The organism is Microlunatus endophyticus (assembly GCF_014646195.1).
Classification (GTDB): Bacteria; Actinomycetota; Actinomycetes; order Propionibacteriales; family Propionibacteriaceae; genus Microlunatus; species Microlunatus endophyticus.
Map to the genome: position 1 here is coordinate 1 of NZ_BMMZ01000014.1, position 57,671 is coordinate 57,671.

The 57,671-nt window shown below is 64.1% G+C and carries 51 protein-coding genes, 1 pseudogene and 1 riboswitch; of the genes and pseudogenes, 27 read left to right on the forward strand and 25 right to left on the reverse strand.

Going from position 1 to position 57,671, the window contains the following annotated elements; all coding sequences use genetic code 11:
* The 4 genes from IEY07_RS20665 to IEY07_RS20680 form a co-directional block, all read left to right on the forward strand.
* Positions 1–297: phospholipase D-like domain-containing protein (locus IEY07_RS20665; RefSeq protein WP_229670427.1), on the forward strand; the 297-nt coding region annotated here is incomplete at its 5' end.
* Positions 298–341: 44 nt separating this feature from the next.
* A complete protein-coding gene (locus tag IEY07_RS20670) occupies positions 342–1,325 on the forward strand; it encodes an ABC transporter ATP-binding protein (RefSeq protein WP_188897446.1) in 984 nt (327 codons plus the stop codon).
* The gene (locus IEY07_RS20675; RefSeq protein WP_188897448.1) at positions 1,306–2,043 is read left to right on the forward strand and encodes an ABC transporter permease; all 738 of its coding nucleotides are present in this window, start codon (positions 1,306–1,308) and stop codon (positions 2,041–2,043) included. Before IEY07_RS20670 ends, IEY07_RS20675 begins: the two co-directional genes overlap by 20 nt.
* A gap of 224 nt (positions 2,044–2,267) precedes the next feature.
* Positions 2,268–2,708, forward strand: a complete 441-nt coding sequence (locus IEY07_RS20680; protein ID WP_188897450.1) for an HIT family protein — start codon at positions 2,268–2,270, stop codon at positions 2,706–2,708.
* 196 nt (positions 2,709–2,904) lie between these two features.
* On the opposite strand, the gene IEY07_RS20685 is transcribed toward IEY07_RS20680, so the two are convergent.
* Both IEY07_RS20685 and IEY07_RS20690 read right to left on the reverse strand, forming a co-directional pair.
* A complete protein-coding gene (locus tag IEY07_RS20685) occupies positions 2,905–3,711 on the reverse strand; it encodes a class I SAM-dependent methyltransferase (RefSeq protein WP_188897453.1) in 807 nt (268 codons plus the stop codon).
* Positions 3,712–3,850: 139 nt separating this feature from the next.
* Positions 3,851–4,657 (reverse strand): class I SAM-dependent methyltransferase, encoded by an 807-nt coding sequence (locus IEY07_RS20690; RefSeq protein WP_229670429.1) that lies wholly within the window; start codon positions 4,655–4,657, stop codon positions 3,851–3,853.
* Between the two features lie 429 nt (positions 4,658–5,086).
* On the opposite strand from IEY07_RS20690, the gene IEY07_RS20695 reads away from it, so the two are divergent.
* Entirely contained in the window at positions 5,087–6,094 is a 1,008-nt protein-coding gene (locus tag IEY07_RS20695) for a phosphotransferase (RefSeq protein ID WP_188897457.1), read from the forward strand.
* A 278-nt stretch (positions 6,095–6,372) separates the two neighbouring features.
* Here the strand turns inward: IEY07_RS20695 and IEY07_RS20700 are convergent, their stop codons facing one another.
* Together IEY07_RS20700 and IEY07_RS20705 are read right to left on the reverse strand one after the other, a co-directional pair.
* Positions 6,373–7,359, reverse strand: coding sequence for a hypothetical protein (locus IEY07_RS20700; protein WP_229670431.1), 987 nt, complete (start codon positions 7,357–7,359; stop codon positions 6,373–6,375).
* A gap of 366 nt (positions 7,360–7,725) precedes the next feature.
* Complete coding sequence (locus IEY07_RS20705; RefSeq protein WP_229670433.1) at positions 7,726–8,265, reverse strand: DinB family protein; 540 nt, start codon at positions 8,263–8,265, stop codon at positions 7,726–7,728.
* A 75-nt stretch (positions 8,266–8,340) separates the two neighbouring features.
* On the opposite strand from IEY07_RS20705, the gene IEY07_RS24365 reads away from it, so the two are divergent.
* The 3 genes from IEY07_RS24365 (at position 8,341) to IEY07_RS20720 (ending at position 10,356) form a co-directional block, all read left to right on the forward strand.
* On the forward strand, positions 8,341–8,679 hold the full coding sequence (locus IEY07_RS24365; RefSeq protein WP_229670435.1) for a cupin domain-containing protein: 339 nt from the start codon (positions 8,341–8,343) through the stop codon (positions 8,677–8,679).
* Positions 8,680–8,986: 307 nt separating this feature from the next.
* Positions 8,987–9,493, forward strand: coding sequence for a SigE family RNA polymerase sigma factor (locus tag IEY07_RS20715; protein WP_188897463.1), 507 nt, complete (start codon positions 8,987–8,989; stop codon positions 9,491–9,493).
* The gene (locus IEY07_RS20720; protein ID WP_188897466.1) at positions 9,493–10,356 is read left to right on the forward strand and encodes a hypothetical protein; all 864 of its coding nucleotides are present in this window, start codon (positions 9,493–9,495) and stop codon (positions 10,354–10,356) included. Before IEY07_RS20715 ends, IEY07_RS20720 begins: the two co-directional genes overlap by 1 nt.
* Before the next feature lie 96 nt (positions 10,357–10,452).
* Here the strand turns inward: IEY07_RS20720 and IEY07_RS20725 are convergent.
* The 4 genes and pseudogenes from IEY07_RS20725 to IEY07_RS20740 form a co-directional block, all read right to left on the reverse strand.
* Positions 10,453–11,825, reverse strand: a pseudogene (locus tag IEY07_RS20725) (IS256 family transposase).
* A gap of 117 nt (positions 11,826–11,942) precedes the next feature.
* Entirely contained in the window at positions 11,943–12,563 is a 621-nt protein-coding gene (locus tag IEY07_RS20730) for a P-loop nucleotide/nucleoside kinase family protein (RefSeq protein ID WP_188897468.1), read from the reverse strand.
* A gap of 198 nt (positions 12,564–12,761) precedes the next feature.
* The gene (locus IEY07_RS20735; protein ID WP_188897470.1) at positions 12,762–14,021 is read right to left on the reverse strand and encodes an MFS transporter; all 1,260 of its coding nucleotides are present in this window, start codon (positions 14,019–14,021) and stop codon (positions 12,762–12,764) included.
* Complete coding sequence (locus IEY07_RS20740; protein WP_229670437.1) at positions 14,018–14,602, reverse strand: helix-turn-helix domain-containing protein; 585 nt, start codon at positions 14,600–14,602, stop codon at positions 14,018–14,020. The genes IEY07_RS20735 and IEY07_RS20740 overlap by 4 nt, the downstream gene beginning before the upstream one ends.
* Before the next feature lie 669 nt (positions 14,603–15,271).
* Here IEY07_RS20740 and IEY07_RS20750 point away from each other — a divergent pair.
* Positions 15,272–15,766 carry a GNAT family N-acetyltransferase gene (locus tag IEY07_RS20750; protein WP_229670438.1) on the forward strand — a complete coding sequence of 165 codons (495 nt, stop codon included), beginning with the start codon at positions 15,272–15,274 and terminating at the stop codon, positions 15,764–15,766.
* A gap of 98 nt (positions 15,767–15,864) precedes the next feature.
* On the opposite strand, the gene IEY07_RS20755 is transcribed toward IEY07_RS20750, so the two are convergent.
* Positions 15,865–16,758 (reverse strand): aminoglycoside phosphotransferase family protein, encoded by an 894-nt coding sequence (locus tag IEY07_RS20755; protein WP_188897474.1) that lies wholly within the window; start codon positions 16,756–16,758, stop codon positions 15,865–15,867.
* A 312-nt stretch (positions 16,759–17,070) separates the two neighbouring features.
* Between IEY07_RS20755 and IEY07_RS24880 the strand changes: the two genes are divergently transcribed.
* From IEY07_RS24880 to IEY07_RS20775, 4 genes are all read left to right on the forward strand, one after another.
* Positions 17,071–17,442 carry a hypothetical protein gene (locus IEY07_RS24880; protein ID WP_373288901.1) on the forward strand — a complete coding sequence of 124 codons (372 nt, stop codon included), beginning with the start codon at positions 17,071–17,073 and terminating at the stop codon, positions 17,440–17,442.
* Between the two features lie 129 nt (positions 17,443–17,571).
* Complete coding sequence (locus IEY07_RS20765; protein WP_188897478.1) at positions 17,572–18,555, forward strand: phosphotransferase family protein; 984 nt, start codon at positions 17,572–17,574, stop codon at positions 18,553–18,555.
* A gap of 466 nt (positions 18,556–19,021) precedes the next feature.
* Positions 19,022–20,833, forward strand: coding sequence for a lipase family protein (locus IEY07_RS20770; protein WP_229670439.1), 1,812 nt, complete (start codon positions 19,022–19,024; stop codon positions 20,831–20,833).
* Positions 20,834–21,467: 634 nt separating this feature from the next.
* The gene (locus IEY07_RS20775) at positions 21,468–22,238 is read left to right on the forward strand and encodes a helix-turn-helix domain-containing protein (protein ID WP_188897479.1); all 771 of its coding nucleotides are present in this window, start codon (positions 21,468–21,470) and stop codon (positions 22,236–22,238) included.
* A gap of 73 nt (positions 22,239–22,311) precedes the next feature.
* Here the strand turns inward: IEY07_RS20775 and IEY07_RS20780 are convergent, their stop codons facing one another.
* The 11 genes from IEY07_RS20780 to IEY07_RS20830 all read right to left on the reverse strand — a co-directional run bounded on the left by IEY07_RS20780 (position 22,312) and on the right by IEY07_RS20830 (position 34,350).
* On the reverse strand, positions 22,312–24,030 hold the full coding sequence (locus tag IEY07_RS20780) for a hypothetical protein (protein WP_188897481.1): 1,719 nt from the start codon (positions 24,028–24,030) through the stop codon (positions 22,312–22,314).
* Positions 24,030–24,251: a hypothetical protein gene (locus tag IEY07_RS20785; RefSeq protein WP_188897483.1), complete on the reverse strand. Its 222-nt coding sequence runs from the start codon at positions 24,249–24,251 to the stop codon at positions 24,030–24,032. Before IEY07_RS20785 ends, IEY07_RS20780 begins: the two co-directional genes overlap by 1 nt.
* Entirely contained in the window at positions 24,248–24,700 is a 453-nt protein-coding gene (locus tag IEY07_RS20790) for a hypothetical protein (RefSeq protein ID WP_188897485.1), read from the reverse strand. Before IEY07_RS20790 ends, IEY07_RS20785 begins: the two co-directional genes overlap by 4 nt.
* The gene (locus IEY07_RS20795) at positions 24,697–25,257 is read right to left on the reverse strand and encodes a hypothetical protein (protein WP_188897487.1); all 561 of its coding nucleotides are present in this window, start codon (positions 25,255–25,257) and stop codon (positions 24,697–24,699) included. The genes IEY07_RS20790 and IEY07_RS20795 overlap by 4 nt, the downstream gene beginning before the upstream one ends.
* Complete coding sequence (locus tag IEY07_RS20800) at positions 25,254–27,098, reverse strand: type IV secretory system conjugative DNA transfer family protein (protein WP_188897489.1); 1,845 nt, start codon at positions 27,096–27,098, stop codon at positions 25,254–25,256. Before IEY07_RS20800 ends, IEY07_RS20795 begins: the two co-directional genes overlap by 4 nt.
* A gap of 3 nt (positions 27,099–27,101) precedes the next feature.
* Positions 27,102–28,703 (reverse strand): putative type IV secretion/conjugal transfer ATPase, encoded by a 1,602-nt coding sequence (locus tag IEY07_RS20805; RefSeq protein ID WP_188897491.1) that lies wholly within the window; start codon positions 28,701–28,703, stop codon positions 27,102–27,104.
* Positions 28,700–30,211, reverse strand: coding sequence for an SCO6880 family protein (locus IEY07_RS20810; protein WP_188897493.1), 1,512 nt, complete (start codon positions 30,209–30,211; stop codon positions 28,700–28,702). The genes IEY07_RS20805 and IEY07_RS20810 overlap by 4 nt, the downstream gene beginning before the upstream one ends.
* Positions 30,198–32,117, reverse strand: coding sequence for a hypothetical protein (locus IEY07_RS20815; RefSeq protein ID WP_188897495.1), 1,920 nt, complete (start codon positions 32,115–32,117; stop codon positions 30,198–30,200). The genes IEY07_RS20810 and IEY07_RS20815 overlap by 14 nt, the downstream gene beginning before the upstream one ends.
* Before the next feature lie 64 nt (positions 32,118–32,181).
* A complete protein-coding gene (locus IEY07_RS20820) occupies positions 32,182–33,000 on the reverse strand; it encodes a DUF8175 domain-containg protein (RefSeq protein ID WP_188897497.1) in 819 nt (272 codons plus the stop codon).
* 29 nt (positions 33,001–33,029) lie between these two features.
* On the reverse strand, positions 33,030–33,422 hold the full coding sequence (locus IEY07_RS20825) for a DUF6112 family protein (RefSeq protein WP_188897499.1): 393 nt from the start codon (positions 33,420–33,422) through the stop codon (positions 33,030–33,032).
* The gene (locus IEY07_RS20830) at positions 33,415–34,350 is read right to left on the reverse strand and encodes a hypothetical protein (protein WP_188897501.1); all 936 of its coding nucleotides are present in this window, start codon (positions 34,348–34,350) and stop codon (positions 33,415–33,417) included. Before IEY07_RS20830 ends, IEY07_RS20825 begins: the two co-directional genes overlap by 8 nt.
* A gap of 214 nt (positions 34,351–34,564) precedes the next feature.
* On the opposite strand from IEY07_RS20830, the gene IEY07_RS20835 reads away from it, so the two are divergent.
* The 6 genes from IEY07_RS20835 (at position 34,565) to IEY07_RS20860 (ending at position 39,157) form a co-directional block, all read left to right on the forward strand.
* The gene (locus tag IEY07_RS20835) at positions 34,565–34,996 is read left to right on the forward strand and encodes an XRE family transcriptional regulator (protein ID WP_188897503.1); all 432 of its coding nucleotides are present in this window, start codon (positions 34,565–34,567) and stop codon (positions 34,994–34,996) included.
* A 46-nt stretch (positions 34,997–35,042) separates the two neighbouring features.
* Entirely contained in the window at positions 35,043–35,480 is a 438-nt protein-coding gene (locus IEY07_RS20840; RefSeq protein WP_188897504.1) for a hypothetical protein, read from the forward strand.
* 101 nt (positions 35,481–35,581) lie between these two features.
* On the forward strand, positions 35,582–36,550 hold the full coding sequence (locus tag IEY07_RS20845) for a DUF6545 domain-containing protein (RefSeq protein WP_188897506.1): 969 nt from the start codon (positions 35,582–35,584) through the stop codon (positions 36,548–36,550).
* Positions 36,537–37,397: an oxygenase MpaB family protein gene (locus IEY07_RS20850; protein WP_188897508.1), complete on the forward strand. Its 861-nt coding sequence runs from the start codon at positions 36,537–36,539 to the stop codon at positions 37,395–37,397. The genes IEY07_RS20845 and IEY07_RS20850 overlap by 14 nt, the downstream gene beginning before the upstream one ends.
* A 64-nt stretch (positions 37,398–37,461) precedes the next feature.
* Positions 37,462–37,962 (forward strand): hypothetical protein, encoded by a 501-nt coding sequence (locus IEY07_RS20855; protein ID WP_188897510.1) that lies wholly within the window; start codon positions 37,462–37,464, stop codon positions 37,960–37,962.
* Positions 37,963–38,239: 277 nt separating this feature from the next.
* The gene (locus IEY07_RS20860; RefSeq protein WP_188897512.1) at positions 38,240–39,157 is read left to right on the forward strand and encodes a M23 family metallopeptidase; all 918 of its coding nucleotides are present in this window, start codon (positions 38,240–38,242) and stop codon (positions 39,155–39,157) included.
* A 226-nt stretch (positions 39,158–39,383) separates the two neighbouring features.
* Here the strand turns inward: IEY07_RS20860 and IEY07_RS20865 are convergent, their stop codons facing one another.
* Positions 39,384–40,964: an SNIPE associated domain-containing protein gene (locus IEY07_RS20865; protein ID WP_229670440.1), complete on the reverse strand. Its 1,581-nt coding sequence runs from the start codon at positions 40,962–40,964 to the stop codon at positions 39,384–39,386.
* 26 nt (positions 40,965–40,990) lie between these two features.
* Positions 40,991–42,004, reverse strand: a complete 1,014-nt coding sequence (locus IEY07_RS20870; RefSeq protein ID WP_188897514.1) for a hypothetical protein — start codon at positions 42,002–42,004, stop codon at positions 40,991–40,993.
* Between the two features lie 732 nt (positions 42,005–42,736).
* On the opposite strand from IEY07_RS20870, the gene IEY07_RS20875 reads away from it, so the two are divergent.
* A complete protein-coding gene (locus IEY07_RS20875) occupies positions 42,737–43,561 on the forward strand; it encodes a hypothetical protein (RefSeq protein WP_188897516.1) in 825 nt (274 codons plus the stop codon).
* Positions 43,562–43,735: 174 nt separating this feature from the next.
* Here IEY07_RS20875 and IEY07_RS20880 read toward each other — a convergent pair whose 3' ends face one another.
* Both IEY07_RS20880 and IEY07_RS20885 read right to left on the reverse strand, forming a co-directional pair.
* Complete coding sequence (locus tag IEY07_RS20880) at positions 43,736–46,189, reverse strand: tetratricopeptide repeat protein (RefSeq protein ID WP_188897518.1); 2,454 nt, start codon at positions 46,187–46,189, stop codon at positions 43,736–43,738.
* The gene (locus IEY07_RS20885; RefSeq protein WP_188897520.1) at positions 46,186–46,716 is read right to left on the reverse strand and encodes a DUF4062 domain-containing protein; all 531 of its coding nucleotides are present in this window, start codon (positions 46,714–46,716) and stop codon (positions 46,186–46,188) included. Before IEY07_RS20885 ends, IEY07_RS20880 begins: the two co-directional genes overlap by 4 nt.
* Positions 46,717–47,557: 841 nt before the next feature.
* On the opposite strand from IEY07_RS20885, the gene IEY07_RS20890 reads away from it, so the two are divergent.
* The 3 genes from IEY07_RS20890 to IEY07_RS20900 all read left to right on the forward strand — a co-directional run bounded on the left by IEY07_RS20890 (position 47,558) and on the right by IEY07_RS20900 (position 49,955).
* Positions 47,558–47,914: a hypothetical protein gene (locus IEY07_RS20890; RefSeq protein ID WP_188897521.1), complete on the forward strand. Its 357-nt coding sequence runs from the start codon at positions 47,558–47,560 to the stop codon at positions 47,912–47,914.
* A 114-nt stretch (positions 47,915–48,028) separates the two neighbouring features.
* A complete protein-coding gene (locus IEY07_RS20895) occupies positions 48,029–48,490 on the forward strand; it encodes a hypothetical protein (RefSeq protein ID WP_188897523.1) in 462 nt (153 codons plus the stop codon).
* A gap of 661 nt (positions 48,491–49,151) precedes the next feature.
* Entirely contained in the window at positions 49,152–49,955 is an 804-nt protein-coding gene (locus IEY07_RS20900) for an ArsR/SmtB family transcription factor (RefSeq protein WP_188897525.1), read from the forward strand.
* A gap of 13 nt (positions 49,956–49,968) precedes the next feature.
* Here IEY07_RS20900 and IEY07_RS20905 read toward each other — a convergent pair whose 3' ends face one another.
* Positions 49,969–50,409, reverse strand: coding sequence for a hypothetical protein (locus tag IEY07_RS20905; RefSeq protein ID WP_188897527.1), 441 nt, complete (start codon positions 50,407–50,409; stop codon positions 49,969–49,971).
* Positions 50,410–51,668: 1,259 nt separating this feature from the next.
* Here IEY07_RS20905 and IEY07_RS20910 point away from each other — a divergent pair.
* The 4 genes from IEY07_RS20910 (at position 51,669) to IEY07_RS20925 (ending at position 57,579) form a co-directional block, all read left to right on the forward strand.
* Positions 51,669–51,806 carry a hypothetical protein gene (locus tag IEY07_RS20910; protein WP_188897529.1) on the forward strand — a complete coding sequence of 46 codons (138 nt, stop codon included), beginning with the start codon at positions 51,669–51,671 and terminating at the stop codon, positions 51,804–51,806.
* Between the two features lie 760 nt (positions 51,807–52,566).
* Positions 52,567–52,630: riboswitch (Fluoride riboswitch) on the forward strand.
* Between the two features lie 22 nt (positions 52,631–52,652).
* A complete protein-coding gene (locus IEY07_RS20915) occupies positions 52,653–54,287 on the forward strand; it encodes a MutS-related protein (protein ID WP_268239252.1) in 1,635 nt (544 codons plus the stop codon).
* 1 nt (position 54,288) lies between these two features.
* Entirely contained in the window at positions 54,289–55,806 is a 1,518-nt protein-coding gene (locus IEY07_RS20920; RefSeq protein ID WP_188897532.1) for a MutS-related protein, read from the forward strand.
* Positions 55,807–56,007: 201 nt separating this feature from the next.
* Entirely contained in the window at positions 56,008–57,579 is a 1,572-nt protein-coding gene (locus tag IEY07_RS20925) for a dynamin family protein (protein WP_229670466.1), read from the forward strand.
* The last annotated feature ends 92 nt before the right edge of the window (positions 57,580–57,671 follow it).

The window sequence follows — 57,671 nt, forward strand, 5'->3', positions numbered from 1 at the left end:
GAGCGGGTGTTTGTGAAGCATCCGGTCAGTGATGACGAGCCGGTGGATAGTGGCGTGCAGTGGTTGACGGTGGTGGCCGACAATGTCGAGGCGGTGATCGGGCAGCCGGCGCCGGAACCGACTGAGTCGGCGATCTGGACGACGATGCCGACGTTGGCCGCTACCGCGGGCGAGTTGGTCAGGCAGCAGGTGATGGGAACGGAGCTGTTCCGGCTTCTGGATGAGCGGGCCATCAATCTCAATCCCGCGTTGGCCGGTTTGCAGGCGATGTGGTTCAACGACCGGATCGGCCGATGACTGGAGCTCCGCATTCGGGCTCACCCTCGGTCTCGCACTCGGCGGTGATCGAAGTAGTTGACCTGACGAAGGTTTACCGAGGGAGGACGCAGCCGGCCAATGATCACATCAGCCTGAGCGTCGAACGTGGCCAGTTCCTGGGTGTGTTCGGCCCGAACGGGGCAGGCAAAACCACATTGGTCAAGCAGTTGGTCGGCTTGCTGCGGCCGACGTCGGGGGCGATCTTTCTCGACGGCCGGGATGTGGTTGCCGACCCGGGCAGTATCCCGTTGAAGGTTGGCTATTACGGTCAGAAGGTTGCCGCGTTGCGACACCATACGGCTCGCGAGGTGTTGGTGTTCACGGGTTGTCTGCGGGGGCTGAGTGTTGCTGAGGCTCGGTCGCAGGCTGGGCAGGTGATGGATCGGTTTGGTGTGGGTTCTCATGCGGATCGGCGGTTGAGTCGGCAAAGTGGTGGTGAGCAGCGCCTCGCCGTCTTGTTGAGCACGTTCATCGGCATGCCGGAGATTCTGGTCTTGGATGAACCGACGAACGAACTGGACCCGGCTCGTCGGCGTGAGTTCTGGGATTTCCTCCGCGAGTATGTGCGGGCGCGGGGGGCAACTGTGGTGTTGACCACTCACAATCTGACCGAGGCAGAGGACGTCATCGACACGGTGGCGTTGATCGACCAGGGTCGGCTGGTCGCCAACGACACCCTCGGCGCGCTGAAGCGACTCGCCGACGACCGGATCCGGTTAGAGCTCCGTCTGCGACCCGGGATCGATCAGGGTATCGAGCAAGCCCTTCAGACGATGGAAGGCAGCGTCCATGTCCAGCGTGGCCGGTGGACCATCTTGGCACCTCGGGAGCGCGTCGATCAGTTAATGCGGTTCTTGATCGAATCGATCGGAGGGGAAGGCATCGACGACTTTCGCCTCGTCACCCCGTCCCTGGAGGATCTCTATCTTCAACTCACCGCGAACACTCTGCCGCAACAGGCAGAGTTGAGGATCGACCGTGTTGATCATGCCCAAGCCGATCACTGACTTCTGGTGGCTGCTGTGCAGTCAACTCCTGGTCCTTCGGGACCAGTGGTACTGGTATCTGGTCCAAGCCTCGTTCGTACCGGTCAGCATGCTGATCTTCTTGTGGTTGTTAACCGGTCGTCACGATCCGAGCGTGATGCCGGTCTTCGTGATCGGCAGCCTGGTCAGTGGCCTGAGCTTTGGTGGCATGCTCTCCCTCGGCCAAGAACTCGGCGGAATGAAGGACCAGAACGCGTTTGAACACTACGCGGCCCTGCCAATATCCAAACCGGCATTCGTGGCAGCGATCGCCACCCGCGGGATGCTGCTGGCCCTGCCGTCAGCGATCGTGATGCTGACGATTGGGGTGGCCGCCTTCCAGATGACCGTCACCGCCCCGATGATCGTGATCATGGTCATCTCTGCCTATGCCCTCGCCGGGTTCGGCGCGATCATCGGTTTCGTCAGCCCTAACGCGCAGGTATCGAGTCTGGTCACCCAGATCCTGCAAACGATCATCCTGAACTTCGGGCCCGTCTACATCACGATGACCGACCTACCCACAGCGCTGCGCTGGATCGCTCGGCTGTGGCCGACGACCTACTCAGCCGAGGCCCTCCGGCAGGCTGCTCAACAGCAACCACTGGCCGAGCTCTCAATCCCAGTCGGGATACTGCTCGGATTTGTCGTCGCGTCACTGATCATCGTGCCGATGCGCCTCAGCTGGCGACACCGATGACCAGGCCCACACGTCACGAGACGCCCCAGGCACTATCCGGTTGATCATCAGGCGTGCCCAGCCACCGAGGAGGACCGGCACCAGTAAGCACGCGAGCTGCCCGGTGAGGGGACCTTCCCGCTGAATCACCGGGCACCTAGCGATCCCACGTGGGCCTGCCCGGTGCAGGATCCCGAGTGAAACAGGGCTGACCGCCGAAGACAGTCATGGCAGACTCCTCGCCTATGGCGGCGGACTGTGTCTTCTGCTCGTTGCTCAATGGCGATGGGTCGGCCGATTGGGTGTGGCGGGGGCCCTTGGCTTCGGCGTTGCTGCCGCGGCGGTACGGGTGGTTGGCGCCCGGGCACACGCTGGTTATCTCGAATGAGCACGCGGTCGGGGTGCAGGACGTCTCATCCGACTGTCTGCAGGAGGTAGCTCTTCTGGTTCAGCGGGTCGCGCAGCAGATGGCGGCGACGATCGGTGCGCAGGGGGTTAACGTGCTCAACGCCAGTGGACAGAACTCTGACCAGTCGGTCGACCACCTCCATTTTCATGTGGTGCCTCGGTGGGCCGACGATGGGCTCGACACCTGGGTCCATGGCAAGTCGAGTCATGTGCTTGGCGCCGGCTGGTTGGACGACCTCCGCGCAGGACTGTTGTCGACCGGCTCCGATTCCAGGTGACGCCTGCCCGGTCAGCGACCGCCCGCGAAACCGCCCGGTCACCGGACCTTGCCGCGTGATGGACGGGCACCTGGCCCGTCCAGCGGACCCGCCCGGAACCGGATCGGCTTGCGGCGACGACACCTGATCGTGATCTTGGTGTCTGCAGGGGAACCGCTTATGGCGCGGTGCTGAGACTTGGCTGCGGATCCGGCTGTTAGTGCGCGGATAACCGCGGGGTGGCGGGCTTGCCCCAGGTGATGCGGGCACCGGCCGTGAGTTCGAGTCGGTCGCCATCCGTGGTGAGGTCACCAGTTGTGGCTAGCTGGTGAAGCGTGTTTGTGACCGCGTGATCGAACTCTGCCGCGTCAGCTTCACCCATGTGGGTGCGCGCAAAGCCGCGCTGGGAATGCCGGGCGTCGAGGTACTCCTCGATAGTCGGCTGCCACGGTACGGGCTCGCACTGCCGTTCGCCAAGAACTGTGAAGAGGCCGCGGCTGGTGAGTTCTTCGATGAGGTCGTACGGCTGGAAGTCACGTACTGAGGAGTATCGCTGCCAGAGTGGCAGGAGCGCCTTCCGGAGGACTGATGAGCCGCCCCAGTCGCGCTCGACGATCGCGAGCGTTGTGCCGCCCAGGCGGGGCAGGACGACGTCCCAGTCCATCCAGTGCAGACTTTCGCCTGCGGTCGCCAGTGAGTATAGAGGATGGAACTCGGCGTGTTCGGCTGCGGCGACTTGCCAGTGGATCGCAACATGGTCGCCGCCGGGCAGTTGCTTACCGCGAGCGACCATTGCGGTCGAGAAATCGACAGCGTCGACCCGTTCGACATGGGGTGCAATCCGGCGCGCGATGTCACCTGGTCCACAGCCAAGATCGAGAACGGGGCCACCGTTGGCAAGTGCGAGGAGCTGGTCGATCGCCTCGGCGGGATAGGGCGGCCTTCGGTGGTAGACGGCCGCCACGTCCTCATCCTGGAATCCTTCTGCAACCCGAGTCGACCAGTGCGCTGGTTTGGTGCCCATACGCTTCATCCTTCACCGACTTCGGCAGCCCGGCGCTGGCGACCGCGGAATTGATCAGCCGATCAGGTCCCTGCCGGGCTGCGATCCAGCTTAGTCATGCCACTTTCCGTTGAACAACGCAGGAGCAGCTCCTGCGACTTCAATCAGCTACTGGGCGAAGCACAAACAGGATGACGCCAAGATACTTGTCCAACCACTTCTGCTTGTGCGGACACTGGTGGCGGTTTTCAGCGCTGAGCTGCGGTTCGACCGCGTGCTCGACGTGCAGTCCTGCGGCGGCGAAACTGTTCAGCATGGCCGCGATGGTCTCGGTCGAATGAGTCAGCATCACCTGGTCGTTCCAGCCAGATCGGTAGTAGTACGGGTCGGTCGAGTAGTACTCGACGCCAAGACTCGTGTCATTGGCTTCGGCTCGTTCCACGGCGAATCGGATCGGATGGGACCGCTGGACGATGATCCGCCCGCCTGGAGCGAGTAGCTGCCGGGCACAGCGCAGGGTGTGCACTTGGTCCTTGGCGTAGCTGATCGATTGGAAGAACACAACGAGGTCGTAGCTGTGGCCGAACAATTCGTTGATGGCGTCGAGGTTGGACAGGTCTGCAGTGATGAGCCGGACGTTGTCCGGTGGGGTAGGGATGAACTGGCCGCTGATGTCGATGCCGGTGACCTCGGCGGCGCCGTGACTGGCCCAGTGAGCGGCTTTCGCACCGCTGCCGCATCCGACATCAAGGATCCGGAGCCCAGTCGGGTCGCCGAGAAGTTCTTGTTGCGCCGGCCATTCAAGGATGCGGTCAAGCGAGTCCTCGCGTAACCGGCTGGCCTCGTAGTCGCTAGCGAGGTCCTGCCAGGCCCGCCCAGATGTCATAGGCGTGAGGCTATCGAAACGACTGCTCGACCGCGCTGAGCTCAGTCGACTTTGACGCGGCGCCCAATCTTGACCCGGCAACGCTGCCCCAACTGGGTCGGTGAGGGATGCTGTCGCGTGCTTGCCGGATACTCCCGGCCGCCATTGAAGCTTCTGCCCGGTCAGCGATCGCAGCCGCGCAGTCGCGGTGCTCCGCCCGAGGATCGCCCGCGAGCTGCCCGGTCACGGGACCTTGCCGTGTAATCACCGGGGGCACCGGTCCGCCGTTCCAGGCTGCCCGGTCGAGGATCCTCGGTGACACAGCGATTCGACGCTCAGGGGGTGCCCGGCGAGGTTGCTCGGAGGGCCCGCCACCAGGGACCGCTTGCGGGCGGCGCCCGCTGGTGTCGGCCAGGGAACCCTTGCGGGCGGCGCACTCCGGGGACGGTTGTAGCAATTCTCTTGCTTGCCAGGATGGGCAGTGGTCGAATGTTGATCATGATGTCCTTGCCGCTGCTGCCCGTCTAGCCCGTGAGATTCACGGATGGCACGGCCATTGCGGATGCCTTCACGCTGGGCGAGGTGCACAAGTTCACGCACGTGGCTGACGGCATGATGGCCCGGATCTGGCGGCTAGACAGCACGTCGGGAAGCTACGCAGTCAAGGAGTTCCGGGATTTCGTTGATGTCGACGAGCTGGCGTCCCGGGTCGAGGCGTCGACGCAACTCGCGAACGCAGCACGTGAGTCAGGGGTTGTCGGCCCTCGGGCAGTTCGGGATTCGGCTGGTGAGCTTGTGGGACGAGTCGGGATCGGCGACGATTCCGACGCTGTCTACGCAAGCGTTTCCACGTGGATTGATGGTCGCCCGCTGCAGCTGACACGCGACGTGTCTGATGCTGCTGCGTGGCTGGGCAGGATGGCGGCGACGATCGAGTGTGCCCCCGACCCGCCTGCTGCCCAATCACTTGACCCATGGTTGATGAACTGGCTAACAACGGTGCCGGCGATATTCGAATGGCAGACAGCGCTGGAACAATCTCGGCGCGCGGACAAGGCGTGGGCCGAGCTGCTTTCGGCTCGGCTCGGTCAGTTGACTCGACTGGCAGAGTCGGTGACGCCAGCGACGGACGCGCGTCAGAGTGTGCTGCACACGGACATGCAACCGAAGAACGTCCTGGTCACCTCGACAGGGTTCGCATTGCTGGATTGGGACGATGCCGCCCGTTGCTCGGTCGATCGCATCCTGGCTCGGACGCTCATCGAGTGGTTCACGCCAGGCGGAGTTAGGCCGGACTTGATCACGGGCTTCATGCGTGCCTACCGGGCCGATGGCGGCCGAGGTGTGATCGAAGACGTTACGGCGTTTGGCTACGCAGTGGCCGCCTTCCTGAACCACCTCTACGAGACTATCCAATCCGAGTTGACCAGCGATCGAGCATCCGGCGATTCATCCGGAGAGCTTGTCGCAGCCCTGACCCGTCCACTCGATACCTCGACCATGGAAGACGTTCTCGCCGTGGTGCGCGAGATTTCGTGACTGCCTCTGGTGGGGAACGCCGGTTGCCCGGTCAACGATCCGGCTCGCGGGCACCGGACGTGACGCGATCATGGTTGCCACGAGTCTTGGGGCGATACCTTGACGAGGTGACAGCATTCGTCAAGTCGGACAAATTCGACTGCCGCGAGCCGCTTGTCGTTGCAGCGTTCTGGACGAACGGTCAGCCGGTACACCGGACCGCCATGATCTGGTCCAGAAGCGCCCCTGCCTCGGAGTGGAACCCAGGCGGGGGCGTTGATCACCACGCTGAAAGCCAATTACGGCTGTCCGAGAGGTGAGTACTGGTCGAGCACTGCCTTTGCGGTCGAGAATGCCCTTCTCGCATTGGCTGGGATAGCACCACGGTGCGCCGCATCGTTTCTTGGTCCGGCCAACTGGTCTGCGACTCGCTTGACGAGGCTCTCATTCCTGGCCCTGTCGTCGATGCTCTCCAGTAACGTGATCAGACCTACGAGTCCGTTTGCATTCTTCGCGATCACTTCTCGCGCCGATGACCCGATGCCACGGAGCCGGACGTCGAGTGCTCCAGTGAGAGCCACCTCCGTCGCCGTTGCGGCATCAATGACTGCGATCCGGCGATCAGGTTCACGTTGGCTGCGGAGGAACAGCCCCCATTCCAGCGGTGGCTCTTCTTCGGCATCGGCCCTTGCGAACGCAGAGGCCAGCATCTTTCGATTGAGAGCGCTCTCTGAGCGGAAAAATGTCGACGCTCCCAAGATCAAAGACCCGCCCCAACCGGAGAGACTCCCTGGCGAAGGCGCGTCAGCGTCGCGCACCTGTCCACGAGACGTCCTGACGCGAGAGTCGCCGCGCTGAAGGATCGCGCCACTCCACAACTCAGTCCAATCGACCGCGATGCGGTACCAGGCGTCGAAGGCCTCGCGAAATCGATCCGCAAGATCGAAGAAGGCGACAGCATTGTCGGCATCATCGAAAGTGATGTTGACGGCTATCTGCTCCACCATCCAGGCGACCGCGCAGCCCTCCTGCCCATCCGGCATCTGCTTGGTGTGGCTGGCGTACCCCCAACCCCATAGGCGGCTCTCGATCGCATCACGCACGATCCCATCGACTGGGCGCGGTTGATCGAGAGAGTGCCCCATGCCCGCATTTGGCTTTGGGTCCACCGGGAAAGTCAGTTCAAACGTTGCTCCGCCCGACTGCCCGATGAAAGTCTCACCAAGCACGTCTTCTGCGACGAATGCGGCGCTCGGCAATTGGACTACTCCGTCAAAGTGTCTCACACCGCAAATCCTGACCTACGGACCCGCATGGTCGATGAGGCCCCTCCCACGCCGTTCTGGCGAGGGCGGTTCGCCCCTCCGAACGTCCAGTCCGATCCTGGGTATATCGGTTGAGCGGTTGTCTGAGGGGAATGAGTTCTGCGTCGAGAGGTGAAACCAAACTCCGAGTTCACTGGGCGGCCAGCATCAGGGGATTCCGAGTCGACGATTGTCGGCAACCTGCCTGGTGAGGGGACAGTCGCGTGATCACCGGGACGTCAACTCCGCCGAGGACCTGACCGGAACAGGATTCTCTACGGACGCGATGCGAGTTCACAATCTTGGTATCTGCGCCGGAGTCGCTGCTAGGCAAATCTGCAGGACGACCTATTCGCCCACTTCGCCGTCGATGGCCTCTCTGAGGAGATCCGCATGCCCGACATGGCGGGCGTACTCCTCGATCATATGAATGGTGATCCATCGCAGACTCGGCTTCCGTCCGTCAGGCCATGGCTTCACTGCTTGACGATCGAGGCCGCCCTCTGCGAAGGCCTGGGCGGCGGTAGCCCAGCTCTGCTCGACGCTTTCCTGCCAAAGTGCTAGAAGCTCTTGCGGTTCCTGCCCGGGCGCGGAGTCCCAGTCCCAGTCCGGTGACGTCGACCAATCGATTCCGGCCCATGGCTCACGCGCTCGCCGACCCTGCAGGCAGGTGCCGAACCAGTCGTCTTCGACGAATGCAAGGTGTTTGATCATTCCCGCTAGGGTCATCGCAGACGGCGGATGTCGGCGGGCCAGTTGCCGGGCGTTGAGGCCGCTGACCTTCCAGTGGAACGAGCGTTGTAGGTCGAGGAACTCCGTCAGAGTGGTCCATTCGTCGCCGTCGATCGACGGCTCGCGCCGACCGTGCTCATCGAGTTCATCGGTCACAGATAGCACGCTATCGGGGGCCAACTGCCGGCTTCGATAGTGCCCGGTCACGGATCCCGTCCGGACAGCTGACCTGTGGTCGGTCTCGTCAACCCAAGGTGCGAGACTGCGGCGATGCATCGTGTCAGCAAGGTCAGTCTCGGCGAAGCGCTGACTGTTGTGTCCGGCCCGAATCCGCCGACGTCGGATGGTTTCCGGTCGACACGTGTCCAAGTTCTGCATTGGCGGGTCGACCGCGAGTTCAGCGATCCGGGGCCTCATCTTCACGAGTCGAGCGATGAGGTGTACGTCGTCTTGGAGGGCTCGATCGACGTGCAGGTCAAGAACGACACGATCCTTGTCGGACCAGACGAGGCGCTGGTGGTGGGCGCTGGTGTGGTCCACTCGCTCGTTGCGGTTCAGCACCCGGCTTGAGGTCTGAGTATTCGTGGCCCGTCGATCGGTGACAAGAGACTCGTTCCGGTCCCAACTGATCAAGGGTGACCCTGCCCGATGATCGATCCCTACCGGATATCCGATTCCGCGCTCAGCTGGGTGCCCGGTGAGGCCGCCCGTTGGCGTGTTCGGCTAGAGACCGCGAGGGCCGGCTGTCGGTTGTGTCGGCCGGGGAACCTCCTACGAGATGGAATTTGGGTTCTCTCTGGTTTCGAGCGAACCGATCGGAGCTGGCTTCGGTCTAGGAAGATGAGGGCATCGGAGTCTGGTTTGGAGGTGGTTGTGGATGGGCGATGTGCGTGATGTGGAGTTCACCGCGTTCGTGGCTTCGCAGCGTCCGCGGTTGTTCCGGCTCGCCTACCTCTTGGCCGGTAACGAGCATCTGGCGGAGGACATCGTTCAGCGGGCTTTGGTCAAGTTGTACGGCAGTTGGAAACGGGTCCGGCGGGCTAACTCGGTCGAGGCTTATGTTCGGCGAGCTGTCGTGAACAGTCATCTCGACGAAGGTTCTCGGCCTTGGCGGCGAGAACGGCCCGGTATCGAGTTGATCGACGTTGCCGAGGAGCCGGTCGGGTTGTCGGTGGAGGACTCGGATGCACTGTGGGCCGCGCTCAGGGCGCTGCCGGTACGGCAGCGGCGGGTGGTGGTTCTGCGGCATTACTGGGGTTTGTCGGTCGAGGAGACTGCCGCCGATCTGGGGGTGCGGCCCGGGACGGTGAAGAGCCAGACATCAGCCGCTCTCCAGACCTTGCGAGCGCGACTCCTAGTGACCATCCGGGAAGGGGATCAATGATGACTGACGACCGCGCGACTGACGACTTAGGCCAAGACGATTCGCTGGTCGTGGCTGAACTTGAGCGGCTGTTCGAGACCCTGCCCGCTGGGACGTCCTACACGGATCCGCGGCAGGACCTATTCCGGGCAAAGAAGCACGTGCGAGGGAAGCGGTGGCGGGTCGCCGCGGCCGTGGTCTCTGTGGTGGCGGCTGTTGTTCTGGCGATCCAACTGGTTCCTGGCCGAGTGGGCTATCAGGACGCGCACGTGGCGGCCCCGGTGCCGGCTAACCCGAGGGCTGGGGCCTCCCGGCAGTACGACGGTTCTGGGGGTGTGTGTGATGACGGCGGCTATCTGCAGGGTCGTTACCCGAACTTCTACTGGGTCGCGACCGGGATTCGGTCGGCCCTCGGCGCTCGGCTGGACCCCACGAACACTCATCTGGAGGATCCGGGCACCCGGCTGACTTGTATGTATCCGCCCGAACCCGACCAGCAGCAGGTCCAGGAGATCCTGACCTGGACAACCTCATCCGGTCACGGCGTGATCATCGTCAACGTCGCGAACTTTGACAGCCGGACACTGTCGGCCTGTGGCACCGATTGGATCTGCACGCCAGCACCAACCAGCGAGCGGGACACCGAAAGCGCGCAGATCACGCGCACCGCCCCAGCCAGCACGGACAGTAAGAGCTTCGGTGTTCTGGTCACCCGTGACGATGGCCAGCACATCGGGATTCAGGCCTACTACGCGGCGAACACCGACGATGCCGGCGATCCGATCCGCCCCGTGAAACAGTTCCCATTCGACTCCAATGACCTGTTGAAAGTGGCCGTCGACCCTCGGGTGAACCTCAACCGCGAAGCCCCGAAGCACCGCTGAGCCACCGGGGTCACCCGACCCGCCTCCCATCAGCCCGTGCCCGGTGCAGGATCCGCTTCCGGGACTGTCAGTCGAACGGTGTAAGTGGCGGTTTCATTACTGATCCTCGGCGGCTGGCATCCGGTCGGCGAAGGTGATGGCGAAGGCGTTGAGTGCTGGTTTCCAGCGCATGCCCCATCGTCTCTGACCGGTGCCTTTGGGGTCCAGACTCCTGGTGACCAGATACAGGGTTTTCATTGCGGACTGCTCGTTGGGGAAGTGTCCGCGGGCCCTCACGGCGCGGCGGTAGCGGGCGTTCAACGATTCGATCGCGTTGGTGGAGCAGATCACTTTGCGGATCTCGACGTCGTAGTCTAGGAACGGGATGAACTCTTCCCAGGCGTTGTCCCACAGCCGTTTGATCGCAGGGTAGGCCCGACCCCATTTCTCGGCGAACTCCTCATAGCAGCGGCGGGCCTCGGCCGGAGTGGGTGCGGTATAGATCGGTTTCAGGTCGAAGCTGATCTTGTCCCAGTACTTCTTCGACGCATACCGGAAGGTGTTGCGGATCAGGTGGATGATGACAGTGCCCAATAGTGGATTTGCACGATCGCCAGCGGGAACACCGCGGTCACACTGTCGGGCAACCCTTTCAACCCGTCACAGACAACGAAGAACACGTCGCGGACACCACGGTTCTTCAACTCGGTGGTTCTTCAACTGGGTCAACACCTGAAGCCAGAACTTCGCTGATTCCCCGTCGCCGTCACCGGCCCACATGCCCAGGATGTCTTTGTGGCCCTCCAGGTCGACCCCGATCGCGGCATAGACGGGTCGGTTGCGGACCTGACCGTCGCGGATCTTGACCATGCTGACCCTTGAGGTCGCGTCGATGAACACCGCGGCATAGACCTTCTCCAACGGTCGTTGCCACCAGGCCTGCATCTCTTCGATCACCCGATCGGTGATCTTGGACACCGTGTCCTTGCTAACCGAAGCGCCGTAGACGTCGGCAAAATGAGCCGAGATCTCACCAGTCGTCAAGCCCTTGGCATACAGGGACAGGACGATCTCGTCGACCTCGGTCAATCGGCGTTGGCGTTTCTTGACCAGCTGCGGTTCGAACGAGCCGTCGCGGTCCCGAGGGACGTCGATCTGGACCTCGCCGGCGTTATCGGTCAACCACTCTTGAAGACCGTCTTGGACCGTTTCCCGTTCCGCGAATTGCCACCGTTGCGGCCCTCGGGGGCGTGTTTGTCATAGCCCAGATGGTCGCTGATCTCCTCATCCAAAGCGGTCTCGATCATCGTCTTGGTCAACGCCTTCAACAGACCGTTCGGGCCAGTCAATGACATGCCGGAGTCCCGGGCCTGACGGACCAGACCCTCGACCACGGCCAGCTCTTCCGCAGACAACTCCCGCTGCGGCCCGGTCGCCGGCTCCTCCGGCTGTGGTGACGGCGGGCTCACACCCACCAGTGTGTCGGACATCGTTGCTGACTCCTCCTGCCCCACAGGGCGGTAGAGCCACTTACACCGTTAAATCGACAGACCCCCGCTTCCGGTGTCGATGCTTGGTCGTGATCTTGGTGCCCGCGAAGGAGCGGCTCACGGGCGGCGTGAGGGCCTCCCGTTCGAGCCCGCGGTCGGGGCTTCGGGTCTGACCTCAGCTTGGTCTAGGCGTTCTAGCACCTGCTCAGCGGTTTGCCCCGCAGTCAGGTGACTGGTGTCGAGCCAGAGGCCTACGCGAGCAGTGCGTTCCACCGCGTCTTTGAGAACTTCCGGGGTGAGGGAGGCGGTGTAGCCACCCTCGGGACGTTGGTTGTACCTCTCCCAGATCGCTTCGACCGAGGGGTTGAGCATCACGAAGTGAATCAGCCGCGAGGGGTGTGAGCTGATCGCAGACTGGATGAACCTGTGGGCTTCCTCCTCGAACAGGTTGTCACTGATGATCGCGTCGAAGCCGGCATCGCGGTAGAGGTTGGCGACGGCCAGCGCAGCCTGAAACCTCAATCGCAGTTGATCAAGCGCTCCGGGTGGCGGCGGGACGTCCATCTTGATGGATCCGGTGACGATCAGGCCCTGGATGAAGTCGCCATCGATGTGGATCGCTCGGTTCCGGCGGGCTGCGATCTCGCGTCCAATCGTGGTCTTGCCCGCGGCGGCGGGACCAGAGATGACGATGAGCAGGCCGACCCGCGACTTGTTGTAGTTCGTAGGGGTGGCCACGGGACCTGATCTTGCCCCATCCGAACTGTTCGCGCCTGCGAAGACTCCGCGGTCGGCCCGGTGAGCGATCGTCCGCGAAGTGCCCGGTCATCGGCCCTTGCCGCGTAGTCACCGGGCACCAGACCCGCCGTCGCGTTCTGCCCGGTCGATCCTGCTGCGGTCTTCGGCTTGGTGCGTTTGTTGGCGCCGAGGCTCGGGTCATAGTCGGTCGATGGCCCGGATGCGGGTGGCTGTGGGGATGAGCCAGAGGATCGCTGCTGTGCCGAGGGTTGCGGCGCCGATGAGGGTGGCTGGCAGGCCGATATGGGTCGCGAAGAGGCCGCCGATGATGGCGCCGACGGGTCGGATGCCGTAGTTGATGGTCGAGTAGGCGCCGGAGACGCGAGATCTCATGGCGTCTTCGGTGACGATGGTCCGGACGGCGTTGTTGTTGATGTCGAACCACATGATGCCGAGGCTGGACACGAATTCGATTACTGCCAGAAGGACGACGAGGCCGACCTTGTGACCGACGAGTATGCCGGCGACGGAGAGCACGGCGAACGGTGCGCAACTGAGGGCGGCTCCGGTGGCGATGGTCCAGCCGGTGCCGATTTCGCGGGCGAGGCGGGCTGCGGTGATGGCGCCGGCGAGTCCTCCGGTGGCGCCGAGTCCGAGGGCGGTTCCGATCAGGCCGGCGGACAGGTGGAGGTAGCGGCTGGCGTAGAGGACTAGGAGGGCCTGGATGACGAACGCGGCGAAGTTCATCGTGGTGGAGCAGCCGAGGCTGACGCGCAGATAGGGCTGGTGGAAGAGGTAGCGGGTGCCGTTGGTCAGTCTGCGCAGAAACGACTCGGTGGCCGTGTCGGGCGGCGATGGCGGGATCGCGATGGTGGTGATGGCGGTGGCCGAGACCAGGAACGAGACGGCGTCGATGATCATGGCGGCGGGGGCTGTGAGGGCAGCGATGAGTAGCCCGCCGATTGCCGGTCCGGCAATGCCGGATGCTGACTGGGTGGTCGATTGCAGTGAGTTGGCCTGGATGTACTGGTGTCGTGCAACGAGTCGGACGAAGAAGGGTTGGGAGGCGGTTCCGCCGAGCACGCCGCCGGCTCCGAGGAGGACAGCCGAGGTATAGAGCAGGGGCATGGTGACCAGGCCCAGGGCGTGTTCGATGGGCACGGTGGCGATCGCGCCGGCTTGGATCAGCTCGGCCGTGATGAGGACGCGTCGTTTGTTGGGGTGGTGGTCGACCCAGGTGCCGATCGGCAGGGCGAACAGGTTGGGAATCCACAGTGCTGCGGTTAACGCTGCAACTGCTGTCGCGCTGGCCTGCAAGGTGATCGTGGCGATCAGCGGGAAGGCCAGGCCAGTGATCTGATCGCCGAACTGGGAGATCGTGTTACCCGCCCAGAACCGCAGGAAGCGTCGGTTGTGCCAGACCGAGACTGACTCTGCATGGCCGACTGATTCGGTCACCGGTCAGTTTCGGCTGGTTCGCTGGGTGCGGCCGGTAGCAAGTAATGCAGCATGCGCACGGCTCGTGCTCCGTCGGGAATGTCGTCCGGGTCCCGGTTGACCAGTTGGGCGACGAGTTCCTCCAGCGCTCGGTCAAACCGTCGCAGTTCGTCCGGTGTGGCGATCAGCCCGGTGTTCCAGCGGGACGCGACTTGCAGCCATTCGACCTCCAGACGTGGCCGTGTGTGGGTCGACCATTCGGCGACCAGGTCACCTTCGGACCGCTCCAGTGCGTCACGAAGAAGCGTTGCTGCCTCCGGGTCTTCTACGGCGGCAGTGAATCGGAATCCTTTGCCGGCGGCCCGCCACCAGCGCTTCCTGCCGTGCCCGTCACCGGGCGCGTCTTCGACCAGCCCGTGTTCGGCCAGGTGCCGAAGATGCCAGCTCGTCACCGATGGGCTGGCGCCGACCTCGGGTGACAGGCCAGTCGCCGTGTTCGGCCCGTTCTCGCGTAGCTGGCGGAGAATCGCCAGCCGGACCGGATGGGCCAATGCCCGCATGCCACGCGCGTCGAGTTCGACATCACCGAGGAGATTCGCCACAACCACACCTATCGAGAGGACACTATCGATAGAAATCTCTCAACTCGGCCCGCGTCTGTCAAGCGACCGAGTCGCAGCGCTCGAATGCCCGGTCATGAAAAACGTTAGGGAAGCTGAATCGTGGCGTACCAGGCGCGCGATCATCTGGGTTCAGGTGCGCGGCAGTGCTTGATCGAAGCGGAGAACGAGGCTAGGGCCCTCGATGACGATCACGTGGGAACAGAGCACATCGTCCTGGGGTGTGGTGGCCGCCGATCCTGCGACTGCGGACGCCTGGCGGCCTGTGGCATCACCCGCGACCTGTTCAGGACCCAGTTGGTCGGCGAGGAAGGCCCCAGTCCTGACGGACCGATCTCGTACACACCGCGTTCGATGATGGTCGTGGGACTCGGGCTGGCGCGCCGCACAGGCTGAACAGGCTGATGGCATCCTGCCGCGGCACCTGCTGCTGGGTGTGATCGAGGAATCACGCGAGTGGGATCGACGGGGCTTCCTCGGTCCGCACCATCTTGCCTCCGCGGGAACCGTGGCCAGCACCAACCTTGCGGCAGTGGAAGCCTGCCTGGGCTCGACCCAGGGCCGAGTCTAGACGCAGACCCAGTGATCGATCGTGTAGAGGTATCAGCAATTGGAGTGAGATCGTCTCGCGTCTCGCGTAGCTTCCTGAACGTGGAGTTGCGCGTCGAACCATGTAGTGAGCTGGACCTGGAGAGGCTTCTGTCTCAGGATCTGGTGCCGCACGTTGCGGCACATCATCGCGAGCGCTTCGCACTCCAAGGCGCGGGTGCTGCGACTTACCTTCTGGCCTGGCGTGGTCACCAGAACGTCGGGCGAGCGACGATCTACAACGAATCGAAGTACCGGCCCGTCCGTGTTACCTATCCGGCCACGGCCGAGATCAACGCGCTGGAGGCTTACCCTCAACGACAGGGGATCGGGACAGCGTTGATCGCCGCCGCTGAGTCACGCGCGGCGCATCGGAGGTTCCCTTCGATCGGACTCGCTGTCGAACCGAGCAATCCGGATGCACGTCGCCTGTACGAGCGTCTCGGTTATGTGCTGTGGGGGCGCGGGCGAGTAGTCGATGAGTGGGTCGAGCCACGAGATGACGGCGACCTGGTTCACCGGGACCCGTGCGACTACTTGATTAAGTCACTGTCATAGATGTCCCGTGAGCGATCGGCTGGCGATGCCGATGCATTGCCCTGATCTCGGTGTCCCCAAGGGAACTCTTGCGGTCAGCCGGGGTGCTTCTCGGTGAGCTAGGTGGTGAGGTTGTGCCAGTCCTTCAGTAGACCGATGAAGTATTGGGTTGTGCGTCCTTGTTCGGTCGTGGAGTGGTAGTGGGCGTATTCGGGCCAGCCGAAGAGCAGGGTGGCTAGGAGGGCGGCGAGCATCGAGCGTCGGAGATCGTCTGCGTCGATTCCGCGGTGCCTGGTGTAGGTGTTCAGGATCCCGCCGTAGGGCGGGTCGGCGCCGTCCGAATGAGCCCGTCCCCAGAGTGCGGCGAGGTCGATCGCGGGATAACCCATTCCGGTCACGGTCCAGTCCACCCAGACCACGTGGGGGCCGTCGAGCGGGAGGTTGCCGACGTGGCAGTCACCGTGGATGAAACAGCGGGGGACGGCGGCAAGTGCCGCGCCGAGCAGATCGGTGTCGTCAAGGACAGCGCCGAGCGATGGGCTGGCAGGAGTGTGCGACCAGTAGTTTTCGGCGACTTCGAAGGGTGGCTGTTGCAAGATGCTTTCTAGCCAGGGAGTGCCGTTCCAGGGGGCGCCGTCCGGGACCGGAAAGGAATGCAGCTCGGCGAGTTCGCGGGCGAGCCCGAGCCAGTCGGCGTCATCCCAGTCGGCAGCTGGACGGGTCTGGCCGTGTGCGGTTAGCAGGAGGACGGTCAGTTGGTCGGTGTCGACAGCCTGGAGCAACTGCGGGGTCTGGACGGGGACGTCGGTGGCCAGACTTTGGTAGAACGCGAGTTCGTGGCGTGCGAGGTCCTGCTCGTGGCGGGCACTGTTGATCTTCAGTACTGCGTCGAGGTTGTTGATGCGGACCTTGTACACGCCCGATTGGGACATCGACCCGGTGAGTTGGACGGCGTCGATATCGGTGGGCTGTCCGAGCGCCTCCAGTGCTGCAGTCACTGTCTTGTCAGGCATCAGGCCTCCATTTCAGCGGTTTCGGTCGGTGGCGGCAGTATTGATCATCTGGTCAAGCCGAATTGTCCGTACGATGCTGTGGTGGTGTCGGTAGTGGATCTGTTGAGCGTTGATCTGCAGCACGAGTTCGCGTCGCCGGGTGGCGGCCTTTATCGTCGGCGGGACTGCGTGCCCTTCCTCACCGACGTCGTCTTTCCGACTGCCCGCGCACGGCAGTGGCGGGTCCACGAAATCGTCTCCGATTACCGAGACCCGGGGAAGCCCGCTGGTGAGTGGCATTGTGCGCCTGGACGCTGGGCCGGAGAATCGCTGGTGCCGAGCGACTTGCTCGTCAGCGAACCCTGGGTGAAGGCCACCCCGTCGCCGGCCTGGACGCGTTCCGGCGCCGGCGACGAGCATGTTGAACCTGGTCCGGCCGAGCCGGATCCGGACGGGTTCACCGCGTGGCTTGATCGCACGATCGGTCGGCCGGATCCCGAGCGAACAGTCGTTGTCGTTGGCTTGATGCTCGAGGTGTGTGTGCTCAGCACCCTGCAGGAGCTGACCTTCCGCGGCTACCGTCCGAGCGTCCTCCTGGAGGGCGTGGACACCCATTCCGGAGACCAAGCCGAGAAACTGCAACTCGCGGACACGCTGTTCCCCTTCTGGGGAACCCCGGTTCGCTGGCATCAACTCAGCGTCTGATTCGATCCCGTTGGGGGTCCAGGGGACATCGGCTCCTGCGCGGCGATGGATCGCCTTGTGGGTGCGTCGATGCTGTTGACGGCGTAGGGGACGGCTGAGACGCTGCTGGTGTGCGCACAGGGTTATGAGTTGCTGGAAGCGACGGTCCGTTGGGCGGGTGAGTCGATTGGCGCCGAGATCGAATCGATGCAGCCTCTGCGTGATGGTCACTCTCCGTGGCGATTGCAGGTTCGGGGTGGCGATGATGTGGTTTTGCGCGTCACGCAGCCGGGCTGGCGTAACGCGGATCCGGTCCGGACGAACGCTGCCGCGCTCCGGGTTGCCGAGCGGAATGACCTGGCGGCACCGCGACTATTGGCCGTGGACTGGGACGGTGAGCTGGCGGGGACCCCGGCGACGGTCGAGACCGTCCTGTCGGGCAGTAGTGCTCCGCCATCGAGGGTGTCCCCGAGCAGACTGCGGGCGTTTGGCGCTGCGATCGCGAGGGTTCACACGGTTCCGCTTGAACCACGGACGTGGCTGCCGCATCTGACGCGATCGAAGCAGTATGACCATCCGATGATGCGTCGTTGGGCCGCGCTATATAGGTCGTCTCCCGATAGCGAAAAGTCGGACATAGTCCGGCGGCTCGGCCAGCTCACCGGCATGTCGCAGGAAACCATCCTTCGAACAATCGACGCGCCTCCTGGCTCAGCGCTGCTGCACGTGGCCGACGAGCGGGTCAGGGCGACCCCTCGCCTGGAGGGGCAGTCGGTCCTTTTGCACGGCGACGTCTGGGCCGGAAACGCACTGTGGGATGGCGACAAGTGTGTCGGCTTGATCGATTGGAAGGATGCGGGAGTGGGTGATCCGGGTATCGATCTGGGCTTGCTACGGCTCAACATGACACTCCAGTACGGCAGTAACGCGGCGAGCTACGTGCTGGAAGGATGGCAAGGCGCTGCCGGTCGCGCCGCCACGCACCTCGCGTACTGGGACACCGTCGCCGCTCTCAACACCCCGACGGTGCTGGACGATCCAGGTTTTGATGACGACGGCGAGGTTGTGAGTGCTGAGGTCGTCAGCAGACGTCGAGACACCTTTCTGGCGGAGGCACTATCAGCTGTGTGGTGAGGTGCCCGTTCAACGATCGCCGGGCAGGGAACGTCTTGCGGTGCGGCTACTTGGGCCGTGGCTGGTTTGAGCTGTCTGTGTTGTGTGCGGTGCCGAGCCAGGTTTCAAGGACTGTCTGACCTTGGAGTCTCAAATGACGACACCCTGGCGCCCGGTGAACGGCGCGCTAACAACAACGCATCTGAGCACATCGACGGGAAGCTCCTGGCGCGCGGATGGGCGTCCTGTGTTCGCTCGCCAGGCTCGCTGGGCGAAGAACCGTCGCTGGCATCCCTTGGCTCTTGGGCCCCGGGGATTCCAACTGGAAGCATCCCTGGGACCGGAGCTGGGTGGCCCGCGATAGCCACGCACCGTTGGCTGCCGTGTGTGTGTATTGGTTTCGGGGCTGGGGCCGTACGCTTCCGGTGGGCGGGGCCGCAGCGATGGTCCCCGGATTCATTGCGATTCCCGGGAGAGGGCGACGGCTGTGGCAGGTAGCGCGAGGTGGGTCTCCTGGGCCGGATTCATCGGGTTGGCCGGATCGGTTCCCCGGTGGCTGCGGGTCGTTGTCGCGGTGACGAGTGTGGCGGTGGGTGCGGTTGTGATCGTACGGCCCACGACGTCGTTGGACACTCTGGCCTGGATCATCGGTGCCGGTCTCATCCTGGCGGGGGCGATTCGGCTGCTGGAGCATCGCAAAGGGTCCGGATCCGGCATGGCATCGGCCGGTCTGGGTCTTGTCGTCGCGGTGATCGCCGGTCTGGTGGTGTGGTGGTTGCCCGGGCTGACGGTACGGCTGCTTGCGGTGTTCGTCGGGGCGGGCATCGTCGTCAGTGGTGGGTTGCGGCTGGTCGACGGTTTCCGCAACCGCGGCAGCGTCGGGGCGCGGTCGCGCTTGATCTTGTTCGGGATGGCCGAGATCGTCTTCGGGGTGCTGGCGCTGGTGTGGCCGGACATCACGTTGTTGTTCGTTGCGGTGTTGTTCGGTGCTCGTCTGATCATGGCCGGCTTGGCCGGCCTCTGGGACGTGTTCTTTCCCGACGAGGCACATCACCTGCCTGCTCGACCCGCCACCGGGTCCGGTCGGATGCGGCGGGTTGCGCGTGTCATCGGTCCGTTCGTGGCAGTCGCTCTGGCGGCAGGTGGGGTCGGTGCGAGCGAGACCCTGCGTCGTGGGGCGCCGGCAATCGATGCGTTCTACACCGCTCCTCGGGAGGTTCCGTCACAGCCCGGGCAGCTGATCCGCTTCGATCCGTTCACGCGGGGAGTCCCCGCCGATGCGGTCGGTTGGCGCATCCTGTACACGACGACGCGTGGCGACGGCAGCGCCGCGATCGCCAGCGGACTGGTGGTCGTGCCTCGGCGTAGCGGCGGTGGTTGGCCCGTCATCGACTGGGCGCACGGAACGACGGGCTATGCGGCGGCCTGCGCGCCGTCACTGGCGACCCGGCCATTCGAGTCGGGCGCGCTGTTCATCCTTGGTCAGGTCATCGACAACGGGTGGGCCCTGGTCGCGACCGACTACATCGGATTGGGGACCGCCGGGCCACACCCGTATCTGATCGGGCCGGACAGTGCCCATGCGGTCCTCGACGCTGTTCGTGCCGCCCGCCAGCTGACCCAGGCACACCTCGGACAGCAGACCGTTGTCTGGGGACACTCACAGGGTGGTGGGGCTGCGCTGTGGACCGGCGCAGTGGCACGCCAATACGCGCCAGGATTGAACATTCAGGGCGTCGCGGCGCTCGCACCGGCGAGCAATCTGCCGGCACTGGTCGACAACCTTCCCACCATCACCGGCGGCAGCATCTTCGCCTCCTATGTGATGGCCGCGTACGCAGCCGTCTATCCGGATATCAGCATCAACTCCTACATCCGGCCCGGTGTCAAGACCGTGCTCACCGAAATGGCGAAGCGATGTCTGGCCGAACCGTCGGCCCTCGTCTCGGTGCTGCACGCGCTCGCTCTGACGAAGGATCCAGAGATATTCCGACGGGATCCGAACACCGGAGCATTGGGTAAGCATCTGGCTGCGAATGTGCCTCCCGCCACCATTCCCATGTCACTTCTGATTGCCCAGGGAGGGTCAGACCCGCTGGTCCTGCCGGCGACTCAGTCAGGCTATGTGGACAGCCTGTGTGCCGCCGGCCAGGCGGTCGACTACCGGACCTATGCTGGCCTTGATCACGTCGGGCTGGTCGAGGCCGAATCGCCGCTGGTCCCCGACCTCCTGGACTGGACCCACGACCGCTTCGCGGGGCAGCCGACGAGCGCTGGGTGCACGCTGACCCAACGCTAGAAATGGCGATCACAGCCGCATCGGTCAACCTGGTGGCAGCTGCCACCGACCAAGAAGATACGGCCAGTGCTGAGGATCGGTTATTCCCATTCCTATGCCAGTCGCGGCAGCTCCACGCTCCGACAACTGACCAGCTACCCCGTGCGGGTGTGCCCGCTCATGGATCCCTTGTGACACACCACGGAGCTGATCAGAGATCCCCATGATCAACTGTGTCGTTCAGCGAACGTCTTGCGGAGCCGCCGGTTTTGTGACCGAGGATGGCCTGCCCCGGGGCGACGCGTCACCGATGACGAAGCATGCTCGGCAGTCAACCAGCCATCATTTGATCATCGGCCGACAACCCATGGACCATTGCCAGCCATGACGGGCTTCTCTGGGACCATCGAGGAGCTCGACCAGACGGGCCAGCAACGCCTCCTGCATGAGTTCCTGATCGTTGCCCGTCTGCGCGTCACGCGGCCACCCGGCCCGGGGGGAGATCCTCCGCGTTCATCACACGCGGAGGGCAGGCTGGCTGCCAACCTCCTGATCGCTTGTTTGCCCAGCTGTTTCCATCCACGGCGGAGTCAAGCCTCGACGGCGGACAGTGGCAGCCGAGCGAGGGCCATCGACTCGGTCGTATGTTGTGGTCATGCTGGACGCACAGTCGCGCGAGATCGCTGCGGCGTACGGGGCCGGCCGTTCGGTGGCGTGTCTCGCACGTCAGTATGGGCGATCCGAAAGTTGGGTGAAAGGCGTCCTCAGGGCGCAAGGCGTCCAATTGCGCGGCAGATGGGAACACCCACTGAACCGCGACGAGGTTGTTGCCGAGTACCTGGCGGGCGCGAGCGCGGCGGCCATCGCGGAGAGACACGGACGAGCGGCGACGACCATCGCGGCGATCCTCCGGCAGCGGAATGTGCGCCGGCGGACGCGTTGGGACAACCTGCCGCCGGTAGATGTGGCGGCCGTCATCGGTGACTATCTGGACGGAGCGTCGCTACGCACCGTGGCCGGTCGGCATCGCCGGTCGATCACGTGGGTTCGCGAGACTCTGGCTTCTGTAGGGATTCCACGCCGGGCGCGGGGTGGGTCCTATAAGGATGTGTCGGACAAGCTGATCGTTCGGCTGCGGGACGATGCCTGCCTCAGTTGGGATGAGATCGCTGAACGAGTGGGGATGAAGCCGGAGAGTGTCGCGGCGCGCTATTCGGCGGCGCCCGGTGCTCTTGGCCATCCTCGGTACAACTTCGCGGGAGCCGCAACCGACGTCGAGGTCTGGCTGAGAAACGATGCCGCGAACCATCGCCAGGAGATCGTCTCTGCATATCGGGCAGGTCGGAGTTCTGAATCTCTGGCTCGGCGATGGGGCATTTCGCAGCGGACTGTCGAGCGATGGGTTGGCGGGAGCGACAACTCATGAATCTGTAATCGGCACGACCATGATCAACTGCTCCAGGGCAGAGATGATCTTGGTCGGCGCCGAATGATCTTTGTCACCGATGTGGCCGCCGCGTGGTTGGGCCATCACCTCTGCCCGACCGTCCGTCTTCGTCAGACAGCGTGGGCTGTTTCTTGGCCATCTCTCTCCGTCTGGCGACGGCACGGTCGAGTACGGCTTCGATGTCGACGCCTCGGGTTTTGGCTCGGTCGCGGGTGTTTGCCTTTGCTTCTTGGGCCGCTTGTTTGAGCCGTTCGGCGAGGTAGGTCTGGTCCTCTTTTCGGATGGATCCGTCCCACGGGTTGTTGCGGGGTGCCCATCGGCGAGGGTCGGGCATGGTCTCGCCGGGGCCGTACGTGTGTCCGGTCACGGGGTCGATGCCGAGTTCGGGACCGTTGGTTGTGAGGGCGGCTCGGATGGTTCCGGCCGACTTGTAGCCGAAGACGGCGGCGATCTGGTTGTAGGTGTGACCTTGGGATCGCAGATAGGCCGCGACACGGATCTGCTCTTCGGTCCAGCGTGTTCTGTCTTGTTTGGTGACCAGCTCTGGAGCGATGTCGCTGTCTTCGCGGAGTGCTCGGCTGACCTGTTCATCGCTCATCCCGAGTTCCGCGCCGATCTCTGTGTAGGGCTTGCCGGCGCGTCGCATCTCTACGGCTCGGACGCGTTGTTCGTCGGTCCAGAGGACGCGCCTGATCCGGTGGCCGCGGATCTCGACGCGGTCGTGGTTGGCGGCGTGGAGTGCGTCGAGGCTGGCTTGTACGGCGGTGTCGTCGGGGAGGTCGCCGATGACATTGCGTGGCAGGGTGACGCCTCTGGGGCTGAACAGGATGCTGGCGAAGTAGAGATCTGAATTGGTCGCCGGCTCAATCGGAGTCGCACTGAAGGCTTCGGCGGCGGATTCTGTCGGCGTGCCAGGCGCGACCCGTTGGGACAGCACCTTCTCGGCGGGCGGATGAAGGGCGAGAAGTTCTGATTGCAGCATGAGCGGCAGGTGGTGGAACGAAGTGGTAGCAAAGTCGGTGTCAAAGCCTCGCTCGGTGAGCCAGCTTCGTTTGGCTGCTCGCCTGGTGGTGGCCCACTGCTTGGCGGCGTGTGCCTGCCAGGCTTTGGGCGTGGCGGGGCCGATGGGCCGGCCGTTGCGATGCAGGACGTGGGCCTGCCCGCTTGCCAGACTGACGGCGACGGCGTGGGTCTCGGCGGCGGTGACCGGTGGAGTGGGTTTGCGGTAGAGGGGCGGGTCGGCGGTGGCGTGGAACGCTCGGGCGTACCACTGTTCGGCCAGGGCTTGGCGGATGCCGACGGGTCGTTGTGGCTGCCGTTGGAAGATCTGGCTGATGCGTCCGCGGAGGGCTGCCTCGAGGTAGCTCGGGCGTGCTTCGGCGATCTGGTCTGCGACGAGTCGGGCGTCGCGGGCGAGTTCGATCACGACGTCGACGACGATGGCTGAGTCTGCTCCGGTGCGCCGGCGGACGAGGGCCATCATCTTTTCGGCTTCGGCGCCGTCGATCGGTGCGTTCGCGGGTGCCATGAGCCCGCGGGCGAGCTGGTTCTCCACGACGCGTACGTACCAGGCTTGGAGGGTTCGCCGGGTGATGGACGGCGTGCGGCTTGGTGTGGGTGTGGGCCAGAAGGTCTCGAACCGGCTGGTCGCGGCGGCGCGTTCGGCGAGCAGGAGGCGCTCGGTGACTGCGGCTGCGTCGGCTTCGGCAGTCTTCTGGATAAGTCGGGCTCGAGCGAATGCCGTGCTGGCCGCGGTCGTTTGGTCGGCCATCACGGGTCCTGGCGGAGCTCGTCGATGTCGAGACCGAGGTCGGCGAGGAGCTGTTCGTCGGTGTCGGCCTGGCTCCACTCGGTGAGCGCTTGCTCCTTGGCGGCCTTCGTCCGTTGGGCTTTGGCGCGGAGCGCGGCCATGGCTCGGATGAAGTCGGGGTCCTGCGGTTCGGGCGGCGGGTCGTCTCCGTACGGCTGGTCGGGTGGCTCGGTGGTGCTCATCGACTACCTCCGCTTCCGGGCAGGGCGTGCTCGATCGGGGCGCGTCCGATCGACATGGTCCAGAGGGCTGCCCAGGTCGATTCGAGTTCGTAGGTGCGGCCGACGAGGAGTACGGCCTCACTGAAGGCGTTGATCATCTTTGCGGTGTGATCAGCGACCGAGAATGTGGTGGCGATGATCATTCCGGTGTTTTGGCGGTAGACGTTGATCGTGTTGCCGAAGCAGCGGATCATCAGCGCGATCCTTGGTGGTCGTCGGGTCGGGTCCCTTGTGCCGAAGGGTTCAAGCCCGTATTGGTCCGGATCGCCGATGTGGGCGTGATCGATGATCATGACGGGGCGCTGCAGGTTGAGGAAGGCCGGTGGCAGGATCAGCCAGCCGTCGGTGAAGCCGAGCCGCGCCACCTGCGCGATGGGCGCCGGTGTTGGTGCTGTGAGCGTGGCGATCATGTCCTTGGTCCCAGGCTTTGGAGTGTTTCTTCGGGTTCGGGTGTCGTACGGGGTTCGCGGTGGTTGCCGTCGAAGCAGTCGGCGGGGACCCATTGGCGCATGCGTTGGAGGAAGCCGGGGAGCCAGCGGTCGTGCCACGTCTGGGCTGCGTCGGTGTTGGCTTTGGCGTCGTTGAAGGCGTGTTGCCAGCTCGCGACGAGGGTGGCGATCTCGGCTGCGAGTCCACCGTGTTGTTCCCAGCAGTAGGGGATGCGTTGGGTGTGAGCTTGGGGCGCGTAACGCAGGTTGTACCAGGCGACCCAGGTGGGCAGTACGTCGACGCCGTGCATGGGTGCCGGTTGGTGGTAGCACCAGCGTGCGGTGCGGAGTTTTCCTTCGCGGGTGTCGACGAGGCGGTCGAGGACGCCGTCGATCGCTTCCAGGATGCGGCTGTGCTGGGCGACCATGTCGCGCAACGATCGCAGTTCCTGGCGAAGTTGCTCGACATCGGTCGATGGGTTGCCGAAGAAGTCGTCGGGCCCGTCCAGGGGATCCTCGTCGTAGGTGTCGTCGCTCATCGTGCTGCCAGCTCTCGGACGAGTGATCGTGTCGGCTCGTTGGTGAGTTCGGTGACCTGGCCGGAGCGGATGACTTGGGCGTCGGCCTGGAGTTGTTTCCAGTCGGCGCGTTTCCAGGCGGGGACCAGTCGTACGATCGCGGCAGGCATGGATCGCATGATCAGCAGGGCGCGTCCGCGTGGGAGTTGGCGTACCGCGGCGGGTTCGAGGATGTCGGTGCGTTCGACGCCGATGTGGATGGTTCCGGGGTCGGTGAAGCCGCGTCCGTTCTGGCGGCTGCGGCGTTCCTCGAGACGGCGGCCGGCGAGCAGCGATGCCCACTTGAGGGTGTCTTCGGACTTGAGGCCGCCGAAGATCGTCAGTGCGGTCGTGTTGTCAAAGAGGGTGCCGGCCTTCTTGCCCCAGCGGGATTGTGCCTGGGCGGGTGACTGTAGGGCGTAGTGGACGAGCACGCCACGGCCGGCGGAGTCGGACAGGGTGTCGGGCAGGTCCGGCAGTGGGCAGATCGAGGCGACTTCGTCGAGTACTGCAGTGAAGGGTGGCGCGAGGCGTTCCCGTCCGGTGGTGTTGCTGTCGGCGATCGCCAGCCGGCGTGCGGTGTCGAGGACGTCTTGCACGTAGGCGGTGATCAGCGGGGCCTGGGAGGCGGCGTCGTCCTCGGAGCCGATCACGTAGACGGTGCCGCCGCTGCGGACGAAGTCAGCCGGGTCGAAGCCGGGCTCGCCGGCTCGGGGCAGGGCGCTGGTGGTGACGTCGGGGTCGGTGAGGCAGGCGATGGCGTCGCGGATGGTCTCCCAGATCCCGGACCTGGTTTCCTCGACCACCGCTTGGGCTTGTTGGAGAGTTCGGCGGACGGCGGCGTACTGCGGCCAGGCCCGGAGGATGTCGGCGGCTTCGGTGTCGAGGTCGTTCTGGCACCAGCCGACGAAGTCGTCGAGCGGTGCTCCGGAGATGCCGGCCGCGAGGAGGTAGGCGGTGAGGATGTCGACGGCGCGGCGTTCGAAGAAGGCGTGGTTGCCGGCCTGGCCGTCGTACCCGTCTCCGGTGGTGGCACGGAGGAGTGCCTGGGCGCGGCGTTTGGCGTCTTTGACTGTGATGCATCCGCGCGTGGGGTTCCAGCGCACGGTCGACGGCCAGTGGGAGGAGCCGGTCAGGTCGAGGACCTGGACTGGTGAGCTGCGGCGTTCGCGGGCCTTGGCGGTGAGGAGGAACAGGTCGAGTTTGGTGGAGGTGACGATTAGTCCGCCGGGTGCGGCGATGACCTTGTGGATCAGGTCCATCAGGGTCTTGCCGGACTGTTGGGGTGCGATCACGCCGGTCGCGTTCTCCAGCGGCAACCACAGCGGGTCGTGGCCGACAGCCGAACGATGCAACGGAATGCCGACATCCGAGGCGCCGGCGAGTCGCCGCGCTCTCCGGTCCAGGTCTGGTCGGGTTGTCCGGGCACGTTTGCGACAGGTGGCGGTCGACAGCTCGCGGGCAAGATCGGCACGGCTGGCGAAGCCGGAACCTGTCGGCGCCAAGTACCGGTACGCCATGATCGCGAACCATCGGTAACCGCCACCGACGACGATGATCAACAGCGTGGTCAGAAACCAGAACAGGCTCGGCGCGACACTGAGGTTGAGGAGTCGGCCGACGGTTCCCGGATGATGCCAAAGCCCGGCGACGACGCTCAGCCACTGCCTGCCCTCTGCGGGGTCCGGCACGTTAGACAGAGCGGCCAGACCCATACCGGTGACCATCGGGGTCATCGCAACGGCGAGCAGCCCGATCATGATCAGCAGTACGGCGTCGGCTGCGGCATGACGTCGGTCTGAAGCTGTGTACCAATACCACATCGGCTATGCAGCCCCTTCGGTCTCGCCGTCGCCGGGCACGTCGACCGCCGCTCCGGACTTCCTGAATTCGGCATCCACGGCGTCGTTCACGTCGTCGCGCGGCTCGTGCGCGGCCGGGTACTTGCGGCTCCCCATGCGAGAGTCGGTCTGGATCAGGTCCCATTCGTAGCCGTCGCGGAGGACGGTGTGATCGACGACGAAGGATCGCTGGGCGACCTTCCACAGAGCTGTCGCTTGCGGGAGCCGGGGTAGGAGTTCGGCTTCAACATCGGTGAGGTTGAGCGTGGACCGGGTGATCGGCACTTGATCGTCGGCCTGGTTGTAGATGATGCGGGTGGAGCAGTCGGCCAGCAGCCCCAGCGCCAGTTCGCGGACCTCGGGGGCGGCGCCCATCAGGTCGGAGATCCGGTGCAAGGCGATCATGGTCGCTGACCCGGAAGTGACGTCATCGCCACGGGCGAGCTTCTGTCCTTCGGAGATCCGGCGGACGATGTGCGGGTAGCGGATCTGCCGCCAGCACTCATCCAGGACGCGCACCCATTGGTCGTCGGTGAAGGTGAGGATCTGGTCGACCAGAGCCTGACCGCAGGTCATGGTGAGGGCGACGCCGGCGTCGGAGGAGCGGATCCGGGAGATGTCGATGACAACGCCGGGCCGGTCCCAGTCGATCTCGACCGATTCACCGTCGAAGACTCCTTTGAGTGCGCCCTTGATCATCGCCCGGAACCGCAACGCGAGATCGAGACAGTCCTCGGCCAGGATCGACAGAGGGACCGGGATCGCGGCGGCCACCTCCGCGGTCGGGTTGAGCAGCAGTTCGCTGAATTCGGCCAGGTTCGGTTGCCGCATCCGGTCGGCAGCGACGTTGTCGCTCTGCCGGGTGAGTTGGGCGAGGGCTTGTTCGATCCCGGTCTCCTCGCGGGCGGTGAGGGGGCGTCCGGAGGCGGTGGCGCCGAGAGCGTTGAGGAGCAGGAGTCGTTGCTGTTCCATCAGTTCGATGTAGGTGTGCTCGCCGACGTGGGCCGGCCGGGCGGGCGCGTAGAGCGGGTTGAGCGCCTTGCCCATGCCGGGGCCGAGTTGGACGAGGGTGGCGCCGACGGCGCGGGCGAGTGGTGCCATCTCGCCCTTGGTGTCGGCGGGGTTGATGAACCGGACCCCGAAGGCCAGCAGCCGCAGCACCATCGTCTTGATCAACGAGGACTTGCCGGACCCGATAGTGCCGAAGATCGCCACGTTGGGGTTCGGCAGCACACCGGCCCGGTAGAGCTCGAACGGATCGAACCGGAACGCGCCGCGGGTGAACCGGTCGCGGCCGATGTAGGCGCCGTCGGCTGTCAGCCCGTGCTCGGCCACGAACGGGTAGGTGCCGGCGATCTGTGCGGTGGTCTCCTCCTGGGCCCGCAGCCGCAGGCGGTGGAAGATCCGTCCGGCCTGGCCGCCTGCCGGGCCTCGGCCGGTTGGGGCGAGGTCGAGACTGCCCAGGACGTCGGCCAGCGAGTCGTCGGCATGTTGGGCGGGTGGCCGCGTTCGCCAGGGTGTCCGTGGTGCGGTGACCGGGAGCAGAGTCGGATCACTGTGCGGACGTCCTGCTCGTGCCGGGTTCATCGCAGGCCTCGTGCGAGGGGTAGGGCGGCGGCGCCGAAGGCCTGGTCGTGTTCGCCGGACAGGCGTGCGATCTCGAGCTGGGACCGCTGGGCCAGGGACTCGATCTCACCGGAGGCCGCCTCAAGCTCGGCCAGGTCGGCTGCCGACACGGACAGCAGACCGAGCATTCGGTAGAGGCCGTGACCGGCGACCAGTTCGGACTCCCGGCGGTCGACATCGGTGGCCTCGACCTCATGACGCCGGGTCGTACGGCGCCGGAACCGTTGCCGCAGGGCGGCTTCCGAGGTCACCCCGGACTGCCGGATGGTGACGCGACGGTTGGCGCGACTGGGACTGAGCGGCTCGAGGATGATCGACACCGTCCGCTGGTAGCGGCTGGACAGTAGCAGCGGTGAGAGGAACGCTGCCTCGACGTATTGACGGGGCCATTGCAGGATCCACCAGCAGCGGTGGATCGCCGAATCGGTCCGGTAGTGCGACCATGCGTTCTCCGCACGCATCGGCCCGCAGATCGCCGGGTCGACCCCGGACGGCAGCCCGTCGTCCCCGCCGCTGTTGTCGCCGAGACCGCCACCGCGCCGCTGGATCAGCGGCCGGGACGCCGGGTCGTAGGACGTACGGATGATCTCGCCGAGCAGCCGGGGCGAGCACCAGCCCTCGACCCGCACCCCGGCTGCCCGGAGACCTTCGGTCAGCTTGTCGACCTCGCGGATGACGACTGCCGCGGCACCGGTGTGGCCACCGCCGGCCTGCCGGATCTCCGAACCCGCCCGGCGCGCGTCGACGCTGACGGAGACGAAGCATTCGTGTGCCTGTGTCGATCCGTCGACCGCCGCCAGCAACTGCTCGTAGTTCGCTGCCTGCAAGGTGCCGTCGTGGATGCCGCGGCGGGACCAGTCGCGCTGCAGTGCGTCACCGGAGTCGGGCAGGGTGCGCTCCAGGACCTGGATCCGGCTGACGACCGCGGTCTCGGAGCAGAGCTGGGCGAGCAGGTTGCCCCAGGCCTCGACCCGGGACTTTCGGATGGCAGTCTCGAGGAGCGCGAAGGTCGATCCCTCGAGGGCCAGGACTCCGGTGTAGGTCTTGGCGTACGGGTCGTGGACGATCGCGACCTCCGCGCCACCCGCGCCGTCGACGGCGAAGTTGATCATCTTCAGATGCGCCAGGTCCCCGGGAAGCACGAACCCGGCGGTGTCGGTGTTGCCCATGCGGAACACACCTCCTAGGTAGACGTCGTGGCCGGTCAGCCGCTGGATCCAGAAGTTGATCACGACCGGCACGTACTCGACCACGGTCCGGCCACGCAACGGCACGAACGCGACCGTCAGGCAAGCGGCGGCAATCACCACCCAAGCGACTCGCATCGGCGCGCTCGTCCCGGTGTTGAAGATCCTGGTCGTCGTCCAGACCGCCGCGACACCCAGGACCAGCTGGGAGGTGGTCATCCCGAGCAACCAGCCCCGCGACTCCCGCGGCCCGAACCGCACCTGCTGGCTACTCATGATCATCCGCTCCATGATCATTTGGCCCGTGATCATCATCGGCGGGTGCAGGCGGCAGTGCGTGCGGACCTTCGGGCGGCTCCGCGTCGGGCAGCACGGTGCCGGGAATGATCAGGTGTGAATCTGGGCTGACGTCCGCGCCACCGTCGATCGCGGGCCGGTGCGTCTCAGGCGGGGTCTGCTGCACGATGGTGACCTTCGAGCTGGACGGCTCTCGTGTGTTCGAGCCACTCTTGGATGCGGACTGTTGCTCACCCTGCTGGTCACCCCCGCCAGTCGAGGTCTGACCGTTGCGGTAGGGGAGACGGCTGACCGGCGGCCCGGGGACATGAGGTGCCTCCACGTCGCCGAAGACTCCGCCGCCGGTGGCCGCATGGCCGGCGAGCCACCTGCCCCCTGACTCAGCGGCACTGATCGCGAGTACCGCCCCCATCGCAGCCACTCCGATCGGCCCGGCAGCGCCGGCTGCTCTCGTCTGCGCAGCTCCGCCCGCAGAAACGGGGCCGGTCCGACCGAGCGCTGCACGGCTGCCGGAGGATCCCGCGAGGACAGGCGTGGGGGCGTTGCGGTCCATGATCATCCGGAGCATGTCGCCACTTGACACCATCGACTGGGAGGCCTGCGCACTCACCCCTCCCGAAGCATGCGGTGCGGCGCCTGCTGCTGAGGAGCTCATCAGTCCGCCGGAGAACCGGTAGATCACGCCTGGCAGTAGGGCCGCCAGCAGGATGATCGCCACGCCCAGGAGAGCGTCGGAGAAGCTGGCCTGCGCCTGGCCCTTCGAGGGGACGGACACCATCACCGAGCCGACCCGTACGGCGATCACAATCAGCGGTTTCGCCAGCAGCATCGCGATGAACATGCGTAGAGCTGCATGGAACCATTCGCGGGTCAAGCGCGGGCCGGCGGCGCCTGCGAGGGTGAGAGGCAGGGCCACGATGATCATCAACAGCGCGATGTTGCGCATCAGCAGCGCGACCAGGGTGGCGACGATCGCAATGATCAAGAGTACGCAGATCAAGATCGCGGCGAAGCTGCCCACCTCGTAGTTCGGCCGAATGCCCACGGTCGTGGTCGGGGCGGCGTTGCTGACGTACTCGACCCAGGTCAGGAACTGCCGGCCCGCCCGGTCAAGATCGGTGGTACCCGATGCGTCGGGCCGGCCGGCGAGCCACTTGCTGATCTCATCCGAAGCTTTCATCAGTAGGACTGCGATGGCCGCACCACCGGACCAGAACAGCCCCCAGGTGATCACACCGAAGATCGTGCCGCCGAGCCGTCGGAAGTCCATTCGGATCACAGAGATGATCAAGGAAATCAGCACGACTCCCAGCAGAAGCATCGCGCCGACGCTGCCGACATCGCTGTACACGGAGACGATGCCATGGTTGCGCCAGCCGTCGAGTAAGCCGATCACCTGGGTCTTGGAGGTCAGGACGGTCAGCAGGCCTTGCCACAGTCCGACAACGGACTGCTGCAACCAGACATGGACCTGCTGGGCGAGGCAGTCGAAGGTTGCCGGGGCGGACGTGATGCAGGCAAGCTTCTGCGCGGCCGGCACAACCCTGTCCAGGAACAGCTTGCGGGCCGGATCGAGGAGCTTGTCCATCGCCGCGGTGCAGAACCTGACCGCCGGGAGCGCGAACGCGGGAATGGCCTGCTCGCACGCGGCGCGGATCCCGATGTTGTTGCCGTCCGGATCGACGTCCTCGACGATCACCGACTGGCACACCTTCTTCACGTTCACCGTGGCGGGCAACTTCGGGATCACCGGCACCGTCCGGCACACCGAGGTGGCGACCTGCTCGGCCACCTGGCGTCGCTGTTGGGTGGTCGGCGACGCGCTCGCCTGTGTCACGGCGGTGCCGGTCAGGGCAGCACCGAGCAGCAGAGTGATCAACAGCCTGCGCACGAGAGGCCGGACACGCTGGCCGAGGGCCGGCCAAATCAGGGGCCGGCGGCTGGGTGGGATTGGTTCATCGGGCTGCATTGGCGTACTCGAACCAGGTCTGGTCTGCGGAGTCGGTGATGTCGCCGGGATCGGAGGGGACCTTCGTGAGGATGGCGCGCTTTTCGGCGCTGGTCGGATTGCCAGCCGTGTCGGCGGGATCGCTGGCCGCACCGCCGACCTTGGCGATCAGCTCGCCGCCGAGTTTCCAGTCACCGCCGGCCCACACGACTCGTACGGCGTCGATCGCCCACAGCTGGGTGGTCGTTCCGTCGGTTTCGGTGGTGACTTCGGGTGCCCAGACGTAGATGGTCGCGTCTGTGCGGGAGTAATTCGCGACGGCGTACGCGCCCCGAGCGGGCTGGAGCTGGTCGGCGGTCAGTCCGTGCATGCCGGAGCGGATCTCGTCGCAGGAGTGGATCAGCGCCGTGCGGGCCGTCGTATCGGCGGCTGCGGCCTGTGCCATGGCGTCTGCCTTTGCTTTGTCGGTGATCCGGAACGAGTTGAGCCACATCAGGTAGTTCGTCGCCGCGGTGGCTGCACCGTCCGGGGTATCGGGGAATCCGAGCGGCAGGCCGTCCGGTCCGGTGGTGCGTCCTCCCCCTCCGGCTGCGGCGGTGCCGCGTTGCAGGCCCGGTTGCGGGGTGCTGGATGGGCTGGGCGACGCGGCGGTCGAAGGGTCCGATGGCCCTGGGCTCAGCGTGCTCGGCTGGGTGGTCGGGCTGGGTGATGGGGGAGTGGTGGCGCTGTGCGATCGGCCGGCCCGGTAGGCGACCACGCCGATGACGGCGAGGACGACGACGAGAGCGATCACGATGGCGACGGTGCGGCGGGGGTTGCCTCGCATGAGCGCCTCCTTGCATCACGGGGACTGAGTCAGGCTCCTGCGTTGTAGAAGAAGTTGATCAGAGTTGCCGAGATGCCCACAAGGAAGGCGACGCCCAGGGATGCGAAGATTCCGATCTTTCCGACAGTGCTGGACTGATGAAATCCCAGCCGTGGACCGATCGCCAGGATCAGCCCGGACAGCAACAAGCCGACCAGGCAGGCGATGATGGCGTAGAAGCCGATCGCATTGATCAGCTCCTTGATCGCCGCACTTCCGGGAGCGTTCTGAGCGCCGGCGGCGATGTCGGGCCCGTTGACGACGTCGTTGCCCTTGCCGGGCGGTGCGGCCCAGGCCGCGACCGGCGCCGCGGCCAGCGCGAGGGCTGCCATCGCTGCCGTAGCGGCCGTGGTGGTTGCGGTGACGATAGTGCGCTTATGCATGCGAATGTTCCTCTGGGAGAGTGGGCGACGAGGTGCTCGCCGTGGGTCGGGTGGAGCTGTAGCCAGCGGAGTTGCAGACGGTGGAGTTGTAGACATCGGCGCAGAGGCGGATCAGGACTCGGTGGAGCGCCCGCGGCGTCTGACGTCCTGACGGTAAGGGTGTTCCCGGCTTGAGTGCGGTGTGTGCGGGAAACCTGTGGACAGAGCGGCACCGGATTCCCAGCGCAGTGGCTGCTGCCTTGCTGCCTGGGTCCACCGGCCCGACGCCGTGGTTGACGACGACCGTCAGACGGTCCCGTCCGACGCGCTGGACATCCTGCAGCCAGATCAACGCGGCAGCGGTGTCGGCGAGGCTGGCTCGGTCTGGCCGGGATAGCAGGACGATCGAGCTCGCAGGGTAGGTCGCTGCGACCTGCAGGGTCTTCGCGAGTCCGGCGGGTGAGTCGATGATGCGGACCGGGCGGCCGTCGGCGGGCGCACCGATGTCGGCCAGGATCCGTACGCGGCCGCCGACCGGGGTCACGGCGATGTGGTCGAGATCCGGTGGCACACCCCACCGGGTCCGGGACCGGGACAGCGGAGACGGATCGAGTTCGCCCAGGGCTATCGGCCGATGGAGTTGGGCGTACGGGAGGCCGGCGAGGGTCAGCGCGAACAGACCGGCCAGCGTCGTCCGACCGACTCCGCCTGCGAGGCTGCACACGGCGACGACCTGGTCGGCGGGCCAATGCGCCAACGCGAGCTGATCCGTGACTTGCGATTGCGAGAGCCGGTGGCCGCCCGACTGGGCAGAGCGGCTGGGCGGCGTGAGTTGCGTGTCGTCGTTTGCTGTCTCGGTCAGGCGGCGGTTACGAGCGAGGTCGACCGAAACCGGCCGGGCGCCGTACCCCGTACGGCCCGGTGCGCTGGTTCTTGAGAGTCCAGCCATGCCCGAGACTATAACTGTAGTTATCGGAGTGCGCTAGATGTGGAGCCTAAGTATCTGTTCCAGAGTTGCATCAGCTCCGTACCTGCTGTGCTTGAGGAAGACCTTGTGGGATGCTGGATCGAGCCGCGGAAACGGTGGGCCGACCCGACCGGACATGCTCGGAAGGCGAGGCAGCGCAGACAGCAAACAGGCAGTGAGAACAGACAGGTGTGCAGTGGTTGACGAGGGCATCCCGAACTTGGCCGACAAGCTCAACCGTCTGTTCGCCACGGTGCCCGGTCCGGGCAGGAACGGCCTGTACTCCAACGAAACCGCTGCCAAGGCACTCAGTGAGCGGGGAATCACCGTCTCGGGTGTCCACATCTCTCACCTCAGGTCAGGCCGACGGGACAATCCGTCGGCAAGGCTGCTTGCCGCGTTGGCCGACCTGTTCGGAGTACCGATCGGCTACTTCTTCGACCAGAAGCTGGAAGAGCGGATCGCCAGCGAACTGGATGCGTTGACAGCATTCAAAGATGCACGTGCCAAGGGCCTCATGCTGCGAGCACAAGGCCTGAGTCCAGAGAGCATGGAGCATCTCGAAGTGATCATGGAACGACTCCGTCGGATCGAGGGTCTCGATGACCGCAAAGAGGCAAAGAGCTAGAACCGCCCAACGCGTCAGGTCCGCCGCGGCGCGGACCGACCATCTGGTGCCCGCAACAGGCCTGGTCGACGACCTGGTCCGATCCGTGTCCGGCGAACGGGGCCGACCGATCCACGTGGTCGAAGAAGACCTTGGCCCCAACGAGCCGAGCGGGCTGTGGGTCGCCGGTGAGGGCGTCGACCTGATCGTGATCCCGACCAGCATCGGATCCTCGCAACGTACGGCGATCATCTGTCACGAATTGGCGCACATCCTGCTTGGCCACGTGCCCATCGGGGCTGATTCTGATCTTGACGGACTGGTGGATCTTGTCGCGCCCCATGTCGATGCCGCGGTGGCCAAGCAGATGCTGGGACGCTTCTCGTACGCCGATGATCTTGAAGCCGAAGCGGAGGCGTTTGGCACCATCCTCGTAACGAAACTTGCCGATCGGACACGGCGGCTACGTCTCAAGGGCGACTCAGTTTCGGACAGGCTGCGATGATGCTGACGGCTGCGGTCGCGATCGCTTGGTCGGCGGCCATCTATCGACTCGTCGTATCGGCATCCCAGTCCCGGACACTGTGGCGATCTTCGTTCACCGCAGTGACCATCACCGTGGCCATCGCGTCGACGCTTTACGACTTCCGCCTCGCGATCGATCGCTACCTCAGTGCTCCAAATCTTGCTGATCTGCTGGCCCGGCTCACGATCAGCGTCGGTGCGGGCTTCTTGCTGGTCTATCTCCACACGTTGCGCTCAGACACCGTTCCTGTCGGTGCTTTGGTCGGCTACGCGACGGTCACAGTTGCCGTGCTGATCACGATGTCCAGCGCCTGGCTCCTCGGATCCTTTCACTCTCGTGAGATCGATGATCTTCTGACAGTCTTGTCAACTGATGTGGCGGTCTACTGTTTGGCCTTCTGGTCAATGCTCGGAGTTTCACTCGCCGCTATGTCGTGGACCTGCTTCGGGCGGTGGAGGACGGCGCATCACCAGGACCCGGCCCGGGAGGTGAGCATGCTGCTCATCGCTGGTGCGGGAATCCTCGGGCTTGCCGTCGTGGTCCTTTGGGCCCTGTCGCTGGTGCTGACGATGGCGAACCACGCCGGCGCTGATGCCAATGCCGCAGGAGACCGCCTGCTTCCCGTTGCGGCCGCGATGTCGTCGGTCGGCATCATCAGCTTGCTCGTGGTGCCCTATCTCGCCACATTGCACGTCACCCGGATGCGGTGGCGAGCCCTCAGGCCTCTCTGGCGTGCTCTCGTCGAACGCTATCCGGAGGTGCATCTCGAAGCTCAGCCACAAGGCGGACCACTCACGAGGCTCCAGTTCGGATTGGAGCGCATGATCATCGAGATTTTCGATGCGCTGCGGATTGCACCCGTCGGCGACTACCCGGCCGACGTCGGCAAAGCCGAGGCGATCATCCGCGCGATCATGACCAATCCCGTACGTCAGGCGAACCGTCACGCCGCCGACCTCCTTGATCATTCCGAATCCCGCGATGACGATCTTGATCAACTGATCGCCCTCGCCGGAGCGTTCGAGAGGCTGCACCATGCATCGTCATGAGGAGCGCCGCAGACGAACCGCAGCGCTTGCCGAACTTGACCCAGAGCAGGACTGGCATGAGATCTACAAGCGACTCACGCTCTCCGAGCTGCCCGCCGAAGCCCGCTTCGGATTCCAACTCGCCTTCTACCGGCCACTCGCGGTACCTCGCATGGCAAAGCTGCTGCAAAGCACCGGGCACATGCAGTTCGACACCACCCGACGCGCCTACGACACCGGACTGATCATGCACGAGATCATCTACGGCGGCGTCGACTCCGACCGCGCTAGGCGCATGGTGAAACTCCTGAACCGGCTCCACGACCGCTCCGACATCCATGCCGAGGACATGACGTATCTCCTGGCAGCGCTGATGGTCGTACCCACCCGATTCATGGACCGATACGGATGGCGCACCGTCACCAACGCCGAACGCCGCGCCACCTGGCGATTCTGGGACGCCGTCGGCGATCGCATGACCATCTCCGACCGGCCGGCATCCTACGACGATGCCGAAGTCCGGCTCGACCGGTACGAGGAGACCGAGTTCGCGGCCAGCGAGGCAGGGGCGCTGCTCACCAACGCCGCGATCAACGCCCTTCGTGACCGACTACCCCGGCCGGTACGACCATTCGGACCACAACTCACCAGCACCCTCGTCGGCGATCCCAGGGTCTCCCGCGCACTCTCGCTGCCAGCGCCGAACCCCTTCTTCACAGGATTAGCCGCGGGCGTCGCAGGCGTCCGCCGTCAGCTGCAACGCCGGCGAGCACCGTCGACGAAGGTCTGGTTCACTCCGGGCCAGCCTGCCGGGGAGATCTATCCGCACGGCTACGAGCTGGACCAACTCGGTCCTCAGGAACACTAGACATCACCGAGTCCGTTCTGTAGTTTCGAGTCAGCGACAACTACCGAACCAGGGTTGTGCACTGATGCGAAAGCTCACGCTGGCCACACTCACGCTCCTGCTGGCTGCTGCAGTCGCCCTGATTGCCTCCGACGTGGGCGACTCGAGAACCAGCGGTCAGCCAGCACACCGAGCGGCAATGGCCGTGCCAGAGTCGGCAGGCACGCCAACAGTCGCGCCGATGTACAGCACTCCGGAGTCGCCCGTTTCATCGAGCGCCCAACCGACATGGGCCGGGGCGGCGGAAGAATTCGTCCAGACCTTCCTCGACACATCCTCAAGCCGCACAACTCGACTCGACGCCATCGCAAGTCCCAGGCTCGCGGTACTGCTTGCCCGAACCGACCCCGGCAAGATCCCGAAGGCGAAGCCATCGGACGTCCCGCGACTCGTGGACGACACCGGATCAGTCGTCACCGTCAGCCAGCAACTCTCAGATGGTTCCGCCTTCTCATTTGATCTGGTGCCCGACACGACTCGACAAGCCGGCTGGGTCGTCACCAGCGTCAGACCAGGAGAGCGGTGACATGCGCCGGCTTCTGGTCCTCGGATCACTCGCTGTCGCCTTGGTCATCTTCCTACCATTCTCAGGATTCCTGACTGCGAGGAATGCCGCGACAACCACCACGACGCAGTGCAGCACCAACGATGGAATCTCTCAACCCATCACCGGACCGATTCCCACAGTGTCAGGCCTGACATCGGCGCAGGTCCAACTGGCCAAGATCATCTGGAGCGAAGCCCACCGACTTCAAGATCAACTCCACGGACCCGCCGATCAAGCAGCCGTCATAGGAATCGCCGTGGCCTCACAGGAAAGCACCCTCGGCGCCAACCCGGCCATCGCACGGCCCAACGCCGACGGAGACGCGGGGCCATTCCAGCAGCGTCAACTTCCCGGCTGGTACGGAACCCTCGCCCAGGTCACCAACCCGGCCTACGCCGCCACGACCTTCTTTCTCGGACACACCATCACAGCCGCCCAGGCCGTGGCGGCGGGGACACGACCCGCGGGTGCCGCCGGCTACCACATCACCGGGCTCGCAGATGTACGCAACTGGCCAAACCTCGACATCATCGACGCCGCCGACCAAGTGCAACGTTCCGCCTTTCCTGATGCCGTCGCGGATGACATCCCACTCGCCCGCCAACTGGTTGCGAAATTCGACGCAGGGAAAGGGAAATCGGTCGCCAGCCTGCCGAATGCCGAGCTGACGACTGCGACGTGCGGCGGCACAACGACACCACAGCAAATGGCTCAGACCGTTGCCATTGGGAAGGCGGTGACACCGGTGGAGCAGTACACGATCACTGCCACCTTCGGCGAAGTCGGATCATGGGCTCGATACCACACCGGCCTCGACTTCGCTGCGCCGATCGGGACGCCCGTCCGCGCGGCTCTGTCCGGAACTGTGACCCACGCCGGCTTCGGCGGGGCGGCCGCCAGTTGGGCCGGCGATTACGTCACCATCAAGCATGCCGACGGCACTAGCACGCTTTACGCGCACATGTCAGCGATCTTTGTAGTCTCGGGCCAGGCTGTCTCGACCGCGGATCGGATCGGATCAATTGGCGTTACTGGGCGTAGCTTTGGCCCGCACCTGCACTTCGAGGCCTATCCGAAGGGCGTCCAGCCGGGTGCGATCTATCGGGCTACCGACCCGGCAAAGTGGCTGGGTCAGCATGACGTCGTCGGAAGGTTCTCGCCGGGTGATCGCTGAAGACCTGGGGCTCGGAGATTGACGGCGCGTGTGTCGATTGAGGATTCACGAGTCCGAAGGCGTCATAGGCGGCGAAATGTCGCAGGGTGAAACCACGAGCGGGCCGACCACTTGTGGCTCTGGATCTCGCACCCTCCGACAGGGAGCCTGGCGAAGAAGCTGTGGACCGCCCGACGCTCCGGCGCTACGCCTAGGCCAGCCCAGTTTGTTGAGCCCGCCCAATCGCCTAGCTAACGGAGTCGACTGGAACCGCGCCAAGCTCGGCAGGAGCCCCAGAGTTGGCTGGCCACAATCCTTGACTCTGGAAATACTGCGCGGCTTCGGGCTCCTCGACGAACTCGAGAAGATTGCCGACCTTTGTCTGAAGGATGTCTCGGACCTGGGCGGGCGTTGCGAAGAAGAACTCCCGGCGGAGGTTGACTCGGTTGACGCGTGCCTCGCTGAACGCGTGGTGTAGTTCGTTCTCCAGTTGTACGGCATCTTCTGCGAAGTAGATTGCATGCACGTCGAACGGGAATGGGACGGAGGCGTCGCCGAGTTCTCGGACTCTGTCGAGGGGGTCGAGGCGGCGGGTCAGGCCGATCTTGACTACTCGGGGGCCGAAGGCGCCGATGTTGCTGATGACGTAGACGAAGCCGGCGCGGATATTCGCCGCCCGGTAGTCATTCTGCTCGATGGCCTCGTCGATCTTGGCGATGCGGTCCTCGAGCTCGGCCGCCTCGGTGGTCTTGCCCTGTTCGTGTAGTGCGGCGATCGTGTTTGTGTAGTGAGCTCGTTCCTTGTTGAGTCGCTCGCGCTCGGCAGCCAGTTCTTGTTCCGCTTTGCGTTCTTCGCGGAGACGGTCCCGTTCCTCCCACGCCCGTTCGCGTTCCTCCTGCACCTTGAACAGGAAGTCCGAGGTGAGTTCGAGCTCTTGGATACGCAACGCGTGATAGGAGGGATCGACCCGCATCTCCATCATCGCGCCCAACCGTGCGATCGTCTCGACCGAGGAGTCGAGACGCTTCGTTGCCGCATCAACTGATCCAGCTTTCAGGGATCGGACGCAGTTGTCCGCTTCAGCGTTATACGCGCGCAGCATGAGCTTGGAGAAGTCGCTGGTCATACGTCGGCCCTGTGCCAGTGAGTTGTTATACGCGAAGCGATCGGACGCAAGTATTGCCGTTTTGCCACGGATAGCCGTCTTGATCTTCTCGCGGATCTCGGCCAAGCGCTGCCTGTAGGCCTCGGCATTCTCGAGGGGGTGGTGGTACTCATAGATGCCAACCTGCTGGAGGAGCATTGCGTCGTTCAACTCGACGAGCTGTTCACGAGCTGCTGCGATCTTTGCCGCAAGCGCGGCCGACTCTTGTACCTCTTTGGCGTGTTGGTCAGCGGCCTCCTCCTTCTTCTCGGCCAGATCGGCTTCTGCCTTCGTTAGCCTGATGCGGAGGTCGGCATTGGTGGCCCGCTCGCTCTCGAGCTCGACGCGTAGCTCGTCAAGATCGGGCTGTGCCGGGGCCGTGTCTTCGGCAGGCTGTTCGAGTGAAGTCGGCCTTGATGAAGGCACCTCGGGTTGTTCCGTGGGAGGTTGCGGATCAGGTGCCCGTGGCTTACCCGGCCGGGCATCTGGCGCAGGTGATGGCGTCGGTCCAAAGTCGGCGGATTGAGTCTGCGGATCCGCTGGTTGCGGTGTTTCGGGCAGCCAGAAATTCCAGCCTGGCGGTGCGGGAGGCCAGAACGGGTCGGGCTTCCAACCTTGTGGGGGTAGCCAGCCTGGCGGTGGTGGCGGCCATCCAGGGGGCGGGTTGAATCGCATGTCGCTCATGCTCGGCGCCTCGCGTCCATCCCGCGTCAGCCCCGCACTCCGTCGGAGATAGCAATGGGAGTCAAGGCGTACGGGTTCTTAGAAACGACTGCTCTTAGATGCTTCAGCGTCTCGGCCGGCGTGACACGAGCGAGATTGATCTCTTCGAAGGTGCTTCGGTTTACCGCTGCCGCGACGAGGGGCGTGGTCGTGGGTTGTCCGGTAGCGGGATCGATGTGATCTACCCCAGCGGTCAGCGAAATTGTCTGCACATGGCTGCCCTGATCCGACTCCCACACCTCATGAAGAGTGCGGAGCACGATCGCGTGGACGAGTTTCGTATACCGATCACGCTGCTCCTTGGCAGACTGAGGGGACTCGTCGATGCGATCGGAGCTACGAACGTACTTGTAGGCCCGGACGCTCGGCAGGCTTTCGGGCCGTGGAAGCCGCAAGTCGAGGGTCAGCTCTTTGTCGGCCGGGCTGTAGGAGTGCTGGATTTCGAGTTGGATGACGTCCGGGTAGACCGAATTTCCGAACACGATGTTGAAGTAGTCCTCGACCGCCTGTTTCTCGCCAACGGCAAGCGCCGCGATGAGGGCATCCAGTTGCGCGTTCTGCGCATCTACCTGCGCTTGACGCTTCTGGCATTCGGCGTCATACGCGGCGTGATCGGCTGCCAACCTCGCTTGGCGGTCAGCTTCGGCGGCGTCGTACTGTATCCGCTGTTCCCGCTGCCGTATCGGCACAGCCGCCGCCTCAGCCCGCCATGCGGCGTACTGCTGCTCGAACGCCGCCCGCGCCTCGCTTACCGCCTGAGCGTGTTTCTTCTTCCCGAACAGCGCACCCATACCGGTCGGCGAGGGAGGCGCGACGAACGTTGGTTCCGGCGGAACCTCGACGGGCGGAGGGGCGGTGATCGGCGCCTGATGGCTCGATGCGAACGGCGGGTGGACCGCGCGCTGCCGCAACGCTTCAAGATCGACAGTATCGTCAACGCCCAAAGTCCACTCGAGCACTGAATCGATGTCCGCCAACGTCGAGCCTAGATCGGCGTTCATTGATGCAACTTGTGCCTCGCGGCTATCTAGCCCCATCTGTCTCGCTTCCCGCTCAGCAGCTGCGCGTTCTCTCGCGTCTGCACGCTCCGCCGCCAGCCGCGCACGTTCGGCCGCCGCCCGAGCCCGCTCAGCAGCTCGCTGCTGGGCCTGTGCCTCACGGATAGTCGCGGCCTGCGCCCGCTGCCGATTACGCGCTGCGACGGCAGACTGGTGCTGCAACTCCGCTAGGAATCCTCGCCATCGAGCCATTCGCCCTGCCATCCATAACCGATCTTGGGACGCCTCGGAGCTTAGCCGATCTAACTGCTTGCCCGAGAGGAAAAATCCAACTTTCCACCCGCGGCGACCGTGGCGATGCGGCGTTGACCGGCAGCCAGACAGGTGTCACATCGGCGTCAATCGCGCTCGAGATTGCTGACGAGCGCACTAGTCGATGCTAGGCGGATGTCGAGCCAGGACCAGAGTCGGGCCTTCGGAATGTGCCGTGCCGCTGGTCGTTGTTCGCGGCGGTGTGACGCAGCGTCATGCAGCACTGCGGACGAGGGTCTCGGCGGCGCATCTTGCTCGGGCGTGTGCTCAACCTCCCGGTTCCCGGAGGCGGATTCGTGTACCTTGTCCTTGGGCGTGGCGCGTTGGGAATGCGGCTCGGCTCGCCGAGTGAGTACCGGGTTCGACTCCCGGACGCCAGAAGGCGCGTCTCGCACGTGCAGTCCGGCGTCCGTGAGTAGATCAGTGGCTAGTCACTACCCAAGCAGCACAGAGTTCAGGAAGCACTCCGAGAACCTGAAGGCGGTAACGGCCGCCCTGGTCCAAATCGAACGCGCCCACAAGCGCGCTATTCGCGAAGGGGATCAGCCCAGCGAACTTGCGATCCGCAAGATTCACACGCTCTTGCTTGGTGTCTACGCTGAGGCGCGCCTGCGGAAGATCATCGAGGATCCCACGGGATTCAACGGCCGTGAGCGCGAACTTATCTGGCTTGAGAAGAGCCAGGACAAGCGCTGGTCGTCAACGGTTGACTTCGCTGCCCGCCGGCACTACAGGGTGTTGGCCCACCAGTCGCTCGACGAGGTCCTGTCCACCGCTGCGTTGGCTCGTGTCGAGGACGTTTCAGCGATACTCCAGCATGACCTGGCTCCGGTGATCACCGACCGCAATCGGATCGCCCATGGCCAGTGGGTGTGGCAACTCAAGAGCCGAAGCGAGAACCAGTTCACGATCGACCAGTCCAACTTCGACTACAACTACGTCGCGCTACGCGCCCGCTTCCGTCTACTCGATCTCATCGGCCGATTGGTGAATGTGCTCTGCGTATCAGAACCAACCTTTGATCGGGACTTCTCGTCCCTGATGCAGAAGATCGATGAGGCGAAGATCGACCTTGACGGCTCGAGCTATTCAACTTTCGCTTCACAGCTGAGGTCTCGGGGCAAGGTGGCCCACGAGGTTGGGTCTGCACCTGTTGTCAACGGTCCAGTTGTTGGGTCATCCAAACGTCAGAGATTTCTTCGCAGGTGGCTCGCACGCCGGCGCTCGGTAGACGGAGCGCAGGACTAGCGACTATGTGACACCTGTCTTGGCAACACCACGGGGCCGCGGAGACCCATGCGAGTGACCGGGGGTCAGATCGAAGGAGCGAGCCAGGCGCGCAACTGGAAGGCAGTAGTGAGCGCGGTTAACGCGTGTGGGCCAGATGGCCCGGTGCCAGCTTGTGCTGCGACCCGAGCGCGATCAATGCCTCTCGTCATCGCTTTCAACGATCGCGACGACGGTCTTCACCGTCTTGGTGATGCTGCGCGCGGCAGTGGCCTTCATGTGTCGGCGTAGTTCGGACTCGATGCCGGCTAGGACTTGTGTGCGGTCGCCCATGGGCTCAACAGCCTGTTGGTAGTACAGCTCGGTGGCTACGGCGAGTAGGGCGCGATGGGCGACAGGGTCTTCATCTGAGTCGTGGCCTTCGTCGAAGGCGACTTGGGATGGCGTTGCCGCGATGAGTAGCGTTTGAGCAAGCACCTCGCCTGCGAACTTGTTCTTGTTCGCGCGTGCCCATCGGCGGGCGACGTGGGTGAAGCGGGTGGCAAGGTCGGCGGAATATGGGACGGTGTCGAACGCATCGATGAGGCGCTGGAGCATGCGGTTGTATCCGCGGCGGTTTCCGGCGGCTGCGAGCGCCTCAGCCCAACCGAGGTGTGCCTCGAGGTTCTGAATCGTGTTGGGGCGCTCGTTCCTTGCAGCCCGTGCGTACAGGGTGACCGCGGTTTCAGGGTCTCCGGTCGTGAGCTCGATACCAGCAATGCTCCGGCGAGCGCCTAGGTGCGGGTCGCTGCCGGGGTCGGTGGTAGCGACAACCTTTTCGAGAAGGATTCGGGCTTCGTCGTAGCGCTGCAGATCGGAGAGACACATGCCGGTCTGAAGTTGAGCATCTGCTGTGGCTTCGACATCGGCTGCCTGAACGGCGATGTCCAACGACAACTCTGCGTACTCGAGCGCCGCGGAGCGGTCATCGCTACGGCGAGCCATCTCGGCGAGGTTGAAGTACGCCAGCTGTCGTGTTCGTAGGTCGTCATCGGTGAGGGAGTCAGCGATGTTTCGGTCGAGGAGCTTCCGTGCTCGGGCTTGGTCTCCGAGTTCAAGCAAGGCAACCGAGAGGTCGTTTCGGATATGGCGAACGGTCGAGTTCTGCTTGCGGCGAGTCGCTATTGCAAGCGCGTACTCCAAAAGGCGAGCCACGGTCGTAGGTGAGCGTGGGGTGTAGATCTGGGCGGCGGCCGTGAGTGCCGCCCATGCGCGCGCTGCCGCCGGCCGCTGCTCTAGGGACGACATCAGGACCGTCGTCGCCTCTTCCTCTGCAACACCGGAAGTTTCGAGCAGCAGAAGGCCGAGGTCTTCCAGCAGTTCGCTTCGTGCCGGCAACGGGACCTCGCTGGTGTGCAGCACAATCTGCTGCCATGTCTCGGCAAGCGTGCCGGCCTGCTGGCTTCCCCAGATCATGTTGTGCACGAGATGCGGCAGCAATTCGGCTGCTTCAGAGGTCTGATCGTCGGCCGTGTAGGACCAGGCGGTCTCAAGTTCGGCGAGCCCTTCGGTGGCCTGTCCGTTGTCGATCAATGTGGCGCCGAACAGGGCGTGAGCCTGGCCCAGGTCGGTTTGCGTTGCTTCAGCGATCTCGAGGAGTCGCTGTGCGGCATGCAAGGCGCGCGCTTTGTCACCGTTGTTGGCTTCGGCGCGTACCAGAGCGGGGAGGAGGTGCGTGAGTCGAGAGACCAGGTGGAACTGCGCTGCGGCGTCGGCTGCCTGGCGTATTCGCCGCAGGGCGAGTTTTTGTTTTCCCGCGTCGGACGCGACTGCGGCAAGGTTCTGGAGCGCAGCGACCTGCTTGTCCTGGTCGTGACTTCGGCGCGCTGCGGCCAGCGACAGTTTCCACGCAGCTTCAGCGGTGTCGAAGTCCCCTTCTCGGCTGGCGATAAGTGCACGGAGGTGGTGGTAGCCGGCAGTCATGTGAGGCGTACTCGCCTTACTGACTAGTGGTTCGGCTTTCGCGAGCCACTCGGTTGCGTCCTCAATGTCGTCGTGATCAATTGCCAGGTTGCCGAGCGTGAAGAGGAATTGGAGTTGGCCGACCAGGTCTTCGCGTCGCTCGACCTCTTGCAGCGCCTGGAGCGCCAAGAGCCGCGCGTCGTCATCGCGGTCTTGGTACCGGGCCACGTTGACGAGGTTCAGCAGAATGTCGGGCACGGGGCCTCTGTCCTCTGACTCCTCTGCATAGTTGAGCGCCATTAGGAACTGGTTGTCGGCGACGTCAAGACGGGTGAAGCCGAACGCGAGTAGGCCAGCCGCGTTGCTGAGGTAGGCCGCACTGTCCGGATCGACCTCGTCGCCAAGCTCGTTACGCATGTTCACCGCGAGCCCGCACAGCAGGCACGCGAACTCGGGGAACCCAGAAGTGCGCATCCACTCGGCCAGGCTGACGACCAGGCCAACACTCTCGACGGAGTCCCCTAGGCGGAGAGCCTTTCGAGCGGCAGAGACCCGGTCACGAAGGGTCACACCCTCTGGCGCTGCTTTGGCCAAACCTCGGAGAGCCCGGTTCAGTCGCTTGTCGATGTCGCCGCCGTTGATCGCCCAATCGAGCAGCTGGTCGATGAACTCGGCGGTGTAGCGACCTCGAAGGTCATCGATGCTCACATTGCACCTCCGATGGTGAGGTCGGCACCCACGCCGTTCAACGAGACCTGTCGCCTGAGCAGTTGGCTCTCGCGATTCACGCGGACGGTGTGGAACACGAGCGCGTCGATGATCCGCTGCTTCAGGTCGGCCACGGAAGTGTAGGAGCCGTAGGTCGTGTCCTTCGCGGCCTCGTCGAAGAATGCTTTGGCCTCTGCGTCACGGTTACAGCCCTTGGGGCCGAAGATGATGAGCGTGGCGCCGGCTTCTTTTGCCGCGAGGTACTCGCGTCGGGTGATGTCGGTGATCTTCGAACCGAGGATCAGGACGAGGTAGTCGCTCGTCCGGGCGTTCCCAAGGCACATTGCTTCGGAACAGTGTTGGCCAGCGATGCCGTTCCTTTCCCACCACCACGGGTTATGAAAGCCGGTTTCGGAGATCGCGGCGGCAGCCGCCTTCCGGGCCTTCTCAAGCTCGCCGGAGCGCATCTCAGAGGAAATGAACACCCGAAGGTGCAGCGGGTCGCGCGCGTAGATGACTTCATCCACGACACGGTCTCGGGCCGTCATCGAACACCTCGCCCTGGCATGTCCATACCTTGGCATAAGGGGCTGCCACGCATGGCCCGTCCGTAGGTTAGCGCTCGTCCGGTCACGAACACTCTCCCCTGCTCACCGGATGCGTCATTCTGGGCGAAGTGACGCGGTGTCCGCGTCAACTGACAGACGGTCGTCGTGTTGTTCGTTAACGGCACTCTCCCGTGTGTCCAGATCGGTAACGCAGTCGGTTCGACCGGCGCCTGGTCATGGATCCCTGGTCCGGCAGGGATCCCATGCTCGGATGGGTGCCCGGAAGGGTTGCCCGAGGTCTGTCCGCTGCCGGGTCGTCTGTGGGCGAAGGATCGCTTGTAGCAATTCTCTTGCTGGACTGGATGGCAGTTGATCGAATGTTGATCATATCGTCGCTTCCGCTGCTGCCCAGCTAGCCCCTGGGAATCACCGATAGCAGGCCACTGCGGATGTCTTCGCCCTGGGCGAGGTGCACAAGGTCACGCACGCTGCCGACGGAATGATGGCCGGAATCTGGCGGTTGGACAGCACGTCGGGAAGCTCAGCAGTCAAGGATTCCGCGCTTTCGTTGATGCCGACGAGTTGGCGTCACAGCTCGAGGCCTCGACCCAACTAGCCGACGCGGCAGGTGACGCAGGGGTTGTCAGCCCTCGTGCAATTCAGTGCTGCCGAGCCACGCGACAGCATCGAACACGTCGCGTGTCAGCTGCAGAGTCGGTGACGCCAGCCAGTGACGGCCGCCAGAGTGCGCTCCGCACGGACCTGCAACCGAAGAACGTCCTGGTCACCCCGACAGGTGTCGCCTTGCTGGATTGTGACGATGCCGCCCGTTGCTCGGTCGATCGATCGAATCCTGGCTCGTGCGCTCGTCGAGTGGTTCACACCAGGAGAAGCTGGGCCGGGCTCGATCCTGGACTTCATGCGTGCCTACCGGGCCGATGCTGGCCGGGGTGTTATCGAGGACGTCACGGTGTTCGGCTACGCAGTGGCCGCCTTCCTCAACTACCTCTACGAGATGGTCAACTCCGAGGTGACCAAGCGGCTGAGCACCGGAGTGCTCGCCCGAGAGCTTGTCGCAGCCCTGACCTGCCCACTCGATACCTCAAACCTGGAGGACGTTCTCGCCATCGTGGACGAGACTTCGTGGCTGTCTTTGGTCCATCGACTGCCCGGTTGAGGGTCCTCGGGCGAGGCGTCGAGCGACACCACGCTGAGGGGTCATCGGCATGACGATGGTTCGGTAGGTTCCTGCCAAAGCGTCTGTGGTGGCTCGATCGCGAGGTGAGCAGAAATGAGTTGGCAAGAGATTGCCCACACCGTACGTCCGGTACTCAACGAGGCGGCAACCAGCGCGATGCCGCTGGTTGTGCGTTCCCTTGTCTACGTCTGCTGGAAATGCTCGGCCACATCGAACCCTCCGGCGGTGTTGCACCCCGGGGGTGCCACCGATCAGTACTCGATACTCGAAGTGACCTCCGGCCTCAACCTGGCATACGTCCAGGAACTGATGACCCTTGACCACAATCCGATCGCAGCAACGATCAAGCCGCGCTACAGCAAGACTCGCGGCGAGCGGTACCTATCGCACGGATGCTCGCACTGTGACGCCCTCTTCGGAGAGTTCCCGCTCCAAGAGTCGATCACCGCCGTCCTAGCTGACGACGCGATCGCAGACCTGCCAATTCAATTGGCTGCCGAACGGCCGATTATCGAATGGTGGGCACTGACATCGGCGCGCGGCGACATCTTCTGAAACGGCACGCAGGCAATCCGGCCCGGCCGCACTTGATCGCACTGTCGTTCGCACAGCGTGAGGTTGGCCCCGGCCCGTGTCTGGTATGGATTCTCACTGACGCAGCGATCCGACGCTCAACTGGTGCCTGGTCAAGTTGCCGGAAGGGGTCTGCCGGCCACCCCTTGCTGGGCGGTTGCCGCTGGCGTCCGCGAGTGCCCGATCAGCGGACAGCGGGCGATTACCGGATGGTAACGTGAGCAGGGCATCCCAGCTGATACACACCGGTAGATGGCGATTCGTGGACCGAGAGATCAGACAGCTATCGGTTAGCCCTCATCGATCATGTCCGTCCCACGCTCGATGATCGCTCGCGCGTTTGCATATATGGCGACGCCGTTTGCTGATTCCTTCGAAATCCGTCACTACCGCCGCCGTTCTCGAGGCCGAAACGGCCCTGCGGTCGTCCACCATGATCCCATCGCACGAGCAATTGAGGTGGTGAGCGATGTGGCGGTTTCGATTCGATCCTGAGGATCTTGCCAGGGTGGGGGTTTCGTGTGGTGTCAATCCGCTGTGGGAGGTTGTGCTGAGTGTCCAGCGCTTGCAGAACTGTGATCGCGAGCATGTGTATGACCGGTGGCGCGCATCAGTGCGTCGTCGTCTCGCAGGCGGCCCAGGGATGCAGGCCGTTCGCCGGCTGTCAGAGTTGGCGCCGGACGGGCCGTATTTCCCCGACTTCCTGACTCCGACGGCGACCGATCTCAAACAGGGTATTGATACCGTCGCCGCGACGCCTCCGCGGGTGGTTGCCAGCCAATTGGAACTCCTTGCCCGATATCGCCCGGTCCCCAGCTGGGTTTCGGCACTCGCTGAACGGGATCTGCGACCTCGACGCGCTCTGGCGCGGCTGCTTGAGATCTACTCCCGGATCGTGCTGCTGCCTGATCACGATCAGTCGGCCGCTCGAATCGACGCTGATCGGAGCACTAGGACGGCTGCGCTGGAGACGGGCGGTGCTCCGGCGCTGTTCGGGAGCTTCCCTGAATACGTCATGGCGTGGCGGCACGACGAGTTGAGGATCGAAATCGGTGTGTGGCAGGTGAATGATCTTCGGGGTCGTGGCTTGACGATGGTTCCGTCGATGTTTTGCTGGAAGCGCGCGACCGGTCTTGCCGACGCGGAGTTGCCGCCGACCGTGGTCTTTCCGGTCGCGCATGCGGCGCAGCGCGGGGGTGTGGACCGCTCTGCGGCGTTGGCTCGGCTGCTTGGTGGTCACCGTGCCGCTGTGTTGATGGCGGCGCAAGGAGGGGCGACAACGACTGAGTTGGCCGGATGGCTGCAGCTGGCCGCTTCAACGGTGAGCTATCACGTCGCAACGCTGCGTGACTCCGGGTTGATCGACAGCCGACGAGATGGCCAGGCGATCAGGCACCAGCCCACGCAGTTGGGTTGGTGCCTGATCGATGGAGACGCTGTGGTCTGAGCAGGGAATCTGGCTATCGGTCGCACAGCTTGCTGTAGCCGCCGAATGTGCGCAGATCTAGCGAGTAGACCGGCGTGAAGTTGGTCGTAAACGTGTAATGGTCCCATTCGGTGGAGCCCTCGGCCTGAATGCCTCCTGTATGTGCCAGGCCGCCCTTGCCACCGGCCTTGGCACAAAGCCCGAGCGAGTGGCTGCCGGTCTGGTTGTCGAGCACGTACTTGGTGCCTGTCTGTCCGTAGATGTTGTGGCCCGCGTAACTCGAGAACGCATACGTTGGGTGGCCGCCGTCCATCGCCTTCTTGCTTGCGTACACGCACACATAGCCTGCCTGACAGTTGTGGATCGTGTGAGGCGTGCCGGTGGCGGCGTGAGCTGGCGTGACGGCCAGGGTTGTGGCGCCGACGGCGAGTACCGAGGCAGCGAGTGCGCCTTTGGCGAGAGTTCGGATTTTCACGAGAGTTCCCTTCCTTCGGATGGTGTCTGTCGGGACTGAACATGGACTCTGTGAACGTAGGGCAGGGAATGCGTCTGCCCATCCGCGATTCGAATGGGTTCGAATCCAGACGGGTCACAGATCTGATCGACGTCGGCGGCACGTGTCGCATCGTCGATCCGTCACCCTTCTGACCCGTGCGATCGACCTCGTGATCGCCAAGAGCGCCGGCGAGGACGGGGGGACCCGTCGGTTCAATGGCCGCGTGCCGGGTGCCGCGTGCCGCGTGCCCCGACGGAGACGGCAACCTTGATCGGCGAGCGACGGTGCTCGGCACGGAGTACATCCTGGTGAGTTACTGGTTAGCCATTGGGATCGAACGGCGTCGCGACGTGTACAACGAATTCCCGGCGGTCCGCTATCGGCGTCGAGTTCATTGCGGCAGACGGGCTGGGTGGATACTTCACAACTGTGTCGCTCTGATCCAACGTGTTACGGATATGTTTCTGGAGTTACTTACCGATCCTTGACGATTGGACTGAGCAGGACGGCGTATCGACCGCAGATCTCGGTCTCAACCGCATGTCGTGATCTGGCGTGCGTTATCGCCCGGATGGATCGACCCGGACGAACGCAGCGGCCGATGAAGCTGATTCTGCTTAATACTATCTACTGCCTGGACTGCATCAGCTGCCAGGTGATGCGGGCCCGGGTTCCTTGAGTCCCCGAGCTGACGCCGCGAGTAACGCGAGGTGTGCCGGTGTGGGTATTGGTCAACTCCTTATGAGGCCGCGCTGGCGTGCGACGTCTTCGGGAGTCAGTTGCTGGCCTTCTGCTTAGGTTCGGTCGAAGCATTGTTGGCCGACGTTGGCGCGCGCCCGCTGGTAACTGTCGCGGCTGAGTTGCTGGGATGGCCAGACCATTGCTACCCGATGGGTTTCGGCTTGGGCGGCCGATTGTAAACCGCACTGCTAGTTCGGGTCGCCCGATAACTGAGCGAAGTTACCGAGTGCTTCCAGGAAAACGCCGCCGCCGCCACTTCCGAGCGGCAGGTGCGCGACGATGAGCCGATCAGTCCACAACATTCCGTTGGCTGGGTCGTGTTGAAACAGGGCGATGATCTCTCGGACGCCCCAGGAATTCTATTGGAATAACAGGTTGCCTTGCGCCACTGCACGGTCGTACAGCGACTCGGCTCGGTCAGCGCAGCTGTCGAGGTCTTGACTGGCGAGTCCCCGGACACAATCGATCGCGACGGCCAGCGGTGCGAGATTGTCGTCGTGGTCGCAGCGCTGGGCGGCCCGGTTGAGCAGTTTTCGGGCATGGGAGACGATGCGAAACTGGTTGCGGTTACAGGCCGCGTCGGCGACTCCGGCCAGATCTCGGCGAAGGGCATCAACTGGTCGGTTGACAGCTGATCAAGTCGTTCGAATGCCTGGTCGCTGAGCATTGCGGCAGTGACCGGATCGCTACTGAGCAACTTGGTTCGGCGAGCGTGAGCCGGACCTTCACCAACTCGAGGGGTTCGTTCGCAGCGGATGACTTGGAGTGTCGAGAGCCATTCGCAACCATCGGCGGCCTTCAAGGATGCGCTCGCGGTAGTACCGGAAGTAGAACAAGCCGCAACCGAGGCCGATCAAGTCCAGCTGGCTGGGTCCGGCCGTTTGCAGCCGTGGCGCGGACCGACAGGTAAGCGTCTTCGATGGTGTCGTCCGATGCGGCTTCGGCGAGCTGACCCGGCTTGGGGCGTGCGGCAAGTAGCCCCTGGACCCAGTGCTCACGTCGTAGCAGCGTTGCGGTGTGTTCGCCGGATTCAGTGAGATGTTGTCGGGCGTGTGCCCGGATCGTGTCCAGCTGGCGGAATCGTGTTGGTCGTTCGGGTTGATTCTGGGCGGTGCCGACGAGCAGCGATCGGTGGACTAGTCGGGCCATGCCTTCCGGGATTTCTACGGCTGGCCCGAAACCCACACTCCATGCGGTAATTGTCTATGGGGTGCTGCGAGGGAGAACGGTCCACCCGTCGGGACGGTGCTCGGTGGAGAAGTGGGGGCTCCGTGGATGTCGTGTTCGAGATTTTCGTGTCCTCCGGCGGAGGCCATCGTCAAGAGCCCGCAAATGAGATGGTGCTGTTCTATGCGACCCAGGTCACACCGCGTACCGATGGCGGCGCCGGTATCGTTGGTTTCAGGCGATGGGGCTCGCTCGCAGTACCGCCGCAATGGCTGATGGCTCCTGGTTGGACGGAATCCGACAGGAGTGTGCCCGTGGAGACGACTGAGGTCGAGTTACAGGGGAGCAGCGCCAAGCTCAGGCTCGTTGGAGCCGAGGTCAGCATCCTTTTCCCTGGGCGTCCTGCGCCTGAAGCCTTGCCGTCAGTTCCCGACTGTTTCGCTGACCTGAACCTGAACCAGGTTGACAATTGGCTAGCGAAGAAGCGGGATGCCGGAACCATCCATACAGCGTTCCGCACGCCGCTCGACGATGCAGAGCTGATCAACTTTCGGCTCGATGTCTTCGACGACTTGGACAACGACGATGTCGCCGGCTCTTTGGCGGCCTTCAGCGCTGCCGCGCGAGACGTACGCCGCCTCGTCACGGCCGCTTCGCAATCGAACAACCGTCACGTGGCAGAGGGGTTTCTGATGCGGGCGATCGACAGCTATGTCGCGGGCGTGCGCACGGTCGCCGATGATCTGGGCCGCCTTCCGATCCGGTCTGCCGGCCTGATCGGGATCCGAGACTTCCTTGGCGGCTATCAGGTGTCCGAGAAGTTCCAGAGGCTTGCCGATGACAATGCTGATCTGAGCCGGCGGCTGCAAGCGGTGCACTATGCGTTGCGGGTCAAGGGAGACAAGGTGACTGTCACCCCGGAACGCTATTCCGGTGATTATGGTGCTGAAGTGTTGGCGACCTTCGAACGCTTCCGACAGGCCGATGCCGAGGACCACCTCGTCCAGCTCCGCCGCAGTAGTGCCGGCTATATCGAGTCGGTCATCTTGGATTTCGTGGCGCGCCACAACGAGGAGTTGTTTGCCGAAGTCGCCGCTCATGTTCGACGTCAGTCGAGATTTCTTGATCCTGTCGTCGGTCGGTTCGGACATGAGCTGGAGTTCTATCTGTCCTACTTGGCGCTGATGGAGCAGCTGAGAGGCTCGGGGATACCGTTCAGCCGTCCCACGATCGTCACAGAGGACACCGACGCTGGCCCACTGTTGCACGTAGTCCAGGGAGTCGATCTAGCGTTGGCGTTGAAGGGCGGCCAGGTAGTCGCCAACGACGTCACGATGGCAGATGATCAACAATTCGTGGTCGTGACCGGCCCGAACCAGGGTGGCAAGACAACCTTTGCCCGGATGATCGGTGAGGTCTACTACCTCGCGGGGCTGGGCTGTCCCGTGCCGGCGGAGTCGGCCCGTGTAACGCCCGCGAGCCAGATCTTTACTCACTTCGAGCGGCAGGAAGATCGCGACCGCGAGACGAGCGGTGGGAAACTCGAGGACGACTTGATCCGGATCCACGACATCCTCCAGCAAGCCGACGATCGCAGTCTGGTGGTGATCAACGAGATGTTCGCTTCGACGACCCTTTCGGATGCTACCTATCTTGGCGAAAGCATCCTCGAGCAGTTTGAGCGTCTCGGGTCGACCGTCATCTGGGTGACCTTCGTCGAGGACCTCGCACGTCGGCCCAAGACCGTGAGCATGGTCAGTCAGACTCGGCGGGACGATCCGACAGTGAGGACGTTCAAGGTCTTGGCACAACCCCCGGCCGGCAGGATCTACGCCGAGGCGATCGCGGCCCGTCACGGTCTCCGGCGGCAAGACATAGTGCGACGAGTCGCTGATCATGCTGACGGTCCGACGAGGCCAGCAGCAGAGGGAGCAGGGGAGGAGGACTGACATGCAGGTGCGGCTGATGTTCCGAGACAAGCTCTACACGCCCGCCGAAAACCCGCGCTTCGGTGCCGACGATGTCCTGACCGATTTGCAGCTGGAAGATGTTCTTCTCACCATGGCCGGTGGTGATCGCCTGGTGTACCAGGTCGCGCAGGATGTGCTCACCCATCCGCTGACTGATCACGACACCATCACGTATCGCCAACAGGTGCTCCAAGACTGCCTTGAGCGACCAGAGGCGACGGCTGAGCTGTATGGGTTGTGTACCAAAGCGCTGAAGACCGAGCGGTCGGTGTACATCGGCTTCGTCCGAGAGAATCCCAGCGCGATACTGAGTCGTGCGCGCACAGTTCTGAACCAGCTCGTCCCGCACTTGCGCACTCTGGCGACCTTCGCCGGGCAAGAGGTTTCGCAAGTGCGTTCAACGGGGCTCACGTCGCTCTACTCTGGGCTGGTCCAGGACTTGGACGACCAGTTCTTTGAGGATTGCCAGGCCCATCTGCGTCGGCTTGCCTTCTCTGATGGCGTGATCATCGGCCGACGGTTGGGGCCTGGCAATGAGGGTGTCGAGGACCTTCTGCACCCGCCTGAGAAGGCTCCTCTGGTGGAGCGGATGGGGTTGCCGACGCGGACTGCGCTGACCTATCAGATCCCCGCACGTGATGAGGCGGGCGGTGCTGAACTGTCCGCTATCCAAGGACGCGGACTGAACCAGATAGCGAACGCGACTGCTCAAGCGGCGGACTTTCTCCGTTACTTCTTCGAGGCGTTGCAGCGTGAGATCGGCTTCTATCTCGGCGCTGTCCGGCTGCACCGACAGCTGACCGGCTCCGGTCAGCCAACGTGCATGCCGGCGCTACTTGATGAGGACGATGATCTGGTCCGCGGAAGCGAACTTTATGACCCACACCTCCCGCTGGTTGGTGAACGCTCGGTGATCCGGAACGACGTGCCCGCAGGAGCTCGTACGGGGATCGTCATCACAGGTGCGAATTCCGGTGGCAAGTCCACGTTGCTGCGAGCGATCGGGTCTGCCCAGTTGATGGCCCAGGCCGGCATGTTCGTACCGGCCCGGTCCTGGTCGGTGCGGACGACAAGCAGGGTGTTCACCCACTTCGCCCGCGAAGAGGATTCCGGAATGGTCGGTGGCCGGTTCTTCGACGAGCTGAAACGGCTAAGTGAGATCATCGAGCACACCAAGCCGGGAAGTTGGATCCTGATGAACGAAACGTTCGCTGGAACGAACGAGGCTGAAGCCGCCAACCTCGGCGATGATCTGATCGGTGCCCTGCGTGACAGCGGAGTTCCGGTGGTGTTGGTGACACACAACTTTGATCTTGCTGGTCGACTCGTCGAGGCTGATCCGGGACTGCTCAGCCTGCGGGCCGAGCGGCTCGAGTCCGGGCAGCGAACCTTCCGACTGCTGCCCGCCGATCCGCTGCCGACCGCGTTCGGCCGTGACATCTATCAGCGGCTGGCGCCGTGGCCCTACGATCCCGCCCCGGCAGCGGACGCTCGATGACCGTGACGATGATTAGGTGAGAGCCGGATGGCAAACCGAATGCCGCCGGTCACGGGGGCGACCAACGTACCCCGGACAGTTACACACCCCCCATCCCTTGATGCGATTGCCACCCAACTGATCCCTCTGTTGCCGAGAGGCAAACAAGGACCACTCAGCGATGCTGCGCGACGGGCTAGCCGTGGACGGGTTCGTGTCTTGGTGCTCGGCGAGGCGAAGCGCGGGAAGAGTTCCTTGGTCAACGCCTTGTTCGGTGCCGATCTCCTCCCTACCGGCGCCCTGCCTTTGACGTCAGTGGCTACCGTCGTCACGGCCGGCGGGCCGATCGAGGCCAGAGTCCACTTCCGTGATGGGAGAGACCTTCCGATCAGCCTGGATCAAGTGGCTGGCCTGGTCAGCGAACAGGGCAACCCGGGCAACGTGAAGCACGTGGATCAGGTCATGATCGTTGCCCCGTCACGGTTTCTGCCGGACGAGACCGAGGTCGTTGACACGCCGGGTACCGGCTCGATTCACGTGGCAAATAGCGATGAGTCGAGTCGCGCACGAGGCTTGATGGATGTTGCCGTCCTGATGGTGGCTGCGGATCCGCCGGTCTCCGCGGCTGAAATCGCGTTGATGGTAGAGGCAGCCCAAACTGCATCTCGGACGGTCGTCTTGATCAACAAGGCTGATCTGGTCTCGACCAGTGACCTGCCCGCGATCCGCTCCTTCACTGAGCGCGCGCTTAACCGGGCGATCGGAAAGCCGACACCGATCTTTGTGACATCCCTGCGCACCGGCGATGGGCTCGCTGCCTTCGCGGACTGGTTGGCCGGTCAACTTCGACGACATGGATCCTCTGACGCGGTCGACTCGACCGCGCGCGCCTTACGTCGAGCGGCTGACGTGGTTCTCGACGAACTGTCCATCGAGGATAGGCTGCTTCGGGATGAAGCCGACCGAACTGCCGGCGCGGTTCGGGAGTTGAATGACGTGCTTGGCCGGGCGTGGAGATCCGCGATGGCAGCGACGGATGCGCTACGGGGCGAGGCATTGCGGCTCCGGAGAAGGCTTGACGCGGACCACGACAAGCAGGCTGCGTGGGCGCTCGCTCGGGCGCGGCACAGGTTGGATGAAGCCGGTGACCCGCGGGAGAGTCCTGAGCAGGACGCTGAGAGGCGTCGCTCCAGGATGATCAGCGATGTACGCGAGCAGGCAGCCGCGTGGTTCGACGACATGGCTGCCCAGCTCGCTGGCGCGCTGCAGGCGTCGGGTGACGAAGCTATTGCCAGGCTTCGCGACGATCTCGCCGCTGCTCGTCGCACATCCCGGGAACTGCTGGGATTGGAATTGACTGAGCCTGCCCAGCCAGCTCGGACTGACCTGCCTCGTCTTCCTTTCCTAGAGATGCTGCCCGCATCCGACTGGCAGGAATTGATCTCCGTCGCGGTCCTCCGGCACCTACCCGCCTCGATCCGACGTAGTCGGCTCCGGCGAGCATTGGATAGTTGGGCCGAGACGGCTCTGAACCAGCCGCTGGGCCGTAGCCGCTCTGCTCTGCAAGCATGGCTGGAAAGTTCCACCCGGCTCATTGAGCACGACCTGACAGCTGTGTGGGAGGAGCAAATGGCAGCCTTGGAACGAGCAACGGCCGCGGTGCAGCGGCTCGGTGAACAAACTAAGCCGGAGCGGACGAATGAGCTTGAGAAGCTAGCTGGCCGGGCGGCCATAATCCGCAACTTGATGACGCAACTCGAAACGCTGCCGCGCAACGACGACCCGACGCCCTAGGTGAGTTGACCGTACGCAGGTGCGCTGGGCACTGGAGCGACGTGGCACCCTCTGCTGTTATCGAGTCGCTTTGTCGTGAAAGCGGGTCCGCT

Coding starts and splice junctions, on each gene's coding strand:
- IEY07_RS20675 (WP_188897448.1), top strand. CDS start 1,306: ATGCCCAAGCCGATCACTGACTTCTGGTGGCTGCTGTGCAGTCAACTC.
- IEY07_RS20680 (WP_188897450.1), top strand. CDS start 2,268: ATGGCGGCGGACTGTGTCTTCTGCTCGTTGCTCAATGGCGATGGGTCG.
- IEY07_RS20685 (WP_188897453.1), bottom strand. CDS start 3,711: ATGGGCACCAAACCAGCGCACTGGTCGACTCGGGTTGCAGAAGGATTC.
- IEY07_RS20715 (WP_188897463.1), top strand. CDS start 8,987: ATGGGCGATGTGCGTGATGTGGAGTTCACCGCGTTCGTGGCTTCGCAG.
- IEY07_RS20720 (WP_188897466.1), top strand. CDS start 9,493: ATGACTGACGACCGCGCGACTGACGACTTAGGCCAAGACGATTCGCTG.
- IEY07_RS20755 (WP_188897474.1), bottom strand. CDS start 16,758: ATGCCTGACAAGACAGTGACTGCAGCACTGGAGGCGCTCGGACAGCCC.
- IEY07_RS20775 (WP_188897479.1), top strand. CDS start 21,468: ATGCTGGACGCACAGTCGCGCGAGATCGCTGCGGCGTACGGGGCCGGC.
- IEY07_RS20780 (WP_188897481.1), bottom strand. CDS start 24,030: ATGGCCGACCAAACGACCGCGGCCAGCACGGCATTCGCTCGAGCCCGA.
- IEY07_RS20785 (WP_188897483.1), bottom strand. CDS start 24,251: ATGAGCACCACCGAGCCACCCGACCAGCCGTACGGAGACGACCCGCCG.
- IEY07_RS20790 (WP_188897485.1), bottom strand. CDS start 24,700: ATGATCGCCACGCTCACAGCACCAACACCGGCGCCCATCGCGCAGGTG.
- IEY07_RS20795 (WP_188897487.1), bottom strand. CDS start 25,257: ATGAGCGACGACACCTACGACGAGGATCCCCTGGACGGGCCCGACGAC.
- IEY07_RS20800 (WP_188897489.1), bottom strand. CDS start 27,098: ATGTGGTATTGGTACACAGCTTCAGACCGACGTCATGCCGCAGCCGAC.
- IEY07_RS20805 (WP_188897491.1), bottom strand. CDS start 28,703: ATGAACCCGGCACGAGCAGGACGTCCGCACAGTGATCCGACTCTGCTC.
- IEY07_RS20810 (WP_188897493.1), bottom strand. CDS start 30,211: ATGATCATGAGTAGCCAGCAGGTGCGGTTCGGGCCGCGGGAGTCGCGG.
- IEY07_RS20820 (WP_188897497.1), bottom strand. CDS start 33,000: ATGCGAGGCAACCCCCGCCGCACCGTCGCCATCGTGATCGCTCTCGTC.
- IEY07_RS20825 (WP_188897499.1), bottom strand. CDS start 33,422: ATGCATAAGCGCACTATCGTCACCGCAACCACCACGGCCGCTACGGCA.
- IEY07_RS20830 (WP_188897501.1), bottom strand. CDS start 34,350: ATGGCTGGACTCTCAAGAACCAGCGCACCGGGCCGTACGGGGTACGGC.
- IEY07_RS20850 (WP_188897508.1), top strand. CDS start 36,537: ATGCATCGTCATGAGGAGCGCCGCAGACGAACCGCAGCGCTTGCCGAA.
- IEY07_RS20855 (WP_188897510.1), top strand. CDS start 37,462: ATGCGAAAGCTCACGCTGGCCACACTCACGCTCCTGCTGGCTGCTGCA.
- IEY07_RS20865 (WP_229670440.1), bottom strand. CDS start 40,964: ATGAGCGACATGCGATTCAACCCGCCCCCTGGATGGCCGCCACCACCG.
- IEY07_RS20870 (WP_188897514.1), bottom strand. CDS start 42,004: ATGAACGCCGATCTAGGCTCGACGTTGGCGGACATCGATTCAGTGCTC.
- IEY07_RS20890 (WP_188897521.1), top strand. CDS start 47,558: ATGCCGCCCGTTGCTCGGTCGATCGATCGAATCCTGGCTCGTGCGCTC.
- IEY07_RS20895 (WP_188897523.1), top strand. CDS start 48,029: ATGAGTTGGCAAGAGATTGCCCACACCGTACGTCCGGTACTCAACGAG.
- IEY07_RS20900 (WP_188897525.1), top strand. CDS start 49,152: ATGCAGGCCGTTCGCCGGCTGTCAGAGTTGGCGCCGGACGGGCCGTAT.
- IEY07_RS20920 (WP_188897532.1), top strand. CDS start 54,289: ATGCAGGTGCGGCTGATGTTCCGAGACAAGCTCTACACGCCCGCCGAA.